This is a genomic window from uncultured Demequina sp., assembly GCF_913055775.1.
Taxonomy (GTDB): domain Bacteria; phylum Actinomycetota; class Actinomycetes; order Actinomycetales; family Demequinaceae; genus Demequina.
The window spans coordinates 1-40,376 of record NZ_CAJXJX010000005.1 but is presented as its reverse complement, the minus strand read 5'-3'; the positions used below and the strand labels follow the sequence as shown (position 1 = coordinate 40,376).

The window sequence follows — 40,376 nt, the reverse complement described above, 5'->3', positions numbered from 1 at the left end:
TGCAGCGCTCCCACACGTGCCGGACCAGCGGCTTCCCGGCGATCGGATGGAGGGGCTTTCCGGGGAAGCGGGACGACCCCCAGCGGGCTGGGAGAATGCCGGTGATGTGGATGCCGCCGGAACTCACGGGAAATGCGCTGGGCGGAGACTAAGCGGCGGCCTCGCCGAGGGGCAAGAGCAAGACGTCGCGAGGTGGGAATCGGGGGTCGGGGGTCGGGGGGCTGGCGCAGGGGCACCCGGAAAGGGTTGCTTCAGTGATCGGGGGAGGCACCGTCGGCCTCGAGGAAACGCAGTGCCTTGTCGTAGGAGCAGCCCGAGAGGAAGTGCTCGAGCCGGGCCGGCAGCGTGCCGCGCCGGGCGGCGTGCCAGGTCTCGATGTCGAGTGACACCGACTTGAGGGCCTCGAGGTGGGCGGTCGGGTCCCGGTCGCGGAAGGGATGGTCGGCGATCACGTCGAGGCGACGGCGGAGCAGGGCGGCGAGTTCGGGATGGAGCACGGGGGCAGGGTGGAGCGGCCGGGGGCGCGGCGCAAATCCTGCGTGGACGGGGGCGGGTCGGGCTCCCTAGCGTGCGCCATGTTCATCGGGGCGATCGAGGCGCTGATAGGCGTGGATGCGGCCTGGGTTCCCGGCGCCGACGAGACGTCGCTGTACCTGCGCCCCATGCTGATCGGCACCGAGGCGTGCCTGGGCGTGCGGCCGTCGCAGACCGTCGAGTTCGTGCTGCTGGCCTCTCCCGTGGGGGCGTACTTCCCGAACGGCGTGAAGCCGGTGTCGATCTGGGTCGCGCAGGGCTTCCATCGCGCGGGGGCGGGTGGGACCGGCCAGGCCAAGACCGCCGGCAACTACGCGGCCTCGCTGCTGCCCCAGCAGCAGGCGCAGGATCACGGCTGCGACCAGGTGCTGTTCCTCGACGCCTCGCGCGACCTGTACGTCGAGGAGCTGGGCGGCATGAACGTGTTCGCGGTGCGGCGCGACGGCACCGTGTGGACGCCGCGCGTGACCGGCACGATCCTCGAGGGCGTGACGCGGTCCTCGGTGATCGAGCTGCTGCGGGCCGACGGCCGCGAGGTGGTCGAGCGGGACATCTCGATCGACGAGTTGCGCGACGGCATCTCCTCGGGTGCGATCGAGGAGTTCTTCGCGTGCGGCACCGCCGCGGTCGTGACGCCGATCGCGCGCCTCGTGACGCCCTCGTACGACCTCGTCATCGGGGACGGTGGCCCTGGCACGCTCACCACGTCTCTGCGCGGGCGCCTCACCGACATCCAGTACGGGCGGGCCGAGGATCACCTCGGGTGGATGCGGCGGGTGCTGTAGCGGCCGTTGTCTTCGGAGCCGTCCCCAGGCGCTGGTGTGCGGCGGCGCTCCACAGCGCAGCGCCGATGCGCGGGCTGGCTTCTGCGGCGGCGCATACTGTTCACGACATGCCGAACCAGAATGCCGAGTACCGCTCCGATCCCTCGGTCCCCGAGTACACGCTGACACGCAAGAAGATGCGCAACATGCGGATGCGGATCGACTCGCGGACGCTCGAGGTGCGCGTCTCCGCGCCCCACTCGACGCCGCTGTGGCGCATCGACTCGTTCGTGGCTTCGCGTGCGTCGTGGATCAATGAGCGCATCGCGGCGCTGGCGGCGGTGCCGGAACCGCTGGTGCACGGCGCGGAGGCGGAGCGCTGCCGGGCGGTGCTCGAGGAGTGGCTCGACGAGCTCATGCCGGTGTGGTGCGAGCGGTTCGACGTTGCTCCGCCTCACCTGAGCCTGAGGATCATGCGCTCGCGGTGGGGCAGTTGCCGAGCCTCGACCCGACGCATCACGCTCAATCTGGAACTCGCGCGGCGGGGCTATGGCATGGCCGAATACGTTCTCGTCCACGAGCTCAGCCACCTGTTCGAGCTCAATCACGGGCCGCGGTTCTACGCGCTCATGGACCATCACCTGCCGGACTGGCGGGAGCGCAAGGCGGCTCTGGGGCCGCTGTAGTCGCTCTCTGGCTCACGTGATACCAGAGTGATACCGTGGGGGAATGGCGATGACCGTGCGCATGACCGCGGAGCAGGACGCGATGCTGACCAAACTCGCGGCCGAGTGGGGCGTGTCCAAGAACGAGGCGATCGTGAGGGCCGTGGAGGCCGCCTCTCGTGAAGACTCGACGGACGCAGCGTTCATGGACGCCTACGAGCACGTGAGCGGCAAGTATCGCGACGCGCTCGATCGCCTCGGCTCGGTCTGATGGACGTCCGGTACCCGACCTTCGCGATTGCCGTGAAGGTGATCGTGCGCGAAGGCATCGGGCCGATCCGCGACGAGGGACTCCTCGAGTCAGCGCTCGCACGCCCGGCGACCACCGTCATGGGATCGGATGCCTACCCGACGCTCGAGACCAAGGCCGCGGCACTCCTTCACTCGCTGTGCCTGAATCATCCACTCGTCGACGGCAACAAGCGGCTCTCCGCTCTGATGGCGGTCATGTTTCTGCGCGTGAACGGACGGGAACTGGCTCTCGACAACGACGAGCTGTTCGAGTTGACCATGGCTGTCGCGTCCGGCGATCTGCGGGATGTCGACGAGATTGCCGCGCGACTGCGCACCACACCGCGCTAGGGCGACGTACCACTGCCAGCACGACCCGCGCATCGGCCCTGTGCCATCCCTGGTGGGTGTGCCATACTGGCCGCGATGCACACCGCGATCATCATTCCGTAGCGCGTCGGCGAGACCCTCCCGACGCGCAGCCTCCCGCACCCTGGGGGGCTTTTTTGTTGGAAGGGCGAGCCGCGCCAGAACCGAGGAGCACCACGATGACGGATCTCGCAGTCGAGGTCTACGACACCACCCTGCGCGACGGCGCGCAGCAGGAGGGCATGAACCTGTCCGTCGCGGACAAGATGGCGATTGCGCCGCTGCTGGATGAGCTGGGCGTGGGCATCATCGAGGGCGGCTGGCCCGGCGCGGTGCCCAAGGACACCGAGTTCTTCGCGCTGGTCGCCAAGGAGCTGTCGTTCAGGAACGCGCAGTTCGCGGCGTTCGGCATGACGCGGCGTGCGGGCTCGACCGCGGCCGCAGACCCGCAGGTGCGGGCGCTGCTGGACTCCGAGGCGCCCATCATCACGCTGGTCGCCAAGTCCGACATCCGGCACGCGGAGCGCGCGCTGCGGGTCCCGCCCGAGGAGAACCTCCGGATGATCGAAGAGACGGTGGCGTTCCTCGTGGGCGAGGGCCGGCGTGTGGTCCTGGACGCCGAGCACTTCTTCGACGGCTACCGCTACGACGCGGACTACTCGGTGAAGGCGCTGCAGGTGGCGGAGGCCGCGGGCGCGTCCACCCTGGTGCTGTGCGACACCAACGGCGGCATGCTGCCCGACGACGTCAGCGCGATCGTGGCGGACGTGCGCGCGCGGACCTCGTCGCAGCTGGGCATGCACGCGCACAACGATTCCGGGTGTGCCGTCGCCAACTCGATGGCCGCGGTCGCCGCGGGTGCGACGCACGTCCAGGGCTGCGTCAACGGCTACGGCGAGCGCACCGGCAACGCGGACCTGGTGGCTGTGGTCGCGAACCTCGAGCTCAAGCGCGGCGTCAGCGCGCTCGCGGGCGACGGCCTCGCCGAGTCCACGCGCATCGCCCACGCGATCTCCGAGATCACCAACATCGCGCCCTTCGCGCGCCAGCCGTACGTGGGGGCATCGGCCTTCGCGCACAAGGCGGGCCTGCACGCGTCCGCGATCCGCGTGGACCCCGACCTCTACCAGCACCTCGACCCGGCGCTGGTGGGCAACGACATGCGCATGCTGGTGTCCGACATGGCCGGTCGCGCGTCGATCGAGCTCAAGGGCAAGGAGCTGGGTTTCGACCTCGCTGGTCAGAACGAGTTGCTGGGCCGCGTGACCGAGCGGGTGAAGCACGCCGAGGCCGCCGGCTACACGTTCGACGCTGCGGACGCGTCCTTCGACCTCCTGCTGCGATCCGAGATGGGCGCCATGCCCACGTTCTGGGACACCGAGACGTGGCGCGTGCGGGTCTCGTCCAAGCCGGGCGACCCCACGGATGCGGACGCCGAGGCCGTCATCAAGCTCCGCGCCGGCGGCGAGCGCATCGTCGAGGTGGGCGAGGGCAACGGCCCCGTCAACGCCCTGGACCACGCGCTGCGCGACGCGTTGTGCGGCGCCTACCCCGAGATCGAGGAGTTCGAGCTCACTGACTTCAAGGTGAGGATCATGGAGGCCTCGCACGGCACTGACGCCGTCACGCGGGTCCTCATCACCACGGTGCACCGCGAGACGGGCGAGCTGTGGCGGACCGTGGGCGTGGGTCCCAACGTCATCGAGGCATCGTGGGAGGCGCTGTCGGACTCGCTCGTGTACGGCCTGCTGAAGGCGGGCGTGGCCCCGCGCTAGACCGCGACGCCCACCAGGTGGCCGATGCCGTACGTGATCGCCATCGCCAGCGATCCTCCCAGCACGTTGCGAATGATCGCGCGCCGGTAGCTCGAGTGCGCGAGCCGCGCTGACGTGTAACCGGTGGCCGCGAGCGCGATCGCCACGGCCGCGAACGTCACGGGCACCTGATACGCGGGCGGGGGAAGCAGGATCATCAGGACCGGCAGCAGCCCGCCGAGCGTGAACGCGATCAGCGACGCGATGCCGGCGTGCCAAGGGTTCGTGAGCTCGTTGGGGTCGATGCCGAGGTGCATGCGCGCGTGGATCGAGACCGGGTCGTGCGCGGTCTGCTCGACCGCCGCTGCACGTGCCGTCGCCTCCGACATGCCGGTGTCCATGTTGAGCTGCACCAACTGCTCGAGTTCCCACTCCGGACGCTTGCGATGCCAGCGCCGCTCCCGCCTCAGCTGCTCGCTCTCGGCGTCGCGCTGCGAGGACACCGACACGTATTCGCCCACGCCCATCGACAGCGCACCCGCCACGAGCCCAGCGATGCCCGCGGTGAGGATGGCGGCGTGGTTCTCGGGTGCCGCGGCGGCGACGCCGATCACCAGACCGGCCATCGACACGATGCCGTCGTTGGCGCCCAGCACCCCGGCGCGGAGCGCGTTGAGGCGACCCGAGACCGAGGTCTCGTCGATGTGCTCCGGGTCGCGGCGCGTGAACATGAGACCAGGCTAGAACGGCGGCGAGCTGTGGCGCTAGGAAGGCATACCTGACTTTCGGAGCACCGAAACCCCTGCTAAACCCTTCCCCCTCACCCCCGCGAAATGGATCCCTTTCGCTCGTCTCAGCGCTTGGGGAAGCGAAAAGGACCCATTTCGCGGGATGGGCGGCTACTGCGGGCCTACCGCCAGGATCTCGATCGCCGGAGAACCTGCCTCGTCGGACGCGTCGAGGTCCACGAGCGCCGTGATGGCCCAGTCGTGGTCGCTCGCGGGATCGTCGAGCACCTGGCGTACCAGCCACGACCCCTCGGGTAGGGCCGCATCCGGCGCTGAGGCCAGGGCTGCGCGCGCCCGCCCCTCGTCGTGGTCGCCGCCGGGCTCTACAAAGGTGATGAGCGCCGCGGAGCGGGCGTCCGGTCCGATGCCGATCGCCTGGTCGCCCTGCTCCTCGAACAGCGGGTCGAGCGCGTCGCGCCACGCATCGGCGTTCCAGCCCGAGCCGGCGTCCAGAGCGCCGAGTGCCGGGTAGTCCTCGCGTGCCGCGAGCTCGACGCGGCGGAACAGGGCGTTGCCGACAAGGCGCCTCAACATCCGCGGGTTTCCCGTCATGGGCCGGGCGGGGCCGCCGACGGAGGGGGCTGCGGCAACGGATGCGGGGTCCACGTCATCGCCCAGGCCCACCTCGGGGTTCATCAGCCGCTCCCACTCGTCCAGCAGCGACGAGTCGGTCGAGCGCACCACGTCGCCCAGCCACTCCGTGATCGCCTCGACGTCGTCCGTGCGGTGCTCGGCGGGCACTGTCTGCCGCATCGCGCGATACGCCTCCGCGAGGTAGCGCAGCACCACGCCCTCGGTCCGCTCGAGCCCGTAGGCGGACACCAGGTCGCGGAAGCTCATGGCCTTCTCAAGCATGTCGCGCACCACGGACTTGGGAGACAGCTCGGCGTCGAGGATCCACGGGTTCACCCGCCGGTAGGTGAGGAACGCGGGCTCGAGCAGGTCAGCGAGCGGCCGGGGCCACGTGACCTCCTCGAGCAGGTCCATGCGCTCCTCGTACTCGATCCCGTCGGCCTTCATGGCCGCCACGGCCTCGCCCCGCGCCTGGTGCTGCTGCGCGACCAGCACCTGGCGCGGGTCGGACAGCGTCGCCTCGATGACGGAGACCACGTCGAGCGCGTGGTCGGGCGCGTCCACGTTGACCAGGTCCATGGCGGCGAGGGCGAACGGCGACAGCGGCTGGTTGAGTGCGAAGTGGCGGGGTACGTCGACCGTGAGGCGCACGGTCGGTCGCTCGCCGCGGGGGTGCGACGGGTCCGGCACGCGCACCTTCTCGACCACCCCGGCGATGCGCAGGGAGCGGTAGATCCGTAGGGCCTGGCGCGCGTGGGCGGAGCGCTGCGCGTCGGTCTCGTGCACGGACTCGAGCAGGTCCCGCATGGCGACCACGGGGTCCTGAGCCTCGCGGCCCAGCGCCTCGTTCGCCACCCCGCGCGACAGCAGGTTCAGCACCATGGCGTGCGTGACGGAGAAGCTCGAGGTGAGCGGCTCGGGAGGAGCATCGCGCAGTCGCTCGAAGGTCGCATCGGTCCAGTTCACGGAACCCTGCGGCGCCTTCTTGCGCACCACCTTCTTGAGCTTCTTGGGGTCGTCTCCGGCCTTCGCGAGAAGCTTGCGGTTCTCGATCACGTGATCGGGCGCCATCACGATCACTTCACCCTCAGTGTCGAAGCCAGCGCGGCCCGCGCGCCCCGCGATCTGGTGGAACTCGCGCGCAGTGAGGTGACGCATGCGCTCGCCGTCGTACTTCACGAGTGAGGTCAGCAGCACCGTGCGGATGGGCACGTTGATGCCCACGCCCAACGTGTCCGTGCCACACACCACCTTCAGCAGCCCCTGCTGGGTCAGTCGCTCGACGATGCGCCGGTACTTGGGCAGCATCCCGGCGTGGTGCACCCCGATGCCCGCCCGCAGGAACTTGCTCAGCGTCTTGCCGAAGCCCGTGCCAAAGCTCACCCCAGCCAGCGCATCGGCGATCGCGGCCTTCTCCGTCTTCGAGGCGACGTTCATGCTCAGCAGCGCCTGCGCGCGATCCACCGCGTCCTTCTGCGTGAAGTGGACCACGTAGACGGGCGCGCGGCCGGACTCGACCAGGCCCTCGACCACCTCGGGCAGCGGCTCGACGCAGTACTCGAAGCTCAGCGGCACCGGGCGCTCGGTGGTGGTGACCTCCGCGACGGCGCGGCCGGTGCGCTCGGTGAGGTCCTCGACCAGCCACTCGGTGTCGCCCAGCGTCGCTGACATCAGCACGAACTGCGCTCGCGGCAGTTCGAGCAGCGGCACCTGCCACGCCCAGCCGCGCTGCGGGTCGGAGTAGAAGTGGAACTCGTCCATGACCACGAGCGACGCGTCCGTGGCGGCACCGTCGCGCAGCGCCAGGTTGGCGAGGATCTCGGCGGTGCAGCAGATGATCGGCGCGTCAGGGTTCACCGCGCTGTCGCCCGTCATGAGCCCCACGTTCTGCGACCCGAACAGGTCGATCAGCGCGAAGAACTTCTCGCTCACCAGGGCCTTCAGCGGCGCGGTGTAGAAGGTGCGGCCGCCGGTGCCGCCCTGGTGGGCGGCGAGGGCGGCGAAGTGGGCGCCTGCCGCGACCAGCGACTTCCCGGAGCCCGTGGGCGTCGCGAGGATCACGTGCGAGCCGGAGACGATCTCGATGAGCGCCTCGTCCTGGTGCGGGTACAGCGGCAGGCCGGTGTCCTCCGCCCATGTCGCGAAGGCCTCGTAGAGCGCGTCGGGGTCGGGCGCGACGCCCGGCTGGGGCTGGGGCAGGCGGGACAGGAGGGTGGCGTCGGCGGAAGTCATCGGGAACATTGTGACGGACGGTGACGTGAGCGTGGTGTGCCTCGTGACCGTGCGAATCGCAGGAGGGGTGGACGTGGTGTGCCTAGTTTGGGGCGCGCTCGCCCATGACCGCGGTGCCCACGCGCACCATGGTGGCGCCCTCGGCGATCGCCCACTCGAGGTCGCGGGACATGCCCATCGACAGGTGCCACGCGTCTGCCAGGGGGAACTCGCCGCGCTCGGACCGGATCAGCGCCGCGTCGCGGATGTCCCGCAGGCGGCAGTAGCCAGCGCGCACGGCGTCCTCGTCGGTCGAGTTGAGGCCGATAGTCATGAAGCCCGTGACGGTCAGGAACGGCAGCGCCTGCACCGCGGTCGCGAGAGCGAGCGCCTCATCGGGGTCGACGCCCGCCTTCGACTCCTCGCCCGAGACGTTGACCTGGATCATGACGTCGAGGTCGCGCTCGGCCTCGAGGCACAGGCGCGAGAGGCGCTCCGCGAGCCGCATCGAGTCCACGGTCTGCACGCAGTCGGCGAACTCGACCGCGATGCCGGCCTTGTTGCGCTGCAGCTGCCCGATCACGTGGACCCGCGCCCCGGCGGCACGCAACGCTGCGCCCTTCTCGGCCAGCTCCTGCATGCGCGACTCTCCCACCACGGCACCGCCGGCGGCGACGACGGCCGCGGCCGCATCGGCGTCCCAGGTCTTGGTCGCCACGAGCACCTGCACCCCGGCGCCGGCACGGCCGCACTGCGCCTCGGCGATGTGCACGCGCGCCTTGACCTCGTCGAGGCGCTCGGCCGGGTTCCAGTCAACGGGGGCGGAGGAGAGCGGCGTCATGAGTCCTTCCTGATGAGGGCGAGGGTGGCGCCGGTGAGGCGCACCAGGTCCGTCGGGGCGAGTGAGATGTCGAGGCCACGCTGTCCGCCGGAGACGTAGACGCGATCCCGGTCGAGCGCCGACGCATCGAGGACCGTGGGCAGGCGCTTGCGGCCGCCCAGCGGGGAGATGCCGCCCACGACGTAGCCGGTGGCGCGCTCGGCCGCCACAGGGTCGGCCATAGTCGCGCGCTTGGCGCCCAGCGCCTTCGCGACCGCCTTGAGGTCCAGCGTGCCGTCGACCGGCGTGATCGCCATCGACAGCGTGCCGTCCGCGAGAACGCAGAGTGTCTTGAACACGGCGGCCGGGGACACTCCCAGCGCTTCCGCGGCCTCGAGTCCGTAGGACAGTTCGGACGCCGCATCGTGCTCGTACGGATGCAACTCATGCGCGACGCCGGCACGGATGAGGGCGGCGACAGCAGGGGTGCTGGCGGAGGCGCGGCGCGACATGGCCACCAGTGTGCCGCATCGGGAGGGCCCCGCAGATGGCCTATCGTGACGGCGTGAGCGAGTTGACGCACGTGGACATGTGGACCGACGGCGCCTGCAAGGGCAACCCCGGCGTGGGCGGCTGGGGCACGCTGATGCGATCCGGCGGCAAGGAGCGCGAGCTGTTCGGCGGCGAGCGCGAGACCACGAACAACCGCATGGAGCTCACCGCAGTGATCGAGGGCCTCGCCGCTCTCAAGCGCCCGTGCGACATCACGCTCCACGTCGACTCGCAGTACGTCATGAACGGCGTCCAGTCCTGGATGGCCGGGTGGAAGCGCAACGGCTGGAAGACGCGCGACAAGAAGCCCGTGAAGAACCAGGAGCTCTGGATGGCGCTCGACGAGCAAGTCGCCCGTCACCAGATCGAGTGGGTCTGGGTCAAGGGTCACGCGGGCGATCCGGGCAACGAACGCGCCGACGCCCTGGCCAATCTGGGCGTCGACGAGGCGCGCGCCTCCTGACCATGGAGGCTCTGCCGGCCACGATCGCGGCGCCGGTCGAGTGCCGGCTCGAGGTCAAGCGGTCGGTCTTCCTGGCCCACCTGGCTCCGGTGGCATCCGTCGAGGGAGCCGATGCGGTGGTCGCCTCCCGCCGCAAGGAGCACTGGGACGCGCGGCACCACTGCACCGCGCTGATCGTGGGCCCGCACGCCGACCGTCAGCGATCGAACGACGACGGCGAGCCAGCAGGGACCGCTGGCGCGCCCATGCTCGAGGTGCTGCGCCACCGCGACGTCACGGATGTGGTGGCGGTGGTGACGCGGTGGTTCGGCGGCACACTGTTGGGGGCGGGCGGGCTGGTGCGGGCGTACGGCAGTGCGGTGTCGGGCGCTCTCGACGCCGCGACCTGGGTGGATCGTGTCCACCTCACGCGCGTCACCGCGGAGGCGCCGCATGCCGAGGCCGGCCGCCTCCTCGCTTACCTCCACACCTGGGCGGACACGCATCGGGCGGTCCTGGACGAGCCGGAGTACGGCGCCCAGGCGCGCCTGTCGCTGCGGGTGCCGCCGGAGCTGGTCGCGACGCTCGGCGCGGATGTCGCCGCCCTCACCGGGGGCGCTGTCTCGGTGGTTCCCGGCGACACGGTCGTGGTCGATCGCCCGCGCGCCTAGATGCGCTCCGCCAACTAGGCTTGACGCGGCGGAGGGACGGCTGATGGCATTCGTACGCGGAGTTGGTTGGGTGTTGGCGTACTTCTTTGGCGTCGGCGGGTTCTTTGTCGCTGGGGCCTCCTTGACGATGGGCGAAGCTCCGGAAATCGGACCTGTCATCGGTATGGGCGTGGGCGTGGTTCTTTGGCTAGTTCTGTCGAGAACGGGCGAGGCCGCGCGCGACGAATCGCTGGCCATGCAGCAATCTAAGGCGCCACACCTTGCGACTAATGGCACCGAAATGGGCGTTTCGAGACTCCCGGATGACTGGAGTCGAGCGCTGGCAAGCAGAGGCCTCTCGCGCGCAGAGATCGACCGGACGGTCGATGGTGCATACCGCGCGGCCCCTGGTCGGGTCTACCCTGAGCCCCACGAGATCTTCCGAGCTTTCGATCTGACACCGCTCGACGCCGTGAAGGTCGTCATTGTCGGGCAGGACCCATATCCAGAAGGACGTAGCGCTTGCGGCCTGGCCTTCTCGGTACCCCGCGGAGTCAGAGTTCCGTACTCTCTCGGTCGCGTCTACTCAAGAATGGAAGCAGAGCTCGATCCTGGTGCGTTCACGCGACCCGAGCACGGAGACCTTACTGCGTGGGCCCGGAACGGAGTCCTGCTGTTGAATAGCGCGTTGACCGCTATCGGGGGCAAGCCCGGTTCCCAGATAGCGGACTGGGCTCGATTCACGCGTACGGTTCTGGAAGTCGTCAACCAGCGCTCGGCACCGGTGGTGTTCATGCTGTGGGGTGACGAGGCCATTGCGCTTGGCGACGGGATTCCCCTAGATGAAGTCCGCCACAAGGTATACCGGTCAACTCATCCACGACGCGAAGAACCGTCGAGGTTTCCGCGGTTTGCTGGCACTGCACAGTTCATCGGCGCGAATGCCTTCCTCGAGTCCAAGGGTCGAGGCCAAGTCAACTGGGCACTCGACTAGCGGCCTCACAACGAGCATTCCTCAAGGGTGTGATGTCTCAGCGAAGCCGCACGTCCTGGCACCTCTGCTTCCTGTCCCTCTTGAGTCCCGGCTCGAGCCAACACCGTTGGAACACGTACGGGACTGCTGCGGGTCACGGTCGTGGCCGGCGACACGGTCGTGGTCGCTCGCCCGCGCGCTTGAGGCTCAGGTGGCCGGACTGCGCGCGCGATGCGGCACGATGGCGCCATGACGTCGTTCAGCCGCACCGCCGGCATGCCGCTGCTGGTGCTCGTGGGGCTCGCGTGCCAGGAGGCGGGCGCGGCCGTCGCGGTGACGATCATCCCGGAGATCGGTGCGTGGGGCGTCATCGCGACGCGGCTGCTGTTCTCGGCGCTCGTGCTGCTGCCGTTCGCGGTCGTGAGCCTGCGCCGGGGCGCTCGCGTGCACTGGCTCACCGTGCTCGCCTTCGGCGTCTCCCTCGCGGCCATGAACGCCTTCTTCTATCTGGCGCTCGCCCGCATCCCGCTGGGCGTCACCGTGACCATCGAGGTGATGGGGCCGCTGGTGCTGAGCGTGTTCGCGAGCCGCAGCTGGCGGGGCCTGCTGTGGGCGGTGCTCGCGGGAACCGGTGTCGCGCTGCTGGGCGGCGGCGCGCAGGACCTCGATCCGCTCGGGATGCTGTTCGCCGGTGGAGCTGCCGTGATGTGGGCGGCGTACATCCTCACCGCCCGGGCGGCCGGAGCGAGCATGCCCGGCGTGGTGGGCCTCGCGCTCGCGACCGCGGTGGGTGCGCTGCTCACGGTTCCGGTGGCGGGCGTGGTGGTGGGCGAGGCTCTGCTCAACCCCGCCGCGCTCGCGCTCGCCTTCGCGGTGGCGGTGCTGAGCTCCGCGATCCCGTACGGGATCGAGCTCAGCGCGCTGCGACGCATGAAGGCGGAGACCTTCGCGATCCTGCTGGCTCTGGCGCCGGCCATCGCGGCGCTCGCTGGCCTGATCCTGCTCGATCAGAGGCTGACGTGGGTGGTGGCGGCGGGCATCGCCCTGGTGACGATCGCCGGAGTGGGCGCCGTCGCATCGGCGGGACGCCGGGCGGTGCCGGCGACCGAGGCTCCCGTCGAGGAGCCCTGAGTCTCGCGCCTCAGTGGGACATGAGTGCCGCAGTGGCCGCGAAAACGGCACCCATGTCCCTCCAGCGTGCACCGGGCGGGTATCAAGCCGAGTCGAGCACCGTGTCGCAGATCTCGATGAGCCGCTCGCGCAGTGGCGCGGCCCGGCGCGCGAACTCGCGCTGACGCCGCGCGTACTCGGACTTGCCGGACGGCGTCTCGACGGCGATCGCCTCGAGCCCGTAGGAAGACACGTCATACGGAGATGCCTGCATGTCGACGCGGCGCACATCCAGCGCGAGCTCGAAGCAGTCCAGCAGCAGTTCGCCCGGCGCGGCGGGGCCGAGCTTCATGGCCCACTTGTACAGATCCATGGTCGCGTGCAGGCAGCCGGGCTGATCCATGTCGACCTGGCCCGCGCGCGTGAGCTGGTGGGCATTCAGAGGCACGGCGGGCGGGGTGAAGAACCGGAACGCATCGATGTGGGTGCACTTCAGCGGGTGCGCCTCAACGACCGCGTCGGTACTGGATGCACCCAGCCGCAGCGGCAGGCCGTGACGGCGCTCCGCATCCGCCGAGCGGTAGACCATCGCCCACTCGTGCATCCCGAAGCAGCCGAGCATGGGCATGCGCCCCGCGGTCGCCGCGAGCAGGCGCCGGATGTGGCGGACCCCCTCGCCGCGGTCCGCGACAAACCCCGGCACGTCGAGAGCCGTGACGCCGTCCTCGGTGACGTACCAGCGCCACCCGGTGTGCGCATCGGCCTGCTCCAGCGCCAGTCCGATGCCCGGGTGCCACCGCCGCAGCTGTGCCGGCTTGGTCGAGTAGTAGTCGTAGAGGAAGTCCTCGATCGCATGGCTCTCGCCGCGGGCGGCGCGCTCGCGGCGGCCGGCCGTCAGGGCGTCGGCTCGATCCGCATGGGCCGATGCCTGGGTCGCCCACTCCTCGCGTGACTGCACGGTGCGGGGAGGCGAGGCGACGGGCATGGTGCCTATTGTCTCAGGCACGTACGTCAGGCATCCCACCACCGCAGCACCCGCAGTGCGCGCAGCGTGATGAGCCGGCTGGGCTCGCCCACGGCCTCGAAGTCGACGTGCGTGCGGCCGCGATGGACACGCTCGAGCGGCCACCGGCCGTCGGGCAGCCGCTTCGAGCGCAGCACGTCGATCGCCTCGGCCGCGCGCGGATCCGGCGCCCGCCCCACAGCACGGAGGTAGTCGAGCGCCCGCAGCACGTCGTAGTGCCATTGCGGTGGGTAGGACAGCTCGAGATACGCCGGATCGACCACGTCGCCGGTGGACAGCCGCCTGAAAAGCCCACGCGTGAGCAGGTACTCCTCGCCGGCGCGCATCGCCTCGTCAATGCGCGCGGGGGAAGGAGTGACATCCCGGTACGCCGCCAGCCCCTCGAGCACGTTGATGGTGGTGTCGAAGCTCGACACCGTCGCGCCGCGCTCGACCTCGCAGTTCCAGCCGCCGTCGGGAAGCTGCTCGGACAGCAGCCGGTCGACAAGCGGACGGCCGTCGCGTCCGGCCCACGCGCACAGCCCGACCACGCGCCCGTTGATGCACGGCTCGACCTCGCCATCGAAGAAGGGCTGACCGCCCTCCTCCCACAGAACGGAAGTCTCGATGGTCTCGAGGGCCGATGCGAGGACAGGATCCGTGGGCACGGCGCCGAGGTCTCTCAGCAGCATGAGTACGGGGAACGTCGCCGTCCACGGCTGGCCCTCGCGCTCCCAGTCCTCGGGCGTGTAGCCCTCAGGCCAGAAGGCCGCGCGCGCCCATCCGTGGTCCGGGTCCCGCGCGGCCATGAGCGCGGCGCCCCAGCCCTCGTGGATGACGCGTGCGCGCTCGGCCGCGACCTCGTCCGCAGGGGCGTCGAGCAGGTCGCGCATCACCTGCCAGCGCACGGCGGGGTCGCCGCCGAGCAGCCAGTCGTTCACCGCGTCGCTCATGCTCCGACAGTAGGCCTCGGGCCGTCGTTCAGCGAGAGCGGGCGTTCCGGCGAGACTGCGCGTCCTCCCACGCGTCCGCGGTCTCGCTCGAGGCGATAGTCAGCACCCGCTCGAGCGGCCCCGGCCCCACCCAGAACTTCCACGCGCTCGCGAACACGATCGACCCGAGCCACAGCGCCACCAGGGCGGAGTTGACCGGCTCGCGCACCGTCCAGTCGCCCACGATGGCGATGACGAGCACCTGGAGCGTGTAGAGCGTGAGTGCCATCGATCCCGTGGCGCGCAACGGCCACATCAGGCGCGGCGCGAGCCGCGTGATCGCGAGGCACACCGCGACGACGGCGAGCGCCGCGCCGATGTTGCGGCCGGCCTCGACGGGCGTGAACGAGTGATCCTCCGAGGACAGCCAGTCGGGGTTCTCACCCCACGCGTCGCGCAGGACCACCGCGGCGACGCTCGTCACGGTGAAGATCACGGCGCCCAGACCCCCGAGCCACGCGCTGGAGGCCCACGACCGCAGGTCCGCGCGCCCCACGACGATCCCCACGAGGATGTACGCCATCCACGTGGCGGCGGGGTAGCTGCCGTCCCACAGCGTGTCCACCACGGCGAGCTCGCTGACGCCCGCATCGGTCGCCCAGCCGTCCAGGACCCGCGTGATCCAGCCGCCCGTCAGGGCGAGCACCGTGGCGAGCGAGACGAGCCAGCGCGCGCGCCACCGCAGCACCGGCAGTGCGAGCAGGAACATCAGCCCCAGGTGATGCAGGATGATCGCGATGGGCGTCTCGAACACCTCGAGCATCAACCCCAACACGATGAGCAGCCCGCCGCGCACCGCGATGCGCACGCGGGTCCGGCCCAGCGCGACGTCATCCACGTCGACCGCCGCGACTGTGCCCCGACGCGTCAGCATCAGCGTCATCGACACGCCGGCGAGCACCGCGAACAGCGCCGACGGGAATCCGTGCGAGGCGATCAGCCAGGGCCACGCGCCCTCGGCGGGCCCTCGGACCCCGTCGTTGCCCAGGTGGGCCGCGAACATGCCCAGGACGGCGACCGCGCGAGCGACGTCCAGGCCGTCGATGCGCATCGCATCGCGCGCCGTCGTCCCGCGCAGGGCCCCGCCCGTCACGCGCCCAGCGCCTCCTCGCCCCACGCGTAGTGCGCGCCCAGGCACTCGTGTGCGACGGAGCCGAGCGTCTGGCCGCCCAGCCATGCCCGCGCATCGGCGTCCCAGAGCCTGTCGTCGTCAGCAGAAAGCAGAGCGGCGCACGCGTCCGCGTTGCTGTCGAGCAGCAGCGCGCGCAGCTCGGCGTAGGGCCGATGCGCGTGCTGGCTGAGGATGTCGGCGTTCAGTTCCGCGAGGCGGTCCCCGCCGTAGCCCTCCGCGGGGAAGGCGGGCGTCTCGCCCCGCGCATCGGCCTCCAGCCATCCCAGCCACAGCACGTGCCAGCCGTGCAGGTGTGCCAGGACGTCCGCCACCCGCTCCCCGGCGAACGTGGGGGCGACCGCGTGGTCCGGCAGCGCGTCGGCGTGCCTGAGGAGCGCGGCGAGGCGCGCGTGCGCGTCCGCGACGACTGCGACCGCGCTGGACGGGGACATGCTCGCATCGTACGACCGGCGGCCCCGGCGGCGACACCACTGCCCGGCCACTACGCTGGAGCCCATGCGTATCGCCAGATTCACGACGGGCGACGAGCCGCGCTACGCGATCGTCGACGGAGAGCCAGGGAACGAGGAGTTGGTGGTCCTCACCGGCGACCCGATGTACACGCCGGGGGAGGTGACAGGCGAGCGCGTTAAGCTCACCGACGACGTGCGGCTGCTCGCGCCGGTCATCCCGAGGTCGAAGGCCATCTGCCTGGGCAAGAACTATGAGGCCCACGCCAAGGAGATCCCGCACCGCGGCCCCGCCTCCGAGGTGCCGATCATCTTCCTCAAGCCCAACACCGCGGTGATCGGCCCCGACGACCCCATCGTGCTGCCCTCGTACTCCGAGGACGTGCAGCTCGAGGCGGAGCTCGCGGTCGTGATCGGCCGGCTGTGCAAGGACGTGGCCCCCGAGCACGCCGAGCAGTACATCTACGGCTATACGTGCGCCAACGACGTCACGGCGCGTGACCTCCAGCGCGCCGAGGACCAGTGGTTCCGCGCCAAGGCCTTCGACACGTCCCTGCCCCTGGGACCGTGGATCGAGACGGACCTCGACACGGACGACGCGGCGATCAGCTCGCGCATCAACGGCGAGCTCACGCAGAACGGCAACACCAAGGACATGATCCGCGACGTCGCGCACGCCGTGTCGATGGCCTCCGAGGTCACCACGCTGCTGCCGGGCGACGTGATCCTCACGGGCACGCCGTCCGGGGTGACCACGCTCAACCACGCGGACATCGTCGAGGTCGAGATCGAGGGGCTGGGTGTGCTGCGCAACCCGGTGATCCGCCGATGAGCGCGGTCGTTGAGGGTGGGGCGCCCCAGGTCCGCGTCCGCTTCTGCCCGTCGCCCACCGGCACGCCGCACGTGGGTCTCATCCGCACGGCCCTGTTCAACTGGGCGCACGCGCGTCACCACGGCGGCACCTTCGTGTTCCGCATCGAGGACACTGACGCGGAGCGCGACTCGCAGGAGTCCTACGAGCAGCTGCTCGACGCGCTGCGGTGGCTCGGTCTCGACTGGGACGAGGGCCCCGAGGTGGGCGGGCCCTATGAGCCGTACCGCCAGTCCGAGCGCCACGACCTGCACATGGACGTCGCCCGGCGCCTGCTCGAGGGCGGCTACGCGTACGAGTCCTTCTCGACGCCCGAGGAGGTCGAGGCGCGTCACCGCGAGGCCGGCCGCGACCCCAAGCGCGGCTATGACGGCTTCGACCGCGACCTCACCGAGGAGCAGAAGGCCGCGTACCGCGCCGAGGGTCGCCAGCCCGTGATCCGCGTGCGCATGCCGGACGAGGACATCACGTTCACGGACCTCATCCGCGGCGAGGTGACGTTCCCGGCCGGCTCGATCCCCGACTTCGTGATCGTGCGCGGCAATGGCGTGCCGCTGTACACGCTGGTCAACCCGGTCGACGACGCGCTGATGCGCATCACCCACGTGCTGCGCGGCGAGGACCTGCTGTCCTCGACCCCTCGCCAGATCGCGCTCTACCGCGCCATGGTGGAGCTCGGGATCGCCGAGCAGGTGCCGCAGTTCGGGCACATGCCCATGGTCACCGGCGAGGGCAACAAGAAGCTGTCCAAGCGCGCGCCCGAGTCCAACCTGTTCCTGCACCGCGACCGCGGCTTCATCCGCGAGGGCCTGCTGAACTACCTGTCGCTGCTCGGCTGGTCCATCGGCCCCGACCGCGACGTGTTCACGCCGGATGAGTTGGTGAAGGCCTTCGACATCTCGGACGTCACGCCCACGCCGGCGCGCTTCGACCTCAAGAAGGCCGAGGCCATCAACGGCGACCACATCCGCGCGCTGCACGTCAGTGACTTCGTCACCAGGCTCGTGCCGTACCTGCATGCGTCCGGGCACCTGACGACGCCCGACGTGCGCGAGCTCACGCCGCACGAGGAGCAGACGCTCGCGGAGGCCGCACCGCTGGTGCAGACCCGCATGAACCTGCTGGGCGAGGCGCCGGGGATGCTCGGCTTCTTCTTCGTGGACGACGAGGCTCTGCCCTACGACGAGGCCGCGATCGCGAAGCTGCCCGAGAACGCCGCCGAGGTGCTCGACGCCGCGGTGCACGTGCTCGAGGGCATCGAGGACTTCTCGCCGGCCGCGCAGCAGGAGGCGCTGCAGGCGGTGCTCGTGGACCAGATGGGCATCAAGCCGCGCTTCGCCTACGGCCCGCTGCGCGTGGGCGTCACCGGACGTCTGGTGTCGCCGCCGCTGTTCGAGTCGATGGACATCCTGGGCCGCGACCACACGGTGGCCCGGCTCAAGCGCCTGCGCGCGACCTTGTGACGGCAGCCGGCCTGGGGGTGTGGGCGAAGCCCGTGCTCGAGGGCGCGCGGGTCGTGCTGCGGCCCTATCGCGCGGAGGACGCCGATGCGGTCTGGGAGATGGTCCACGACGCCGAGGGCAACGACCTCACCGGTACGACCGCCGACTTCACGCGCGAGCAGATCGACGCGTGGGTCGCGTCGCGGGCCACTGCGCCCGAACGGCTGGACCTGGCGATCGACGAGCGGGTGACGGGGGAGTACGCGGGCGAGGTCGTGCTGAATGACGTGGTCGGTCCGGCCGATGCGCCGGTCGGCGCGAACTTTCGCATCGCTCTGCGCGGTCCCGCCTGGTACGGGCGCGGTCTGGGGTCAGAGGCCACGTCGCTGGGGGGCCGGCACGCGTTCGAGACCGTGGGCCTGGCGCGCCTGACTCTGGATGTCCTCGCGCGCAACCCGCGCGCGATCCGCGCATACGAGAAGGTGGGCTTCGTGGAGACGGGGCGGCGCGACGAGGACGGCGAGACCTGGGTCGACATGGAGCTGACGCGAGAAGGGTGGGGGAGGCCGTGATTCGCGGGGTGCTGCTCGACATCGATGACACGCTGGTGGACACGCGCGGCGCGTTCCGTCACGCGCTGCTGCGCGTCGCGGACGAGTACCTGCGGGACGGGCTGGATCCCGACGAGGTGGTGCGCTTCTGGCGTGAGGACCGCTCCGGCTGGTATCGGGCTCACACCAGGGGAGAGATGTCCCATCGCGAGCAGCGCAAGCGCCGCGCCAACGAGCTCCACGCCGCGTTCGGCGGTCCCGCCATGGACGACGGCGCGTACGACATCTGGGACGACGGCTTCGAGCACCATTTCCGCGAGGGGTGGCGGCCGTTTCCCGATGCGGTGCCGCTGCTCGACCGTCTTGACGCCGCCGGGGTTCCCTACGGAGCGGTCACCAATGCCGCCGTGGCGTACCAGGATTTGAAGCTCGCGGCGTGCGGGCTCGCGGGCGTCGAGGTCTTCGCCGGTGTCGACACGTTTGGCGTGGGAAAACCGGACGCGCGCGTCTTCCTCGAGGGCTGCCGCCGCCTGAATCTCGCGCCCGGGGACGTGGCGTACGTGGGCGACGAGCCCGATGTCGACGCCGTCGGGGCCGTAGGTGCGGGGCTCACAGGCATCTGGCTCGACCGGCCCGGCACGCGGCGAGGCGCGGTGGACCACGAAGCCCTCGAAGCGGCAGGGGTTGTCGTGGTCGCCTCGCTCGACCGGGTGCTCGCGACCTAGCCAGCGCGTTCCCCGAAGCCCGGGCGTAGGGTGCGAGGGGGGAGCGATCGGCCCCCTGGAGGGCCATGGAGACCATCGAGGTCGAGCAGATCGAGGTGCGCGACCCGCGTGCACCGCGGGCTCGGCGGGCGCGCGCGCCGAACCGCGTGCGCCGAGTCGCCGCGTGGGTCGGGGGCGTGCTCGCGGCCGGGGCCACTCTCCTCATCGCCGATGGCGTGGCGAGCGACGGCACCGAGGAGCCTGCGCCCGACCGGATCGAGCGCGTCGAACCAGAACCCGTCGCGATCCTCGACGCGAGGCAACAGGTCTTCATCCTCCACGACAACTGGCTGGACGAGCTGGCCACGGCCGAGTGCATGGGTGACAGGGGCTACGCCTATGAGCCCGATCCGCGGCGTGACTCGGTGCGGCTCGCCGCCATCGCGGGCCTGCTGGAGATCGAGCCGATGGCTGCCGTGGGCGACTTCGCGTCTGCCGAGCTCCGGAACGCGCACACGCGCGCCGCGCTGTCGTCCGCCGATCAGGCGGTGTGGGACGCCGCGCTCGCGACCCGCTTCGCCCACGGCGGGTGCACCCCGCCCTACCTGCTGCTGTACATCGAGAACGAGGAGGCCGTGAGCGCGGCGGTCGAAGCGGCGAGACGGGACCAGGCATTCATCGCGTACGTGGCGCAGATGATGGCGCTCGAGAGCGATCCCGTCGCAGCGCTGCGTTCCGAGGCCCTGGTCGGGGTGCCGCCTGCCGCGGCGGAGCCCGGGTCATGGGGCGACCTGCCGGCGCGCGTCGAGGCCGCGGTCGCGCGCGACCTGATCTGGATCGTGGAGCCCGCAGTCGAGACGGAGGCGTTCGTGGACATCGCGGGGCTGACGTCAGACGGCGAGGCGCTGCTCGTGCGAGCATCGGCCTCGGCCGCGCACCTGATCCCCGAGGGAGTCGCAGCCGGAGAGCCTCTCACGTGCGGCGAGCGCACGTTCCAGGTGGCGACGACCGGTGGTCTCGGGTCTGATCCCACGGCAGGAACTGCTCCCGGAGCCGACGTCGCGTCCGTCGTGCTCGCGGCGCTCACGACCCGCATCTGCGCATCGTGACTGCGCGGGCCACCGCGTTTTGGTCGCACGCTCAAATCACGGTAGAGTAGTGCGCCGGTCGGGCTTCGCAGTCCGGCCGCGGTTCCGGCCCCGCCGGACCCGTTGGCCTATGGTGTAATTGGCAGCACGACGGTTTCTGGTTCCGTTAGTCTTGGTTCGAGTCCAGGTAGGCCAGCCAGCAAGAAAGCCCGCTCCGGCGGGCTTTTTTTCATGCCCGAACGCACATGCCGCAGACCATCGCCGCGTGCCCGCGCATCGGCCGATGTCACGAAAAGGTCACGGTCCCGCGACCGCCTCCTACGGCCCCTCCCGCGGCTCCACCCTGGAGCCACCCAACCCAGGGAGGTTCCCGTGCGCCCTGCCACCATCACCGTCGGCGCCGTAGCAGGAGTGCTGCTGCTGGCCGGCTGCACCAGCTCGGACGGCGCCGCTGATGCGGATCTGGATCAGGCTCTCGCTTTACCCTCTCCGTCAGAATCCGCCGCCGCGCTCGATGATCGGCCGCTCGACGAGCAGCTCGGCGCGGCGATCCAGTCCGGGGACGCCGCGACCGTGAGTCTCGCGCTCGACGCCGGCGCGGACCCGAATGCAGACATCGGGGGAGGGGCCAGCGCGCTCTCGGCAGCCGTCGTCCGTGATGACTCCGCGATGGTCGCCGCCCTGATCGCCGCGGGCGCCGACGTCACCGCGACGTCCAGCACCGGCGAGACCCCTCTGCACCTCGCCGCCGATCACGCCGGCGCGGACGTCACACGCGCCCTCCTGCAGGCGGGAGCACCTGTCGAGGTCTTCGACTCGAGTCCGTTCAAGGCATCCCCGCTGCACGCCGCGGCGTACAGCGGGAACCTTGAGGCGCTGCAGACCATGCTCGAGGAGGGAGCCCCCGTCGACCTCGCCAATCCTGAGTTCGGAGCGACGGCGCTGTTCTTCGCGGCCTACTGGGACCGCCCGGAGGTGGTTGAGCTTCTGGTGATCGGCGGCGCCTCCGTGAACTACACCGAGCTCGATGGCGACACCGCGCTCGACGTCGCCGTGGCCCAGGGCAGCGCCGACGCCGCCGCGGCCCTGGAGACCCACGGCGGCGTCACGAGCGCCGATCTCTAGGCGGGTCGTGCCCGCGATTCGAGCGTGACACGCTCGCCGTCCCACCCGGCGGTCACGGCGTCGCCCTCGCCGATGCGACCGTCGACGATCTCGCGGGCGAGCTCGTTGAGCAGGCGGGTCTGGATCAGTCGCTTGAGCGGGCGTGCGCCGAAGGCCGGGTCGAATCCATCGCGCGCCAGGACCTCGCGCAGGCCAGGCGTGACGTCGAGCTCGATGTCCTTCTGGACCCCCAGGCGCTGCACCGCCTTCGCCAGCTCCGTCTCGACGATGCCCTCCATGGCTGCGGGGTCGATGCGGTCGAACACCACCACGTCGTCCAGACGGTTGAGGAACTCCGGCCGGAAGGCCTGCCTCAGCACACCCTGAAGCTCGGCCTCCAGCGCCGCCCGGTCCGTGCCGTCCCACGCCAGCACGCGGTCGGAGCCCAGGTTCGAGGTCATGATGAGGATCGTGTTCGTGAAGTTCACGGTGCGTCCGCGGCCGTCGGTGAGGCGACCATCGTCGAGCACCTGCAGCAGCACATTCCACACGTCGGGGTGGGCCTTCTCGACCTCGTCGAACAGCACGATCGAGTACGGACGCCGGCGCACCGCCTCGGTCAGCTGACCGCCCTGGTCATAGCCCACGTAGCCCGGGGGCGAGCCGATCAGGCGGGACACCGCGTGCGACTCCATGTACTCGGACATGTCGATGCGCACCATCGCTCGCTCGTCGTCGAACAGCTGCTCCGCGAGGGCCCGTGCCAGCTCCGTCTTGCCCACGCCCGTGGGGCCGAGGAACAGGAAGGACCCGATGGGGCGGTGCTCGTCGGCGATTCCGGCGCGCGCCCGACGGATGGCGTCGGACACGGACTGGATGGCGCGTTCCTGCCCGACCACCCGCTCGTGGAGCCGGTCCTCGAGGTGGCCGAGCTTCGCGGACTCGTCCGTCAGCAGCTTCTCGACAGGCACGCCCGTCCACTTGGCGACCACGCCGGCGATGTCCTCGCCCGTGACCTCCTCGCGGAGCATGCGCTCGTCCGCGGCGATGCCTTCCAGCTCCGCACGCGCATCGGCGATCTCCTGCTCCGCGGCAGGAATCTCGCCGTAGCGGACGCGTCCCGCCTTCTCCAGCTCGCCCAGTCGCTCGGCGCGGTCGAGCTCGCCGCGGAGGGACTCCAGTCGCTCGGTCGCGGCGGAGACCCGCACGATGAGGTCCTTCTCGCGGGCCCAGCGCATGTTCAATGCGTCGGACTCGTCGCGCAGTCGCGCGATGTCGCGGTCGATCTCCTCGCGGCGGGCCTTCGCGTGGTCGGACTTGTCCTTCGCGACCTGGGTCCGCTCGATCTCGAGCTGCATGATGCGGCGGCGCGCCCGGTCCAGCTCGATGGGCATGGAGTCGAGCTGCATCTTGAGCGCGCTCGTGGCCTCGTCGATCAGGTCTACGGCCTTGTCGGGCAGGAACCGGTCGGAGATGTAGCGGTCCGACAGGCGCGCGGACGCCACGATGGCCTCGTCCGTGATCTTGACGCCGTGATGGACCTCGTACTTCTCCTGCAGTCCGCGCAGGATCGCGACCGTGTCCTCGATGCTGGGCTCTCCCACGTAGACGGGCTGGAAGCGGCGCTCGAGCGCGCTGTCGGTCTCGACGTGCTCGCGGTACTCATTGAGGGTCGTGGCGCCGATCATGCGGAGCTTGCCTCGAGCGAGCATGGGCTTGAGGATGTTGCCCGCGTCGACGCTGCCGTCGGCCTTGCCCGCACCCACGATGGTGTGGAGCTCGTCGACGAACAGGATGATCCGGCCCTCGGCCTCCTCGACCTCCGCGAGGATCGCCTTGAGGCGCTCCTCGAACTGGCCGCGGTAGGCCGCGCCCGCCACGACCGAACTCATGGCGATCTCGATGACGCGGCGGTCCTTGAGGGAGGACGGGACGTCGCCGGCAACGATGCGCTGAGCCAGCCCCTCGACGATCGCCGTCTTGCCGACGCCGGGCTCGCCGATGAGGACGGGGTTGTTCTTGGTGCGACGCGTCAGCACCTGCATGACGCGACGGATCTCCTCGTCGCGGCCGATGACCGGATCGAGGTCGCCCGATTCTGCGAGCGCGGTGAAGTCCTGCCCGAACTGCTCGAGCGCGGACGGCTGCTCCTGCGTGTCAGGAGCCTGGGGGGTCGTGGTCATGGTGAGCCTCCTGGTTGATGGGACGTGCGATCCATACTTGAGTCGCCTGCGCTCAAGTTTACATAACGATGGGTGGATACGGCAAGAGGAGGCCCGCTGGTGCACGAGGCAGCGGCGGTAGGAGGGTCAGCGGAGCGCGCGCTCGATGCGCGACAGCACCTTGAAGCCCTGTGACCGGCGGCGCAGCTGGTTGATCGCGCCCGCAATGAACAGTTCGCGGTCCGGGTCGTGGAACAGCACCGAACCCGTGGCGCCCGAGTGCCCCACGAGCGGCGGCATGGGCGAGAACGGCGAGAAGGCGCGCGGCAGGCGGTACTGCATGACGCCCAGGCCGTAGCTGAGGGGGAAGAACATGGGTCGGAAGCCATGCGTGGCCTGCTGGAGCAGGTCGCGAGAGAACAGGCGCGCTCCCATGAACGCCTGGAGGAAGTCGAGCTGCTCGTCGGCGGTCGAGACGATCCCGCCGTCCGCGCCGAACGACGCCATGGCCTGGGGAATCCTGAGTGCTCCCTCGCCGTAGTGGACGGGCTCGACCTCGTCGTAGCGTTCGATCGTGTCGGCGCCGAAGACCCACGTGGCTTCGAGACCCAGCGGCTCGCAGACCCGCTCGGCCACGGCGGCCCGGTACGTGCCGTCCTGCTCGTCGATGATCAACTGGAGCAACTGATAGTTGGTGTCGGAGTAGTGGGCCCGACCGTCGGCGCCCGGTGGCCGGGACGGCTGGCGGCCGCGCACCATGTCGAGCGCGTCGACCGGCGTCCAGGTGCGGTCCCCGCGCAGGAGCTCCTCGAGGATGGGCCGCTCGCTGGGCCGGGCGTCCTCGAAGTAGTCGGGGATCCCGGACGTGTGGCCCAGGAGGTGGCGGACCGTGACCTCGTGGCTCCGGTCCGTGGCCCCTGAGCCCTGGAGTCCTGCAAGCGTGCCGCCGGGAAGGAGCGCGTCAGCGGGGGTATCCAGCGTATAGCGGCCCTCATCGATGTGCTGAAAGACGATCGCCGCGGTGAACAACTTCGTGATCGACGCAATGAAGTACTGCTGGTGAGCGTCGGGGTCGAGCCACGACCATTCGAGGCCCGGCATGCGCACGGAGAATCGCACTCCTGAGGAGTCGCGATCAGCCGCCGCCTTGGCGGCGATGCGGTCGAGTTGGGAGGGTGCGGAGTCGATGTCCATGCGACGATCCTTCCTGGCAACGGAACCCGCGCGCATCGGCCGCGCGAACGACGAGCCTCCTGCGCGAGGGCGATTGGCGCAATGCCCGATCGATGGGCTATCATCGTGTCTCGCGTTCGCCGCAGGGAAGGGCGGACAGCTAGGGCCCCGTTGTGTAGCGGCCTAGCACGCCGCCCTCTCAAGGCGGTAGCGCGGGTTCGAATCCCGTCGGGGCTACTTCGTGAAACTCCTCACCGTGATCGGTGGGGAGTTTTCTCGTATCCGAGGGCTTCCACGTCGGCGAGAGTTGCCAGCCGCGCGCGCCACGCTGCGACCAGTTCGGGCGGCGGCGTTCCGCACGCAGGATCCTCGGCCGGGCGGTATGGCCGGCGCTTCGCAACCGCGTTGTAGACGCCGTCGCGCCACGCGCGTGGCAGCCAATGGATTGCCGATGCGGCCCGCCAGGGCCACGGCAGCTCGGCCGCGATCGCCGCCACCGCATCGGACCGCAGGCGTGGCTGGTCGCCGCGGGCGAGCACGAGCGTCGATGCCGCCATCTCCGTCGAGAGGCCAGCGGTCTCGAGCGCGGCCGCCCCGACCTCGCCCGCGCTGCCCGCGATCAGGAAGCGCTCGTGGCGGTCGCGGCGGATCAGCCACGCGATGAATCCGTTGCACAGCCCGCAGTCGCCGTCGAACATAATGATCGAGCGCGCGTGCGAGTCCATCCATTCAGCGTACGTGGCGCATGGCGTTCAGAGAGTGTGCCGCTGTGAAGAATCGTGGCCGTATGCGCTCTCGGCACATCCACGCGCGTAGCATTCCCGCAAATGGTAATGTTTTGTTCTTCAGGCGAAGTGGCCTCAAGCGAGCGCTGAGAATGCGCGTTCCGGGGCAAAGCAGACAATTCTCAACACTCGCTCACAGCCCGGGATACCAGCCGTTTTATTCCGTGATCAATCCCACACTTGCACCTCTAGCGGAAATGCCCAGCGAGCACGTAACGTGTCCGAGTTCGTGCGCACCGTGGGTGCGCCCACAGCGCCAGGCCCGTTTCGGAGCCGGCGCTTTTTCATTGGGCAGGCGCGCCAATCCGCGCGCGCCTATGGAGCGAACAGTGACAGTCCGAGTGGACAGAATCCTGGGAGGGAACAGAGATGGCGAACGCCAACGAGAGCATGACCAGCGTGATGAGCATCGAGGGCGCGATCGGCGCGGCCCTCGTCGACTACGACAGCGGGATGACACTGGCGACGGCCGGGTCGGGCATCGATCTCGAGGTCGCGGCTGCAGGCAACACCGAGGTGGTCCGCGCGAAGATGCGAGTGATGGACTCGCTGGGCCTCAACGACAAGATCGAGGACATCCTCATCACTCTGGGCTCGCAGATCCACCTGATCCGACTGGTGACCGCACCCAACGGGCACGGGCTCTTCATCTACGTCGCGCTGGACCGTGGTCGCTCGAACCTCGCGATGGCCCGCCGCCAGCTGCAGGGTGTCGAGCAGGCGCTCGAGATCTGAAGACGCCGCGACGATCGCACAGCGACATGACACCGGTGATGAAGATCGTGGTGGCCGGGCCGTTTGGCTCCGGCAAGACCACGTTCGTCCGCAGCGCATGCCCCGACGCCATCGGCTCGGAACGTGCCGTTTCCGATGAGACGGCACGGCTCAAAGAGCAGACCACGGTCGCGATGGACCACGGAACTGCGCGCATCGAGGTCTCCGGAACGCAGCGCATCGTCACGCTGTTCGGCACTCCGGGGCAGGAGCGGTTCAGCTTCATGTGGCCGCTCCTGGCCCGGGGCATGGCCGGCTACGTGCTGCTCGTCGACGTCAGCCGCCTCCAGTCGCAGGCTCAAGCGAAGGGGATCGCGCGCCGGTTCCAAGCCATCGCCCCCGGCCTGCCGCTGGTGCTCGCCGCGAACCGGTGGGACCCGACGGTGCTGACTGCGGGGCAGCTGAGCGACTTCGTTGGAGTCCCTCCTGAGTGTGTGATGGCCTGCGACCCGCGTGTGCCGGACCAGGCGCGCGCGGTGCTCTCTCGCGTCGCGGAGCGTTCCCTCGCGCTCTCCGTCTCGCCCCACGAGGTGATGTCGTGATCATCGCCAAGCACGGTCTGCTCGCCGCGGCGCGAGTACGCCAGACGGTTTCTGGAGTCCAGCGCGTCATCGTGGCGCGCACGGACGGGATCGCCATGTACGACGATGTCCCGCTCGAGGCGCGTGACGGCGGCGCGGCAATCACCGCGGCGATCGTGGGCCTCGCCGCCACCTCGACGCGCGCTTTCGGGCTCGGCGCTGCCGGAGTATCCGCCGTTGGCGGTGAGCGTGGCACCTTGATCGTGACACCCATCGACGGCGGCCACCTGCTGGGCATTCTGATCGAAGGGACCTCCGATGATGCCGTCGCGCACGCGTCAGGTGCCGTCCGGCTGGAGGCCGAGCGCCTGCGCACGCTCTCAGGTGCCGCGGTGTCCACGGGATGACAGAGCGCAAGACATGTGCCTTGCACGTGGAGGAGCTGCGGGCCCGTGGCGGCGTGGAGCGCGTGATCGTGGCCCGGGTCGACGGAGCCGCGGTCATCGATGACGGTGTGCTTGAGGATCGCGAACGGGCCGCTGCCTCAGCGGCGTCGCTCGCCGGCATCGTCGACCTCGCCGCACGCGCCTTGGGTCTCGACGAGACTCAAGGCGCGGTCATCTACGGTCACGATCGACAGATCATCACACGCCGGATCAACGAGAGCCTCCTGCTCGTGGTGCTCGCTCAGACCGGTGGCCCGGCGGACAGCATCTACCCGACGGTCAGGCGGGTGTCAGAGCGTATCGCCCGTGACCTTGCGGCCGCATAGAGCGGCATCACGCGCCGGCTGACGGGGCCGCCGCGACGCGGTCGAGCACCGCTCGCAGGTGGGCGCCCCAGCGTCGCGCCTCCTCCTCCTGACCCGGCAGCAGCAGCGCGGCGGGGTCGGAGGAGCGCGTCGTGAGCGCGACGGTGAACCCGCGCGGCTCCTCGAGCTCGGTGTACCCCAGGTCGAGGAAGTGTCGAGCGATCGCGCGCGCCGCGCCATGGCCCAGCGGACCCCGGATCCGTGTCTCGTAAGCCGCATACTTCCGCGGTCCGCGCGGCAGGCCCTCGAGCCACTCGCGCATGGGCGGATGGGTGACATCGGCGGCGAGCCCGTGCTCGCCCTGCCTCTTGGCACTCGCGCTTTCTCGCGTCGCCTCCGTGGGGAGGTTGAGCGCGTGCACGGGTGCTCCGGCCACCACGAGGCGGCTCGCCTCGATCACGGCGGGGGTGGCGGCGTCGGTCGTCAGTGCGACCGCATCGCCTCCGAGCCCGGCTGCGATGGCGCGCGCGATCGCTGCGGTGTTGCCCCACATCGACTCGAATACGACCACAGCGTCCATATGACCGGTCTACACCCGTGCGCGCGGGCGCGCGCAGGGACCAAGGTCCTGAATCTCGGCCGGGCCCGGGGCCCGGCCGGTGGTCAGTTCTCGGAACGGCGCAGGACGTCGCTGAGCTGACGCGCCGCGTCGACCACGGCCGATGCGTGGGAGGAGGCGGGGGAGGTGGTGAGCCTCTCGATGGGGCCGGAGATGGACACCGCCGCGATGACCGTGCCGGCGGTGCCCCACACGGGCGCAGAGACCGAGCTCACGCCCGCCTCGCGCTCGCCCGCGCTCTCCGCGAAGCCGCGGGTGCGGACCTGCTCGAGGTCCGACGCCGTGAACCGCGAGCGGGCCAGCGCCGCGTGCATTCGCTCGGGCTCCTCCCAGGCGAGCAACACCTTCGCGGCAGAGCCGGCGGCCATCGTCATGGTGGTGCCGACAGGAATCGAGTCGCGCAGTCCCACGGGGCGGTCGACGGAGGCGATGCAGATGCGCTGCTCGCCGTGCGGGCGGTACAGCTGGCTGGACTCCCCGGTGCGGTCGCGGAGCGTGGTGAGCACGGGCAGTGCAGCGGAGACCAGACGGTCCTCGCCCACCGACGCGGCGAGCTGGGCGAAGCGGCGGCCCAGGACGAACGCGCCGGTCGAGTCGCGCCCCACCAGGTGGTGGTGCTCGAGCGCGAGCGCGAGACGATGGACGGTGGGCCGCGCGAGGTGCGTGGAGGTGACGAGCTCGGCGAGAGTCGCCGGTCCGTTCTCGAGAACTGCGAGAATGGCTGCCGTCTTGTCAACGACGCCGACGCCGCTATGATTGTCCATAGAGCGATACTAGCGTCTCAAAATGTGAGATGTCTACGGTGTGAGAGAGACAGCACGGAGGTAGCCATGGGAACCACGCTGGCGGAGAAGCTGTGGGCCGACCACCTGGTCCGCAAGGGAGAGGACGGCGCGCCCGACCTCATCTACATCGACCTGCACATGTGCCACGAGGTGACCAGCCCGCAGGCCTTCGAGGGACTGCGCCTGGCTGGCCGGCCCGTGCGTCGCCCCGACCTCACCATCGCGACCGAGGACCACAACACCCCCACGCTCGACATCGACAAGCCCATCGCGGACCTCACGAGCCGCACGCAGATCGACACGCTGCGCTCGAACGCCCAGGAGTTCGGCATCCGCATTCACTCGCTGGGTGACGCGGACCAGGGCGTCGTCCACGTCGTCGGCCCGCAGCTGGGCCTGACGATGCCCGGCATGACCGTGGTCTGCGGCGACTCGCACACCTCCACGCACGGCGCGTTCGGCGCGCTGGCGTTCGGCATCGGCACCTCGGAGGTCGAGCACGTGCTCGCGACCCAGACGCTGCCGCTCAAGCCCTTCAAGACCATGGCGATCAACGTCGACGGCGAACTGCCGGAGGGCACGAGCGCGAAGGACATCATCCTGGCCGTCATCGCCAAGATCGGCACCGGCGGCGGGCAGGGCTACGTGCTCGAGTACCGCGGTGAGGCGATCCGCAGCCTGTCGATGGAGGCGCGGATGACCATCTGCAACATGTCCATCGAGGCCGGCGCCCGCGCGGGCCTGATCGCTCCGGACCAGACCACGTTCGACTACGTGCACGGCCGCCCGCACGCCCCCGAGGGTCAGGACTGGGAGGACGCTGTCGCGTACTGGAAGACCCTGACCACTGATGAGGACGCCGTGTTCGACGCCGAGGTGAACCTCGCCGCGGCCGACCTGGAGCCCTTCGTCACCTGGGGCACCAACCCCGGCCAGGGCCTGCCGCTCAGCGCCGCCGTCCCCAACCCGGACGAGATCGCCGACGCCGACGAGCGCGAGGCCGCCGTCAACGCCCTCAAGTACATGGGGCTCACGCCCGGCCAGCCGCTGCGCGAGATCGCGATCGACACCGTCTTCCTGGGCTCGTGCACCAACGGCCGCATCGAGGACCTGCGCGCTGCGGCGGAGATCATCCAGGGCCGCACCAAGGCCCCGAACACCCGCATGCTCGTGGTGCCCGGCTCGGCGCGCGTGCGCCTCCAGGCCGAGGCCGAGGGCATCGACCAGATCTTCAAGGACTTCGGTGCGGAGTGGCGCAACGCCGGCTGCTCGATGTGCCTGGGGATGAACCCGGACCAGCTGGCCCCTCAGGAGCGCAGCGCGTCCACCTCGAACCGCAACTTCGAGGGTCGCCAGGGCAAGGGCGGCCGCACCCACCTGGTGTCGCCCCTGGTCGCCGCCGCCACCGCGGTGCGCGGCACCCTGTCCAGCCCCGCCGATCTGGAAGGCGCGGACCTGCTGGTCGGCGCCGGAGCGTAAGGAGAGCCGCCATGGAGAAGTTCACCACCCACACCGGCATCGGCGTCCCGCTGCGCCGCTCGAACGTCGACACCGACCAGATCATCCCTGCGGTCTACCTCAAGCGCGTCACCAAGACGGGCTTCGACGACGCCTTGTTCGCGGCGTGGCGCGGCGACGAGTCCTTCATCCTCAACCAGCCCGCCTACAAGGCCGGATCGGTGCTGGTCGCGGGTCCTGACTTCGGCACCGGCTCGTCCCGCGAGCACGCCGTGTGGGCCCTCAACGACTACGGCTTCAAGGTCGTCATCGCGAGCCGCTTCGCGGACATCTTCCGCGGCAACTCCGGCAAGCAGGGCCTGCTCGCCGCCGTGGTCAGCCAGGAGAACGTCGAGCTGCTGTGGAAGCTGCTCGAGACCGAGCCCGGCAAGGAGATCACGGTCTCGCTCGAGGACCGCACCGTCACGTGCGGCGAACTCACCGTGCCCTTCGAGATCGACGACTATGTGCGCTGGCGCCTGATGGAGGGCCTGGACGACATTGGCCTGACCCTCCAGAACGAGGGTGACATCACGGAGTTCGAGAAGACCCGCGGCTCGTGGCGCCCGAAGACGCTGCCTGCCAAGACGGAGCCCAAGGTCGAGATCGAGGCCGCCCGCCCCGTCGACGCCTGACGCCCAGCGCAGCTCGGAGGTCGCGAACCCCCGCCGTGCCACACTCGTCTCCATGACCAGGGCGAACGAGCATCGCGAGGCGACCCGCGCATCGGCCATCCCCGCCCTGGGATGGGACGCGAGAACTTCCGCGCGCATCGGCGCTGCGGTGCTGGTGTGCGGCGCCGCCGTGCTGCTGTTCGCGGTGCACGTGAGGCCGCTCGGCTACGTCCCGCTGGTGCTGGGCGTCGCTCTGGCCTTCGCCGTCGATCGGGCACTCGCGAAGGACCTGACGCTCATCGCGCTGGGCCAGCTGATCATCTCGGTCATCTCTCTCGAGGCCGACCTCTCGAACAGCGGGATGCTGGGCTTCACCCTCGCGCTGGGCGGGGCAGTCCTGGTGCCGTGGGCGCTCGCGCGCTACTGGCTGAAGCACGACGCCGTGAAGTTCCCGATGTTCACGGGCAAGCGCTGGTCACGCGCGCAATGGATCTACCTGGGCGTCGTCATCGTGGCGGGCTACCTGATCCTGCCGTTCTACTTCATCGGCTCCGGCGCGTATCAGAACTGGCCGGAGATCACGGGCGCGAACGAGATCGGCCGGCTGTTCGTGGGCGTCAACGCGGTGGGGATCTGGGACGAGCTGTTCTTCATCTGCACGGTGTTCGCGCTGCTGATGCGCCACTTCCCGATGGCGCTCGCGAACGTCCTGCAGGCCACGGTGTTCGTGTCCTTCCTGTGGGAGCTGGGCTACCGCGAGTGGGGGCCGCTGCTGACCATCCCGTTCGCCCTGGTCCAGGCGTGGATCTTCTCGCGCTTCAAGTCACTGCCCTACGTCGTGGCGGTGCACCTGCTGTTCGACGCGGTGGTGTTCGCCGTGCTGGTGCACGCGCACCACCCGGTCCTGTTCGACATCTTCGTCACCGTTCCTGCGCGCTGACTTCACCCAGCCACGCGCGCGTGCCGAACGAGCGCAGCGACGGAGCCACTGCATCGGCCGCCCATGCCAGGTCCTCCGCGAGCCGGGCCGGATCCCAGCCCAGGCTCGCGATGCGGAACGCCACGGCGCCGTGGAAGAAGTCGCCGGCGCCCAGCGTGTCGACCACATCGGTGCGCGGGACCGCGACCTCGCCGTCCGATCGGCCTGAGCGCCACAGAATGGAGCCGCCGCCGCGCGTGATCGCGGCGCTCGCGACGCCCAGCGACTCCAGCCACGCGAACACGTCACCGGGGTCGCCGGAGCCATCTGGCGAGGTGAGGTCCGCGCTCGCGATCACCAGGTCGCACTCGCGCGCGACGTCCGCGGAGTGGGGCTTGAGGCTGCCCGCGTCCATGATCACTGGTACGGCCGATGCGCGCGCCGCCCGGGCAAGAGGGATCGCCACGTCGGGGTGGTAGCCATCGACCAGGACGGCGCGGGTGCCCTCGAGCGGGGGAAGGTCCGGGGTCCCGGTTGGCGTGGCGACGGCCGATGCGGTGGGAGAGATCACGGCACGCTCGCCGGTGCCTCGGGTCACCAGGATCGACGCGGTCACGGGCGGCCCGTCCGCGCCGCCGACGTCGTGGAGGGCGACGCCGGTCGCGGCGAGGTCATCGACGATCACGGTGGTCAGCGCATGGTCGGGGAGGCGGGTCGCGAGCGTGGGAGAGCCTCCCAGGTGCGCGAACGCGACGGCCGCGTTCGTGGCAGGCCCGCCTGCGGCGACGGTGTGCTCGAGCGCGACGACCTTCTGGTTGGGAGCGGGAAGCCGGTCGACCGAGTGAATGACGTCCAGCGTGGTGAGTCCCGCGAAGAGTGCGCGCGGGGGTTCGGGGGGCATGCGGTCATGGTGTCACGGGTCGCGCGCAAAGCGCGGATGCGGGCTGCGGAGCCCACATAGGGGAAGATGGAGGCATGACCGACTCCATTCGTGTGCACGGCGGCGTGCCCTTGCGCGGAGAGATCTCCGTGCGCGGCGCCAAGAACTTCGTGTCGAAGGCCATGGTCGCCGCGCTGCTGGGCTCCACGGCATCGACGCTGCGCAACGTTCCCGACATCCGCGACGTCAAGGTCGTGTCCGAGCTCCTCCGGCTCCACGGCGCAGACGTGAACTACGACGTCGCCTCCGGCGTCCTCATCGCGGACACGTCGGACCTGCAGCCCGCCGACGCGCTGCAGATCGCGACGCACGCGGGGTCGAGCCGCATCCCGATCCTGCTGTGCGGACCGCTGCTGCACCGTCTGGGCGAAGCCGTCATTCCCGACCTGGGCGGCTGCCGCATCGGTGACCGTCCCATCGACTTCCACCTGGAGATCCTGCAGAAGTTCGGCGCAGTGGTGGAGCAGGCCGGCGACGGCCTTCACCTCACGGCGCCGCGCGGCCTCCACGGGATCAAGCACACGCTCGACTACCCGTCGGTGGGTGCGACCGAGCAGCTGCTGCTGACGGCCGTCCTGGCCCATGGCATCACCCGGCTCGACAACGCGGCTGTCGAGCCCGAGATCAAGGACCTCATCGACACCCTCCAGAAGATGGGGGCGATCATCTCGGTCGACACGGATCGATCGATCACCATCGAGGGCGTCGAGACCCTGCGCGGGTACGACCACACGTCGCTCGGCGACCGCATCGAGGTCGGCTCGTGGGCGTCCGCGGCCCTCGCGACCGGAGGCGACATCCTGGTCCACGGCGCGCAGCAGCGCACCATGGGGATGTTCCTCAACGTCTTCCGCAAGGTCGGGGGAGAGTTCGAGGTCAACCCCGAGGGCATCCGCTTCTGGCACCCCGGCGGCGACCTCAACTCGATCCCACTCCAGACCGATGTGCACCCGGCGTTCATGACCGACTGGCAGCAGCCGCTCGTGGTGGCCCTCACGCAGGCGAAGGGCCTGAGCATCGTCCACGAGACGGTCTACGAGAACCGCTTCGGATTCACCGAGGCGCTCGTCAAGATGGGCGCGCACGTCCAGCTCTATCGCGAGTGCCTGGGGGACAACCGCTGCCGGTTCGGCCAGCGCAACTTCCTCCACTCGGCCGTGATCTCCGGGCCCACGCCGCTGAAGGCGGCCGACATCGAGGTGCCCGACCTGCGCGGCGGCTTCTCGCACCTCATCGCGGCGCTGGCGGCCGAGGGAACGTCCACGGTGTCCGGCATCGGCATCATCGATCGTGGGTACGAGAGCTTCCGCGACAAGCTGGCGGCGCTCGGAGCCTCTGTCGAGTAGGCGCATGGCACCCTCGATCCCCGGAGGCTTCCGCGCTGCGGCAGTCCTGGTCAAGCCGGTCCTGCTCGCCACGACCAAGCGCGTGTGGCGCGGAGGCGAGAACCTGCCCACCGACCAGGGCTTCATCGCGGTGTCGAACCACGTGTCCTACGCGGACCCGTTCACCTTCGCGCACTTCCTCTACGACCACGGCTACGCCCCGCACTTCCTCGCGAAGGCGTCGCTCTTCGACATCCCCATCGCGGGCCGCGCGCTCAAGGGCCTCGACCAGGTGCCCGTGCATCGTGGTTCTTCCCGCGCGAAGGACGCGGTGGACGCCGCGGTCACGCTGCTGCAGCGTGGCGACTCCATCGCCGTGTTCCCCGAGGGCACGCTGACCCGGGACCCCGCAATGTGGCCCATGCTGGCGCGCACGGGGGCCGCTCGGATGGCGCTCGAGCACGACGTGCCCGTCGTGCCCATCGCGCAGTGGGGTGCCCACGAGCTGCTCGCGCCGTACGGCAAGAAGCCCGACCTGTTCCCGCGCAAGACGATCACGATGACCGCGGGCCCGCCGGTCGACCTGAGCGAGTTCCGTGGCCAGGGTCTCGACATCGGCGTCCTCCGTTCGGCCACGGACCGCATCATGACTACGCTGACTTCCATGCTCGAGGAGATCCGCGGCGAGACCGCTCCCACGAAGCCGTGGGACATGCGCAAGGACGGAGGCGGCCGATGACCCGGGCAGCCATTCTGGGTGCCGGTGCGTGGGGCACGACGTTCGCCGCAGTGCTGGCGGACGCCGGGACCGAGGCACTGCTGTGGGGTCGCGATGCCGACGTGGTCGACCAGATCAATGGCGAGCGGCGCAACGATCGCTTCCTCGCGGGCATGGACCTGCCCGAGGGGATCCGCGCCACCACCGACGCCCGCGAGGCGCTCGAGGGCGCCGACGTCGTCGCGGTCGCGCTTCCCGCCCAGAAGGTGCGCGGCATCATCGGCGATCTCGAGGACGCGGTGCCGTCGAACGCGGTGGTCGCCTCGCTCATGAAGGGCATCGAGGTCGGCACCCACCAGCGCATGAGCACCGTTCTGCGCGACGTGTGGGACCTGCCGGAGGACCGGGTCCTCGTGGTCTCCGGACCCAACCTCGCCCGTGAGATCGCCGTGAAGCAGCCCACCGCGACCGTGGTGGCGGGCACCAACACGGATGCCGCCGAGATGCTGGCAGCGGCGACCGCCTCCTCTTACTTCCGGCCCTACACCAACCCGGATGTGGCCGGAGTCGAGCTGTGCGGCGCGTTCAAGAACGTCGTCGCCGTGGGCGTGGGCGTCACGGACGGGCTGGGCTTCGGTCACAACACGACCGCGACCGTGATCACGCGCGGGCTGACGGAGATCACCCGGCTGGGCGTCGCGATCGGCGCCCACCCGGACACGTTCTCGGGGCTCGCCGGCATGGGCGACCTCATCGCGACCTGCGCATCGCCGCTGTCGCGCAACCACACTCTCGGCAAGCACCTCGGCACCGGGGCGACGCTCCCCGAGGCGATCGAGCGCACGGGCGGCACCGCCGAGGGCGTGCAGACGTCGCTGTCGATCCAGGAGCTGGCGCGCGAGCACGGGGTCGACGTCCCGATCTGCGACGCGGTGGTCGACATGCTGCACCACGGCGAGCCCATCGGCGACGTGGTCAGAAGGCTCCTGTCCCGGCCCCGCAAGGCGGAGCTGACCTGACGTGACGGACGCGCTCAAGCCAACGGTCGCCGTGCTCTTCGGCGGCCGTTCGTCCGAGCACGGCGTCTCCTGTGCGACCGCGGGCGGCGTCCTCGGCGCGATCGACCGCGAGCGCTGGAACGTCATCGCCGTCGGCATCACGAGCGACGGTCGCTGGGTGCCCGCATCGGCCGATGCGGGGGACTGGCGCCTGCAGGACGGCCGCCTTCCGCGCGTGGCCGAAGGCCCGCGCACGGTGTTGCCGCCGCACGTGGCGGGGGAGGGCACCTGGCGTGTGCTCGAGCCGGATGGCACGGTCACCGTGCTCGGCGAGGTCGACGTGGTCTTCCCGCTGCTGCACGGGCCGTTCGGCGAGGACGGCACGCTGCAGGGGGCCCTCGAGCTGGTCGACACGCGCTACGTGGGCTCGGGCGTGCTCGCGTCCGCGATGGGCATGGACAAGCAGTACATGAAGACCGCGCTGCGCGGCGCGGGGCTCCCCGTCACGCCGGATGTGGTCCTGGCGCCGGGCGAGACCGTGGCGGCCCGGCGGCCGGAGATCGAGGCCCTGGGCCTGCCCGTGTTCGTGAAGCCCGCGCGCGCAGGGTCCTCGATGGGGATCTCCAAGGTGTCGGACTGGGATGCGCTCGATGCCGCGCTCGCGGAGGCGGTCAAGCACGACCCCAAGGTGCTGATCGAGCGCGGCGTCGTGGGCCGCGAGATCGAGACCGCGGTGCTGGCGACGCCCGACGGCGTGGTGGCATCGCCGGCGGGCGAGATCATCACCGGCGGCGACCACGAGTTCTACGACTTCGACGCCAAGTATCTCGACGAGGCCGCGGTGGACCTGCGGTGCCCGACCGAGCTTCCCGACGACGTCGCCGCCACCGTCGCCGATGTTGCGGTGCGGGCATTCACCGCCGTCGGGGCGGAGTCCCTGGCACGCGTGGACGTCTTTGTGGGCGAAGACGGAGCGGTCACGGTGAACGAGATCAACACCATGCCTGGCTTCACCGAGACGAGCATGTACCCGCGCATGTGGGCTGCCGCCGGCGTGGGATACCCCGACCTGGTGGAGACGCTGCTGCGCGGAGCGCTGTCACGCCCGACGGGGCTGCGCTAGCTGCACTCGAGCCCGTTGCTCGGCGCCAGGGCTGCGGAGGGCGACAGCTCGGCCAGCACTTCTCCCACGGCCTCGTCCGCACGGGCCTGGGGGATGGTGAGCTCGAGCGCGGGGGAAAGGCCGAACGTCACGGCGACCCAGGCATCGTCCTCCTCCCGCACGAGCCAGTCGACGTCCGCGGCGGGCGTCGACACGGAGATGCACTGCTCGGTCGTGGGGCCAGGCGGCTCGACGCCGCAGCGCGCGACGATCTCGAACTCGTCTCCCCATGCCTGCGTCGCCTGGGAGGTGGTGCCGCGCTTGTCGAGGCCGCCCACGACATCCGGCACGGCGAGCATCACCCGTGCGCAGTCGGGGTCGGCGGAGTACGGCGCAGGGTCGACCACGTAGGGATGACCGCACCCCGCGAGCAGGGGCGCCGCGAGCGCGCCCAGCACGAGGATGGCGGCGCGGCGTAGCATGTCCCCAGCCTAGTTGCGCGTCACTGCCACCCAGGACGGTCACGCGGCCAGCGCATCGGCGCTCCGCTCTACCGGTTCTGCACACGGCTGGTGCTCGCGTGGCCCGCGTGACGCGTGGGAGCTATCAGGTGCACCACGCACACCAGCAGTCACTGCCGTGTGCAGAACCGGTAGGAGACCGGGCGCGTGCGGTGGGGCGGGAGTGGTGACGCCAGCACCGCAGCCACCGCGTAGCCTTGCCCGGTGACCCGACGCGCGCTGCTCACCGGCCTCCCGCATGGTCGGGCGTTCGCTCTCGCGTGGCCGCTGATCGTCGCGAACGTGTCCGTGCCTCTCGTGGGACTGGTCGACACCGCGATGCTGGGCCACTTCTCCGACACCCAGAACCTGGGCGCGGTCGCGGCCGGCTCGATCGTCCTCTCGGCCGCGTACTGGGTGCTGTCCTTCCTGCGCCTGGGCACCACGAGCCTGGTGGGCCGCACCATTGGCGCCGGCCGTCCGCTCGACGCGATCGCCCACCTGCAGCGCAGCCTGCTTCTCGCCGGCGCGCTGGCGGCAGCAGTCCTGATCCTCCAGTGGGTGTTACTGCCCCTCGTCATGGGCATCGTCGCGCCGGCCGGCGAGGTGCGCGAGCTCGCCACCGCGTACGCGCAGATCCGCGTCCACTCGCTGCCTGCCGTGCTCGGCACGCTGGTCATCACCGGGTACTTCATCGGCGCTCAGGACACGCGCCGACCACTCGCGATCGCCATCGTCGTCAACGTCCTGAACCTGGGGCTCGACGTGTGGTTCGTGGCAGGCCTGGGCTGGGGTGCCCAGGGCGCCGCCTGGGCCACGATGGCTGCCGAGTGGGTGGGACTCGTGCTCGCCGCGGTGCTGCTGTGGCGCTTCCTCGATCCCGACCCGCGCTCCCGCCTGCGGCGCTGGCGGGGCCAGGGACTGCGCCGCCGCTGGCGCGCCCTGCTCACGATGAACGCGGACCTCGCGATCCGCACGACCCTGCTGTACGTCGCCCTCACGTTCCTCACGGCAGCCGGAGGTCGCATTGGCGAGGACGTGCTCGCCGCGAACGCGATCCTGCTCCAGCTGACCCTGCTCGCGAGCTACGGCCTCGACGGCTACGCGCATGCTGCGGAGGCCATGAGCGCGAAGGCGCTGGGCACGCGCGACCTCGACGAGTTCCACCGGGCCAACGCCGCCGCCACGCTCCCGGCGCTCGGGATCGCGGGAGCCTTCACCGCCGTGTTCCTGATCGCGCAGGACCAGTTCATCGCGCTCATGACGGACCTGCCCGACCTCACGGCGACAACGGCGCAGTACTACCACTGGGCGGCGTGGCTGCCGCTGATCTCGGTCGCGGCGTATCAGCTCGACGGCGTCTTCATCGGCACGGGGCAGTCGCGGATCATGCGCAACACCATGCTCGTCGCCGTGATCGGCGTGTACCTGCCCACGTTCCTGATCCCCACATGGATCACGGGAGCGCCGGACAATGACTGGCTCTGGGCCGCGTTCACCGCCCTCAACGTCGCGCGCGGTGTCTTCCTGGGGATTGCCTACTGGCGCCTCAGCCGCACGCGCGGATGGCTCAGCACAGCCGAGACGTGACCGTAGGCTCATCCCATGACCACCATCGGAGACATGGGCGAGGACGCGCTGATCAGGCTGTTCGCGCCGCGGCTGCCCACCACGGATGCGGAGATTCTGGGGCCCGGAGACGACGCCGCAGTGCTGTCCGTCGACGGTCACCTGGTGGTGAGCTCCGACGTCCTGGTGCAGGACCGGCACTTCCGCCTCGAGTGGTCCACCGGCGCAGACGTGGGGTGGCGCGCCGCGATGCAGAACCTGGCAGACATCGACGCGATGGGCGCCGTCCCCACGGCCCTGGAGGTCACGCTCTGCGCGCCTGCGTCGACGCCCGTCGACTGGGTCCTGGGACTCGCCGACGGTCTGCGCGAGGCGTGCGAGCCGCACGGCGTGGGTGTCGTGGGCGGCGACCTCTCGGGCAGCCGCGAGGTCGTGGTCGCCGTCACGGCGCTGGGGGAGACCCACGGCACGGAGCCCATCACGCGGGCCGATGCTGTGGCCGGGGACGTCGTCGCGGTGTCAGGCGAGCTCGGCGCGGCGAGGGCCGGCTACGAGCAGCTCATCGAGGGCTCGCGCGTCGACGAGGAGGCCATCGGGCTGTTCCTGCGGCCGCGGCCGCGCTTGGGGGCGGGGCTCGAGGCTGCGCTGCACGGCGCGACGGCCATGATGGACCTGTCCGACGGGCTCGCCCGCGACGCTGGTCGCATCGCGCGGGCGTCAGAGGTGACGATTGCGCTCGAGTCCGCCGCCGTGCCTGTCCATGAGGCAGCACAGCGGACAGCCGATGCGCTG

At 70.3% G+C, this 40,376-nt stretch carries 44 protein-coding genes, 2 tRNA genes and 1 pseudogene; 30 read left to right on the top strand and 17 right to left on the bottom strand.

Annotated elements, in window-relative coordinates; all coding sequences use genetic code 11:
• Together QZ483_RS13575 and QZ483_RS01120 are read right to left on the bottom strand one after the other, a co-directional pair.
• Positions 1 to 127, bottom strand: a pseudogene (locus QZ483_RS13575) (hypothetical protein); the annotation flags it as partial.
• Between the two features lie 124 nt (positions 128 to 251).
• Positions 252 to 497 carry a hypothetical protein gene (locus QZ483_RS01120; protein WP_297081142.1) on the bottom strand — a complete coding sequence of 82 codons (246 nt, stop codon included), beginning with the start codon at positions 495 to 497 and terminating at the stop codon, positions 252 to 254.
• Between the two features lie 78 nt (positions 498 to 575).
• On the opposite strand from QZ483_RS01120, the gene QZ483_RS01115 reads away from it, so the two are divergent.
• From QZ483_RS01115 to cimA, 5 genes are all read left to right on the top strand, one after another.
• On the top strand, positions 576 to 1,319 hold the full coding sequence (locus tag QZ483_RS01115) for a branched-chain amino acid aminotransferase (protein ID WP_297081141.1): 744 nt from the start codon (positions 576 to 578) through the stop codon (positions 1,317 to 1,319).
• Between the two features lie 107 nt (positions 1,320 to 1,426).
• Positions 1,427 to 1,984, top strand: a complete 558-nt coding sequence (locus tag QZ483_RS01110; protein WP_297081140.1) for a M48 family metallopeptidase — start codon at positions 1,427 to 1,429, stop codon at positions 1,982 to 1,984.
• 43 nt (positions 1,985 to 2,027) lie between these two features.
• Positions 2,028 to 2,234, top strand: a complete 207-nt coding sequence (locus QZ483_RS01105; protein WP_297081139.1) for a CopG family transcriptional regulator — start codon at positions 2,028 to 2,030, stop codon at positions 2,232 to 2,234.
• On the top strand, positions 2,234 to 2,605 hold the full coding sequence (locus tag QZ483_RS01100) for a type II toxin-antitoxin system death-on-curing family toxin (protein ID WP_297081138.1): 372 nt from the start codon (positions 2,234 to 2,236) through the stop codon (positions 2,603 to 2,605). The genes QZ483_RS01105 and QZ483_RS01100 overlap by 1 nt, the downstream gene beginning before the upstream one ends.
• A 197-nt stretch (positions 2,606 to 2,802) precedes the next feature.
• On the top strand, positions 2,803 to 4,398 hold the full coding sequence (gene cimA / locus QZ483_RS01095) for a citramalate synthase (RefSeq protein WP_297081137.1): 1,596 nt from the start codon (positions 2,803 to 2,805) through the stop codon (positions 4,396 to 4,398).
• Here cimA and QZ483_RS01090 read toward each other — a convergent pair.
• The 4 genes from QZ483_RS01090 to ybaK all read right to left on the bottom strand — a co-directional run bounded on the left by QZ483_RS01090 (position 4,395) and on the right by ybaK (position 9,281).
• On the bottom strand, positions 4,395 to 5,108 hold the full coding sequence (locus QZ483_RS01090; RefSeq protein ID WP_297081136.1) for a VIT family protein: 714 nt from the start codon (positions 5,106 to 5,108) through the stop codon (positions 4,395 to 4,397). The genes cimA and QZ483_RS01090 overlap by 4 nt on opposite strands.
• A 168-nt stretch (positions 5,109 to 5,276) precedes the next feature.
• Positions 5,277 to 7,970 carry an RNA helicase gene (locus tag QZ483_RS01085; protein ID WP_297081135.1) on the bottom strand — a complete coding sequence of 898 codons (2,694 nt, stop codon included), beginning with the start codon at positions 7,968 to 7,970 and terminating at the stop codon, positions 5,277 to 5,279.
• An 82-nt stretch (positions 7,971 to 8,052) separates the two neighbouring features.
• Entirely contained in the window at positions 8,053 to 8,790 is a 738-nt protein-coding gene (locus QZ483_RS01080; RefSeq protein ID WP_297081134.1) for a YggS family pyridoxal phosphate-dependent enzyme, read from the bottom strand.
• Positions 8,787 to 9,281 carry a Cys-tRNA(Pro) deacylase gene (gene ybaK / locus QZ483_RS01075; RefSeq protein ID WP_297081133.1) on the bottom strand — a complete coding sequence of 165 codons (495 nt, stop codon included), beginning with the start codon at positions 9,279 to 9,281 and terminating at the stop codon, positions 8,787 to 8,789. Before ybaK ends, QZ483_RS01080 begins: the two co-directional genes overlap by 4 nt.
• Before the next feature lie 77 nt (positions 9,282 to 9,358).
• On the opposite strand from ybaK, the gene rnhA reads away from it, so the two are divergent.
• The 4 genes from rnhA (at position 9,359) to QZ483_RS01055 (ending at position 12,517) form a co-directional block, all read left to right on the top strand.
• A complete protein-coding gene (gene rnhA / locus QZ483_RS01070) occupies positions 9,359 to 9,784 on the top strand; it encodes a ribonuclease HI (RefSeq protein ID WP_297081143.1) in 426 nt (141 codons plus the stop codon).
• A gap of 2 nt (positions 9,785 to 9,786) precedes the next feature.
• A complete protein-coding gene (locus QZ483_RS01065) occupies positions 9,787 to 10,434 on the top strand; it encodes a YigZ family protein (RefSeq protein ID WP_297081132.1) in 648 nt (215 codons plus the stop codon).
• A gap of 43 nt (positions 10,435 to 10,477) precedes the next feature.
• Positions 10,478 to 11,407 carry a uracil-DNA glycosylase gene (locus tag QZ483_RS01060; RefSeq protein ID WP_297081131.1) on the top strand — a complete coding sequence of 310 codons (930 nt, stop codon included), beginning with the start codon at positions 10,478 to 10,480 and terminating at the stop codon, positions 11,405 to 11,407.
• Between the two features lie 228 nt (positions 11,408 to 11,635).
• The gene (locus QZ483_RS01055; protein WP_297081130.1) at positions 11,636 to 12,517 is read left to right on the top strand and encodes a DMT family transporter; all 882 of its coding nucleotides are present in this window, start codon (positions 11,636 to 11,638) and stop codon (positions 12,515 to 12,517) included.
• An 82-nt stretch (positions 12,518 to 12,599) separates the two neighbouring features.
• On the opposite strand, the gene QZ483_RS01050 is transcribed toward QZ483_RS01055, so the two are convergent.
• Genes QZ483_RS01050 through QZ483_RS01035 form a run of 4 tightly spaced genes read right to left on the bottom strand, consistent with a single transcriptional unit; the run spans position 12,600 to position 16,054 of the window.
• A complete protein-coding gene (locus QZ483_RS01050) occupies positions 12,600 to 13,481 on the bottom strand; it encodes a 3-methyladenine DNA glycosylase (RefSeq protein ID WP_297081129.1) in 882 nt (293 codons plus the stop codon).
• Positions 13,482 to 13,507: 26 nt separating this feature from the next.
• Positions 13,508 to 14,452, bottom strand: a complete 945-nt coding sequence (locus QZ483_RS01045; RefSeq protein ID WP_297081128.1) for a hypothetical protein — start codon at positions 14,450 to 14,452, stop codon at positions 13,508 to 13,510.
• A 28-nt stretch (positions 14,453 to 14,480) separates the two neighbouring features.
• The gene (locus tag QZ483_RS01040; protein WP_297081127.1) at positions 14,481 to 15,584 is read right to left on the bottom strand and encodes a heparan-alpha-glucosaminide N-acetyltransferase domain-containing protein; all 1,104 of its coding nucleotides are present in this window, start codon (positions 15,582 to 15,584) and stop codon (positions 14,481 to 14,483) included.
• Positions 15,581 to 16,054, bottom strand: a complete 474-nt coding sequence (locus tag QZ483_RS01035; RefSeq protein WP_297081126.1) for a ClbS/DfsB family four-helix bundle protein — start codon at positions 16,052 to 16,054, stop codon at positions 15,581 to 15,583. The genes QZ483_RS01040 and QZ483_RS01035 overlap by 4 nt, the downstream gene beginning before the upstream one ends.
• 64 nt (positions 16,055 to 16,118) lie before the next feature.
• Between QZ483_RS01035 and QZ483_RS01030 the strand changes: the two genes are divergently transcribed.
• The 7 genes from QZ483_RS01030 to QZ483_RS01000 all read left to right on the top strand — a co-directional run bounded on the left by QZ483_RS01030 (position 16,119) and on the right by QZ483_RS01000 (position 21,853).
• Positions 16,119 to 16,904, top strand: coding sequence for a fumarylacetoacetate hydrolase family protein (locus tag QZ483_RS01030; protein WP_297081125.1), 786 nt, complete (start codon positions 16,119 to 16,121; stop codon positions 16,902 to 16,904).
• Positions 16,901 to 18,406, top strand: a complete 1,506-nt coding sequence (gene gltX / locus QZ483_RS01025) for a glutamate--tRNA ligase (protein ID WP_297081124.1) — start codon at positions 16,901 to 16,903, stop codon at positions 18,404 to 18,406. Before QZ483_RS01030 ends, gltX begins: the two co-directional genes overlap by 4 nt.
• On the top strand, positions 18,403 to 18,957 hold the full coding sequence (locus QZ483_RS01020; RefSeq protein WP_297081123.1) for a GNAT family N-acetyltransferase: 555 nt from the start codon (positions 18,403 to 18,405) through the stop codon (positions 18,955 to 18,957). The genes gltX and QZ483_RS01020 overlap by 4 nt, the downstream gene beginning before the upstream one ends.
• Positions 18,954 to 19,661 carry an HAD family hydrolase gene (locus QZ483_RS01015; protein ID WP_297081122.1) on the top strand — a complete coding sequence of 236 codons (708 nt, stop codon included), beginning with the start codon at positions 18,954 to 18,956 and terminating at the stop codon, positions 19,659 to 19,661. Before QZ483_RS01020 ends, QZ483_RS01015 begins: the two co-directional genes overlap by 4 nt.
• 65 nt (positions 19,662 to 19,726) lie before the next feature.
• Positions 19,727 to 20,749 carry a hypothetical protein gene (locus tag QZ483_RS01010; protein WP_297081121.1) on the top strand — a complete coding sequence of 341 codons (1,023 nt, stop codon included), beginning with the start codon at positions 19,727 to 19,729 and terminating at the stop codon, positions 20,747 to 20,749.
• Between the two features lie 103 nt (positions 20,750 to 20,852).
• A tRNA-Gln gene (locus tag QZ483_RS01005) sits at positions 20,853 to 20,927 on the top strand.
• 173 nt (positions 20,928 to 21,100) lie between these two features.
• Complete coding sequence (locus QZ483_RS01000; protein WP_297081120.1) at positions 21,101 to 21,853, top strand: ankyrin repeat domain-containing protein; 753 nt, start codon at positions 21,101 to 21,103, stop codon at positions 21,851 to 21,853.
• Here the strand turns inward: QZ483_RS01000 and QZ483_RS00995 are convergent.
• Positions 21,850 to 24,015, bottom strand: a complete 2,166-nt coding sequence (locus QZ483_RS00995) for an ATP-dependent Clp protease ATP-binding subunit (protein ID WP_297081119.1) — start codon at positions 24,013 to 24,015, stop codon at positions 21,850 to 21,852. The genes QZ483_RS01000 and QZ483_RS00995 overlap by 4 nt on opposite strands.
• A gap of 126 nt (positions 24,016 to 24,141) precedes the next feature.
• Positions 24,142 to 25,188 carry a serine hydrolase gene (locus QZ483_RS00990; protein WP_297081118.1) on the bottom strand — a complete coding sequence of 349 codons (1,047 nt, stop codon included), beginning with the start codon at positions 25,186 to 25,188 and terminating at the stop codon, positions 24,142 to 24,144.
• A gap of 143 nt (positions 25,189 to 25,331) precedes the next feature.
• Between QZ483_RS00990 and QZ483_RS00985 the strand changes: the two genes are divergently transcribed.
• Positions 25,332 to 25,404 (top strand) — tRNA-Glu (locus QZ483_RS00985).
• Between the two features lie 14 nt (positions 25,405 to 25,418).
• Here QZ483_RS00985 and QZ483_RS00980 read toward each other — a convergent pair.
• Positions 25,419 to 25,892 (bottom strand): thiol-disulfide oxidoreductase DCC family protein, encoded by a 474-nt coding sequence (locus tag QZ483_RS00980; protein ID WP_297081117.1) that lies wholly within the window; start codon positions 25,890 to 25,892, stop codon positions 25,419 to 25,421.
• Between the two features lie 450 nt (positions 25,893 to 26,342).
• On the opposite strand from QZ483_RS00980, the gene QZ483_RS00975 reads away from it, so the two are divergent.
• Genes QZ483_RS00975 through QZ483_RS00960 form a run of 4 tightly spaced genes read left to right on the top strand, consistent with a single transcriptional unit; the run spans position 26,343 to position 28,019 of the window.
• A complete protein-coding gene (locus QZ483_RS00975) occupies positions 26,343 to 26,687 on the top strand; it encodes a hypothetical protein (RefSeq protein ID WP_297081116.1) in 345 nt (114 codons plus the stop codon).
• A gap of 26 nt (positions 26,688 to 26,713) precedes the next feature.
• A complete protein-coding gene (locus tag QZ483_RS00970) occupies positions 26,714 to 27,268 on the top strand; it encodes an ATP/GTP-binding protein (RefSeq protein WP_297081115.1) in 555 nt (184 codons plus the stop codon).
• A complete protein-coding gene (locus QZ483_RS00965) occupies positions 27,265 to 27,654 on the top strand; it encodes a roadblock/LC7 domain-containing protein (protein ID WP_297081114.1) in 390 nt (129 codons plus the stop codon). Before QZ483_RS00970 ends, QZ483_RS00965 begins: the two co-directional genes overlap by 4 nt.
• A complete protein-coding gene (locus QZ483_RS00960; RefSeq protein ID WP_297081113.1) occupies positions 27,651 to 28,019 on the top strand; it encodes a roadblock/LC7 domain-containing protein in 369 nt (122 codons plus the stop codon). Before QZ483_RS00965 ends, QZ483_RS00960 begins: the two co-directional genes overlap by 4 nt.
• Positions 28,020 to 28,026: 7 nt before the next feature.
• Here QZ483_RS00960 and QZ483_RS00955 read toward each other — a convergent pair whose 3' ends face one another.
• Positions 28,027 to 28,578 carry a hypothetical protein gene (locus QZ483_RS00955; RefSeq protein ID WP_297081112.1) on the bottom strand — a complete coding sequence of 184 codons (552 nt, stop codon included), beginning with the start codon at positions 28,576 to 28,578 and terminating at the stop codon, positions 28,027 to 28,029.
• An 83-nt stretch (positions 28,579 to 28,661) separates the two neighbouring features.
• Complete coding sequence (locus QZ483_RS00950; protein ID WP_297081111.1) at positions 28,662 to 29,381, bottom strand: IclR family transcriptional regulator; 720 nt, start codon at positions 29,379 to 29,381, stop codon at positions 28,662 to 28,664.
• Positions 29,382 to 29,447: 66 nt separating this feature from the next.
• Between QZ483_RS00950 and leuC the strand changes: the two genes are divergently transcribed.
• Genes leuC through QZ483_RS00935 form a run of 3 tightly spaced genes read left to right on the top strand, consistent with a single transcriptional unit; the run spans position 29,448 to position 32,453 of the window.
• Positions 29,448 to 30,881, top strand: a complete 1,434-nt coding sequence (gene leuC, locus QZ483_RS00945; protein WP_297081110.1) for a 3-isopropylmalate dehydratase large subunit — start codon at positions 29,448 to 29,450, stop codon at positions 30,879 to 30,881.
• 11 nt (positions 30,882 to 30,892) lie between these two features.
• Positions 30,893 to 31,534: a 3-isopropylmalate dehydratase small subunit gene (gene leuD, locus QZ483_RS00940; RefSeq protein ID WP_297081109.1), complete on the top strand. Its 642-nt coding sequence runs from the start codon at positions 30,893 to 30,895 to the stop codon at positions 31,532 to 31,534.
• 52 nt (positions 31,535 to 31,586) lie between these two features.
• A complete protein-coding gene (locus tag QZ483_RS00935) occupies positions 31,587 to 32,453 on the top strand; it encodes a type II CAAX prenyl endopeptidase Rce1 family protein (RefSeq protein WP_297081108.1) in 867 nt (288 codons plus the stop codon).
• Here the strand turns inward: QZ483_RS00935 and QZ483_RS00930 are convergent.
• On the bottom strand, positions 32,434 to 33,333 hold the full coding sequence (locus QZ483_RS00930) for a PfkB family carbohydrate kinase (RefSeq protein ID WP_297081107.1): 900 nt from the start codon (positions 33,331 to 33,333) through the stop codon (positions 32,434 to 32,436). The two genes, QZ483_RS00935 and QZ483_RS00930, sit on opposite strands and share 20 nt — an antisense overlap.
• Positions 33,334 to 33,407: 74 nt before the next feature.
• On the opposite strand from QZ483_RS00930, the gene murA reads away from it, so the two are divergent.
• From murA to QZ483_RS00910, 4 genes are read left to right on the top strand one after another with little or no spacing between them, the layout of a single operon-like run.
• Positions 33,408 to 34,718: a UDP-N-acetylglucosamine 1-carboxyvinyltransferase gene (gene murA / locus QZ483_RS00925; protein WP_297081106.1), complete on the top strand. Its 1,311-nt coding sequence runs from the start codon at positions 33,408 to 33,410 to the stop codon at positions 34,716 to 34,718.
• Positions 34,719 to 34,722: 4 nt separating this feature from the next.
• Positions 34,723 to 35,436 carry a 1-acyl-sn-glycerol-3-phosphate acyltransferase gene (locus QZ483_RS00920; RefSeq protein WP_297081105.1) on the top strand — a complete coding sequence of 238 codons (714 nt, stop codon included), beginning with the start codon at positions 34,723 to 34,725 and terminating at the stop codon, positions 35,434 to 35,436.
• The gene (locus QZ483_RS00915) at positions 35,433 to 36,434 is read left to right on the top strand and encodes an NAD(P)H-dependent glycerol-3-phosphate dehydrogenase (RefSeq protein WP_297081104.1); all 1,002 of its coding nucleotides are present in this window, start codon (positions 35,433 to 35,435) and stop codon (positions 36,432 to 36,434) included. Before QZ483_RS00920 ends, QZ483_RS00915 begins: the two co-directional genes overlap by 4 nt.
• 1 nt (position 36,435) lies before the next feature.
• On the top strand, positions 36,436 to 37,536 hold the full coding sequence (locus QZ483_RS00910) for a D-alanine--D-alanine ligase family protein (RefSeq protein WP_297081103.1): 1,101 nt from the start codon (positions 36,436 to 36,438) through the stop codon (positions 37,534 to 37,536).
• Here QZ483_RS00910 and QZ483_RS00905 read toward each other — a convergent pair.
• The gene (locus QZ483_RS00905) at positions 37,533 to 37,997 is read right to left on the bottom strand and encodes a DUF3515 family protein (RefSeq protein WP_297081102.1); all 465 of its coding nucleotides are present in this window, start codon (positions 37,995 to 37,997) and stop codon (positions 37,533 to 37,535) included. The two genes, QZ483_RS00910 and QZ483_RS00905, sit on opposite strands and share 4 nt — an antisense overlap.
• Before the next feature lie 243 nt (positions 37,998 to 38,240).
• Between QZ483_RS00905 and QZ483_RS00900 the strand changes: the two genes are divergently transcribed.
• Together QZ483_RS00900 and thiL are read left to right on the top strand one after the other, a co-directional pair.
• Positions 38,241 to 39,605 (top strand): MATE family efflux transporter, encoded by a 1,365-nt coding sequence (locus QZ483_RS00900; RefSeq protein ID WP_297081101.1) that lies wholly within the window; start codon positions 38,241 to 38,243, stop codon positions 39,603 to 39,605.
• A gap of 15 nt (positions 39,606 to 39,620) precedes the next feature.
• On the top strand, positions 39,621 to 40,376 hold a 756-nt coding region (gene thiL, locus QZ483_RS00895; RefSeq protein ID WP_297081100.1), incomplete at its 3' end, for a thiamine-phosphate kinase.

Bases quoted from the DNA above. Each gene is read 5' to 3' on its own strand.
- QZ483_RS01065 (WP_297081132.1), top strand. From the start codon at position 9,787: ATGGAGGCTCTGCCGGCCACGATCGCGGCGCCGGTCGAGTGCCGGCTC.
- QZ483_RS00980 (WP_297081117.1), bottom strand. From the start codon at position 25,892: ATGGACTCGCACGCGCGCTCGATCATTATGTTCGACGGCGACTGCGGG.
- QZ483_RS00935 (WP_297081108.1), top strand. From the start codon at position 31,587: ATGACCAGGGCGAACGAGCATCGCGAGGCGACCCGCGCATCGGCCATC.
- QZ483_RS00950 (WP_297081111.1), bottom strand. From the start codon at position 29,381: ATGGACAATCATAGCGGCGTCGGCGTCGTTGACAAGACGGCAGCCATT.
- QZ483_RS00960 (WP_297081113.1), top strand. From the start codon at position 27,651: ATGACAGAGCGCAAGACATGTGCCTTGCACGTGGAGGAGCTGCGGGCC.
- QZ483_RS01050 (WP_297081129.1), bottom strand. From the start codon at position 13,481: ATGCCCGTCGCCTCGCCTCCCCGCACCGTGCAGTCACGCGAGGAGTGG.
- QZ483_RS01100 (WP_297081138.1), top strand. From the start codon at position 2,234: ATGGACGTCCGGTACCCGACCTTCGCGATTGCCGTGAAGGTGATCGTG.
- QZ483_RS01085 (WP_297081135.1), bottom strand. From the start codon at position 7,970: ATGACTTCCGCCGACGCCACCCTCCTGTCCCGCCTGCCCCAGCCCCAG.
- QZ483_RS00975 (WP_297081116.1), top strand. From the start codon at position 26,343: ATGACCAGCGTGATGAGCATCGAGGGCGCGATCGGCGCGGCCCTCGTC.
- murA (WP_297081106.1), top strand. From the start codon at position 33,408: ATGACCGACTCCATTCGTGTGCACGGCGGCGTGCCCTTGCGCGGAGAG.
- QZ483_RS01055 (WP_297081130.1), top strand. From the start codon at position 11,636: ATGACGTCGTTCAGCCGCACCGCCGGCATGCCGCTGCTGGTGCTCGTG.
- QZ483_RS01030 (WP_297081125.1), top strand. From the start codon at position 16,119: ATGCGTATCGCCAGATTCACGACGGGCGACGAGCCGCGCTACGCGATC.
- QZ483_RS01045 (WP_297081128.1), bottom strand. From the start codon at position 14,452: ATGAGCGACGCGGTGAACGACTGGCTGCTCGGCGGCGACCCCGCCGTG.
- QZ483_RS01090 (WP_297081136.1), bottom strand. From the start codon at position 5,108: ATGTTCACGCGCCGCGACCCGGAGCACATCGACGAGACCTCGGTCTCG.
- QZ483_RS01060 (WP_297081131.1), top strand. From the start codon at position 10,478: ATGGCATTCGTACGCGGAGTTGGTTGGGTGTTGGCGTACTTCTTTGGC.
- ybaK (WP_297081133.1), bottom strand. From the start codon at position 9,281: ATGTCGCGCCGCGCCTCCGCCAGCACCCCTGCTGTCGCCGCCCTCATC.
- QZ483_RS01110 (WP_297081140.1), top strand. From the start codon at position 1,427: ATGCCGAACCAGAATGCCGAGTACCGCTCCGATCCCTCGGTCCCCGAG.
- leuD (WP_297081109.1), top strand. From the start codon at position 30,893: ATGGAGAAGTTCACCACCCACACCGGCATCGGCGTCCCGCTGCGCCGC.
- QZ483_RS00905 (WP_297081102.1), bottom strand. From the start codon at position 37,997: ATGCTACGCCGCGCCGCCATCCTCGTGCTGGGCGCGCTCGCGGCGCCC.
- QZ483_RS00920 (WP_297081105.1), top strand. From the start codon at position 34,723: ATGGCACCCTCGATCCCCGGAGGCTTCCGCGCTGCGGCAGTCCTGGTC.
- cimA (WP_297081137.1), top strand. From the start codon at position 2,803: ATGACGGATCTCGCAGTCGAGGTCTACGACACCACCCTGCGCGACGGC.
- QZ483_RS00915 (WP_297081104.1), top strand. From the start codon at position 35,433: ATGACCCGGGCAGCCATTCTGGGTGCCGGTGCGTGGGGCACGACGTTC.
- QZ483_RS00990 (WP_297081118.1), bottom strand. From the start codon at position 25,188: ATGGACATCGACTCCGCACCCTCCCAACTCGACCGCATCGCCGCCAAG.
- QZ483_RS00955 (WP_297081112.1), bottom strand. From the start codon at position 28,578: ATGGACGCTGTGGTCGTATTCGAGTCGATGTGGGGCAACACCGCAGCG.
- QZ483_RS00970 (WP_297081115.1), top strand. From the start codon at position 26,714: ATGACACCGGTGATGAAGATCGTGGTGGCCGGGCCGTTTGGCTCCGGC.
- QZ483_RS00995 (WP_297081119.1), bottom strand. From the start codon at position 24,015: ATGACCACGACCCCCCAGGCTCCTGACACGCAGGAGCAGCCGTCCGCG.
- rnhA (WP_297081143.1), top strand. From the start codon at position 9,359: ATGTGGACCGACGGCGCCTGCAAGGGCAACCCCGGCGTGGGCGGCTGG.
- leuC (WP_297081110.1), top strand. From the start codon at position 29,448: ATGGGAACCACGCTGGCGGAGAAGCTGTGGGCCGACCACCTGGTCCGC.
- QZ483_RS01010 (WP_297081121.1), top strand. From the start codon at position 19,727: ATGGAGACCATCGAGGTCGAGCAGATCGAGGTGCGCGACCCGCGTGCA.
- QZ483_RS01105 (WP_297081139.1), top strand. From the start codon at position 2,028: ATGGCGATGACCGTGCGCATGACCGCGGAGCAGGACGCGATGCTGACC.
- QZ483_RS00930 (WP_297081107.1), bottom strand. From the start codon at position 33,333: ATGCCCCCCGAACCCCCGCGCGCACTCTTCGCGGGACTCACCACGCTG.
- QZ483_RS01035 (WP_297081126.1), bottom strand. From the start codon at position 16,054: ATGTCCCCGTCCAGCGCGGTCGCAGTCGTCGCGGACGCGCACGCGCGC.
- gltX (WP_297081124.1), top strand. From the start codon at position 16,901: ATGAGCGCGGTCGTTGAGGGTGGGGCGCCCCAGGTCCGCGTCCGCTTC.
- QZ483_RS01115 (WP_297081141.1), top strand. From the start codon at position 576: ATGTTCATCGGGGCGATCGAGGCGCTGATAGGCGTGGATGCGGCCTGG.
- QZ483_RS01080 (WP_297081134.1), bottom strand. From the start codon at position 8,790: ATGACGCCGCTCTCCTCCGCCCCCGTTGACTGGAACCCGGCCGAGCGC.